General features: G+C 74.9%; 50 protein-coding genes (2 of these 50 running past the window's edge). 33 read left to right on the top strand and 17 right to left on the bottom strand.

Translation table 11 applies throughout. The features are described from left to right. The 3 genes from EDF32_RS08750 to EDF32_RS08740 all read left to right on the top strand — a co-directional run. On the top strand, positions 1 to 5 hold the 3' end of the coding sequence (locus tag EDF32_RS08750; protein WP_123308159.1) for a sugar ABC transporter permease. The gene continues 937 nt to the left of window position 1, outside the view; 5 of the gene's 942 nt are visible here — the last part of the coding sequence; its start codon lies beyond the left edge, outside the window; it ends in the stop codon at positions 3 to 5. A 45-nt stretch (positions 6 to 50) separates the two neighbouring features. After that, positions 51 to 3,746 carry a pullulanase-type alpha-1,6-glucosidase gene (pulA, locus tag EDF32_RS08745; protein ID WP_123308158.1) on the top strand — a complete coding sequence of 1,232 codons (3,696 nt, stop codon included), beginning with the start codon at positions 51 to 53 and terminating at the stop codon, positions 3,744 to 3,746. 189 nt (positions 3,747 to 3,935) lie between these two features. After that, entirely contained in the window at positions 3,936 to 5,909 is a 1,974-nt protein-coding gene (locus EDF32_RS08740) for an adenylyl cyclase (RefSeq protein WP_123308157.1), read from the top strand. 93 nt (positions 5,910 to 6,002) lie between these two features. Here EDF32_RS08740 and EDF32_RS08735 read toward each other — a convergent pair whose 3' ends face one another. Continuing rightward, positions 6,003 to 6,977: a LacI family DNA-binding transcriptional regulator gene (locus EDF32_RS08735; protein WP_123308156.1), complete on the bottom strand. Its 975-nt coding sequence runs from the start codon at positions 6,975 to 6,977 to the stop codon at positions 6,003 to 6,005. Between the two features lie 105 nt (positions 6,978 to 7,082). Between EDF32_RS08735 and EDF32_RS08730 the strand changes: the two genes are divergently transcribed. From EDF32_RS08730 to EDF32_RS08685, 10 genes are all read left to right on the top strand, one after another. Then, positions 7,083 to 7,823 (top strand): hypothetical protein, encoded by a 741-nt coding sequence (locus tag EDF32_RS08730; RefSeq protein ID WP_123308155.1) that lies wholly within the window; start codon positions 7,083 to 7,085, stop codon positions 7,821 to 7,823. Between the two features lie 77 nt (positions 7,824 to 7,900). Continuing rightward, a complete protein-coding gene (locus EDF32_RS08725) occupies positions 7,901 to 9,319 on the top strand; it encodes a sensor domain-containing protein (RefSeq protein ID WP_123308154.1) in 1,419 nt (472 codons plus the stop codon). Continuing rightward, positions 9,307 to 10,023 (top strand): response regulator transcription factor, encoded by a 717-nt coding sequence (locus tag EDF32_RS08720; protein ID WP_123308153.1) that lies wholly within the window; start codon positions 9,307 to 9,309, stop codon positions 10,021 to 10,023. Before EDF32_RS08725 ends, EDF32_RS08720 begins: the two co-directional genes overlap by 13 nt. Next, a complete protein-coding gene (locus EDF32_RS08715) occupies positions 10,020 to 10,889 on the top strand; it encodes a DUF4097 family beta strand repeat-containing protein (protein ID WP_123308152.1) in 870 nt (289 codons plus the stop codon). Before EDF32_RS08720 ends, EDF32_RS08715 begins: the two co-directional genes overlap by 4 nt. Positions 10,890 to 10,996: 107 nt before the next feature. Then, positions 10,997 to 12,157 carry an AI-2E family transporter gene (locus tag EDF32_RS08710; protein ID WP_123308151.1) on the top strand — a complete coding sequence of 387 codons (1,161 nt, stop codon included), beginning with the start codon at positions 10,997 to 10,999 and terminating at the stop codon, positions 12,155 to 12,157. Positions 12,158 to 12,338: 181 nt separating this feature from the next. Beyond that, positions 12,339 to 16,580, top strand: coding sequence for a glycoside hydrolase family 2 TIM barrel-domain containing protein (locus EDF32_RS08705; RefSeq protein ID WP_199734875.1), 4,242 nt, complete (start codon positions 12,339 to 12,341; stop codon positions 16,578 to 16,580). A 78-nt stretch (positions 16,581 to 16,658) separates the two neighbouring features. Further along, positions 16,659 to 17,813 carry a 23S rRNA (uracil(747)-C(5))-methyltransferase RlmC gene (gene rlmC / locus EDF32_RS08700; protein ID WP_123308150.1) on the top strand — a complete coding sequence of 385 codons (1,155 nt, stop codon included), beginning with the start codon at positions 16,659 to 16,661 and terminating at the stop codon, positions 17,811 to 17,813. Between the two features lie 90 nt (positions 17,814 to 17,903). Next, positions 17,904 to 18,275 (top strand): DUF805 domain-containing protein, encoded by a 372-nt coding sequence (locus EDF32_RS08695; RefSeq protein ID WP_123308149.1) that lies wholly within the window; start codon positions 17,904 to 17,906, stop codon positions 18,273 to 18,275. A gap of 104 nt (positions 18,276 to 18,379) precedes the next feature. Continuing rightward, entirely contained in the window at positions 18,380 to 19,363 is a 984-nt protein-coding gene (locus EDF32_RS08690; protein ID WP_233565821.1) for an LLM class flavin-dependent oxidoreductase, read from the top strand. Beyond that, positions 19,363 to 19,875: a GNAT family N-acetyltransferase gene (locus tag EDF32_RS08685; RefSeq protein WP_123308148.1), complete on the top strand. Its 513-nt coding sequence runs from the start codon at positions 19,363 to 19,365 to the stop codon at positions 19,873 to 19,875. The genes EDF32_RS08690 and EDF32_RS08685 overlap by 1 nt, the downstream gene beginning before the upstream one ends. 7 nt (positions 19,876 to 19,882) lie before the next feature. Here the strand turns inward: EDF32_RS08685 and EDF32_RS08680 are convergent, their stop codons facing one another. Beyond that, a complete protein-coding gene (locus tag EDF32_RS08680; protein ID WP_123308147.1) occupies positions 19,883 to 20,581 on the bottom strand; it encodes a phosphatase PAP2 family protein in 699 nt (232 codons plus the stop codon). Next, positions 20,578 to 21,261, bottom strand: a complete 684-nt coding sequence (locus tag EDF32_RS08675) for a phosphatase PAP2 family protein (RefSeq protein WP_123308395.1) — start codon at positions 21,259 to 21,261, stop codon at positions 20,578 to 20,580. The genes EDF32_RS08680 and EDF32_RS08675 overlap by 4 nt, the downstream gene beginning before the upstream one ends. Before the next feature lie 150 nt (positions 21,262 to 21,411). Here EDF32_RS08675 and pnuC point away from each other — a divergent pair, with 150 nt between their 5' ends. After that, positions 21,412 to 22,113 carry a nicotinamide riboside transporter PnuC gene (gene pnuC / locus EDF32_RS08670; RefSeq protein WP_123308146.1) on the top strand — a complete coding sequence of 234 codons (702 nt, stop codon included), beginning with the start codon at positions 21,412 to 21,414 and terminating at the stop codon, positions 22,111 to 22,113. A 35-nt stretch (positions 22,114 to 22,148) separates the two neighbouring features. Here pnuC and EDF32_RS08665 read toward each other — a convergent pair whose 3' ends face one another. Further along, the gene (locus EDF32_RS08665; RefSeq protein ID WP_123308145.1) at positions 22,149 to 23,597 is read right to left on the bottom strand and encodes an MFS transporter; all 1,449 of its coding nucleotides are present in this window, start codon (positions 23,595 to 23,597) and stop codon (positions 22,149 to 22,151) included. Between the two features lie 113 nt (positions 23,598 to 23,710). Here EDF32_RS08665 and EDF32_RS08660 point away from each other — a divergent pair, with 113 nt between their 5' ends. Then, positions 23,711 to 24,325, top strand: coding sequence for a TetR/AcrR family transcriptional regulator (locus EDF32_RS08660; protein WP_123308144.1), 615 nt, complete (start codon positions 23,711 to 23,713; stop codon positions 24,323 to 24,325). Positions 24,326 to 24,355: 30 nt separating this feature from the next. Continuing rightward, positions 24,356 to 24,865 (top strand): hypothetical protein, encoded by a 510-nt coding sequence (locus tag EDF32_RS08655; protein ID WP_148061582.1) that lies wholly within the window; start codon positions 24,356 to 24,358, stop codon positions 24,863 to 24,865. Positions 24,866 to 24,957: 92 nt separating this feature from the next. Here the strand turns inward: EDF32_RS08655 and EDF32_RS08650 are convergent, their stop codons facing one another. Beyond that, on the bottom strand, positions 24,958 to 25,599 hold the full coding sequence (locus EDF32_RS08650; protein WP_123308142.1) for a fasciclin domain-containing protein: 642 nt from the start codon (positions 25,597 to 25,599) through the stop codon (positions 24,958 to 24,960). Positions 25,600 to 25,804: 205 nt separating this feature from the next. Here EDF32_RS08650 and EDF32_RS08645 point away from each other — a divergent pair, with 205 nt between their 5' ends. Genes EDF32_RS08645 through EDF32_RS08635 form a run of 3 tightly spaced genes read left to right on the top strand, consistent with a single transcriptional unit; the run spans position 25,805 to position 29,185 of the window. Next, the gene (locus tag EDF32_RS08645) at positions 25,805 to 26,644 is read left to right on the top strand and encodes a hydrolase (RefSeq protein WP_123308141.1); all 840 of its coding nucleotides are present in this window, start codon (positions 25,805 to 25,807) and stop codon (positions 26,642 to 26,644) included. Next, a complete protein-coding gene (locus tag EDF32_RS08640) occupies positions 26,641 to 27,303 on the top strand; it encodes a uridine kinase (RefSeq protein ID WP_199734874.1) in 663 nt (220 codons plus the stop codon). The genes EDF32_RS08645 and EDF32_RS08640 overlap by 4 nt, the downstream gene beginning before the upstream one ends. A gap of 43 nt (positions 27,304 to 27,346) precedes the next feature. Further along, positions 27,347 to 29,185 (top strand): sodium:proton antiporter, encoded by a 1,839-nt coding sequence (locus tag EDF32_RS08635; protein WP_123308140.1) that lies wholly within the window; start codon positions 27,347 to 27,349, stop codon positions 29,183 to 29,185. Between the two features lies 1 nt (position 29,186). On the opposite strand, the gene EDF32_RS08630 is transcribed toward EDF32_RS08635, so the two are convergent. Both EDF32_RS08630 and EDF32_RS08625 read right to left on the bottom strand, forming a co-directional pair. After that, a complete protein-coding gene (locus tag EDF32_RS08630) occupies positions 29,187 to 29,888 on the bottom strand; it encodes an ABC transporter ATP-binding protein (RefSeq protein ID WP_123308139.1) in 702 nt (233 codons plus the stop codon). Positions 29,889 to 29,904: 16 nt separating this feature from the next. Next, on the bottom strand, positions 29,905 to 31,041 hold the full coding sequence (locus EDF32_RS08625) for an ABC transporter permease (protein WP_123308138.1): 1,137 nt from the start codon (positions 31,039 to 31,041) through the stop codon (positions 29,905 to 29,907). 175 nt (positions 31,042 to 31,216) lie between these two features. On the opposite strand from EDF32_RS08625, the gene EDF32_RS08620 reads away from it, so the two are divergent. Together EDF32_RS08620 and EDF32_RS08615 are read left to right on the top strand one after the other, a co-directional pair. Then, positions 31,217 to 32,371, top strand: coding sequence for a sensor histidine kinase (locus EDF32_RS08620; protein ID WP_233565819.1), 1,155 nt, complete (start codon positions 31,217 to 31,219; stop codon positions 32,369 to 32,371). Then, positions 32,368 to 32,991, top strand: a complete 624-nt coding sequence (locus EDF32_RS08615; RefSeq protein ID WP_123308137.1) for a response regulator transcription factor — start codon at positions 32,368 to 32,370, stop codon at positions 32,989 to 32,991. The genes EDF32_RS08620 and EDF32_RS08615 overlap by 4 nt, the downstream gene beginning before the upstream one ends. A gap of 35 nt (positions 32,992 to 33,026) precedes the next feature. On the opposite strand, the gene EDF32_RS08610 is transcribed toward EDF32_RS08615, so the two are convergent. Next, positions 33,027 to 34,226 carry an MFS transporter gene (locus EDF32_RS08610; RefSeq protein WP_123308136.1) on the bottom strand — a complete coding sequence of 400 codons (1,200 nt, stop codon included), beginning with the start codon at positions 34,224 to 34,226 and terminating at the stop codon, positions 33,027 to 33,029. Positions 34,227 to 34,366: 140 nt separating this feature from the next. Here EDF32_RS08610 and EDF32_RS08605 point away from each other — a divergent pair, with 140 nt between their 5' ends. The 3 genes from EDF32_RS08605 to EDF32_RS08595 all read left to right on the top strand — a co-directional run bounded on the left by EDF32_RS08605 (position 34,367) and on the right by EDF32_RS08595 (position 38,456). Then, positions 34,367 to 34,996, top strand: coding sequence for a GntR family transcriptional regulator (locus EDF32_RS08605; RefSeq protein WP_199734873.1), 630 nt, complete (start codon positions 34,367 to 34,369; stop codon positions 34,994 to 34,996). A gap of 32 nt (positions 34,997 to 35,028) precedes the next feature. Beyond that, positions 35,029 to 36,321 (top strand): MFS transporter, encoded by a 1,293-nt coding sequence (locus EDF32_RS08600; protein ID WP_199734872.1) that lies wholly within the window; start codon positions 35,029 to 35,031, stop codon positions 36,319 to 36,321. A 101-nt stretch (positions 36,322 to 36,422) separates the two neighbouring features. After that, positions 36,423 to 38,456: a glycoside hydrolase family 3 protein gene (locus EDF32_RS08595; protein ID WP_123308133.1), complete on the top strand. Its 2,034-nt coding sequence runs from the start codon at positions 36,423 to 36,425 to the stop codon at positions 38,454 to 38,456. A gap of 265 nt (positions 38,457 to 38,721) precedes the next feature. Here EDF32_RS08595 and EDF32_RS08590 read toward each other — a convergent pair whose 3' ends face one another. Both EDF32_RS08590 and EDF32_RS08585 read right to left on the bottom strand, forming a co-directional pair. Beyond that, a complete protein-coding gene (locus EDF32_RS08590; protein WP_158614076.1) occupies positions 38,722 to 40,122 on the bottom strand; it encodes an HNH endonuclease signature motif containing protein in 1,401 nt (466 codons plus the stop codon). Between the two features lie 292 nt (positions 40,123 to 40,414). Continuing rightward, positions 40,415 to 40,903, bottom strand: coding sequence for a MarR family winged helix-turn-helix transcriptional regulator (locus tag EDF32_RS08585; protein ID WP_123308131.1), 489 nt, complete (start codon positions 40,901 to 40,903; stop codon positions 40,415 to 40,417). A 64-nt stretch (positions 40,904 to 40,967) separates the two neighbouring features. Here EDF32_RS08585 and EDF32_RS08580 point away from each other — a divergent pair, with 64 nt between their 5' ends. Both EDF32_RS08580 and EDF32_RS08575 read left to right on the top strand, forming a co-directional pair. Further along, positions 40,968 to 42,131 carry an FUSC family protein gene (locus EDF32_RS08580; protein WP_123308130.1) on the top strand — a complete coding sequence of 388 codons (1,164 nt, stop codon included), beginning with the start codon at positions 40,968 to 40,970 and terminating at the stop codon, positions 42,129 to 42,131. A 10-nt stretch (positions 42,132 to 42,141) separates the two neighbouring features. Beyond that, positions 42,142 to 43,506, top strand: a complete 1,365-nt coding sequence (locus tag EDF32_RS08575) for a glycosyltransferase 87 family protein (RefSeq protein ID WP_158614075.1) — start codon at positions 42,142 to 42,144, stop codon at positions 43,504 to 43,506. A 9-nt stretch (positions 43,507 to 43,515) separates the two neighbouring features. Here EDF32_RS08575 and EDF32_RS08570 read toward each other — a convergent pair whose 3' ends face one another. Continuing rightward, positions 43,516 to 44,817, bottom strand: coding sequence for an alpha-hydroxy-acid oxidizing protein (locus EDF32_RS08570; protein ID WP_199734871.1), 1,302 nt, complete (start codon positions 44,815 to 44,817; stop codon positions 43,516 to 43,518). Positions 44,818 to 44,882: 65 nt separating this feature from the next. Between EDF32_RS08570 and EDF32_RS08565 the strand changes: the two genes are divergently transcribed. Next, positions 44,883 to 45,527 (top strand): DUF1992 domain-containing protein, encoded by a 645-nt coding sequence (locus EDF32_RS08565; RefSeq protein WP_123308127.1) that lies wholly within the window; start codon positions 44,883 to 44,885, stop codon positions 45,525 to 45,527. On the opposite strand, the gene EDF32_RS08560 is transcribed toward EDF32_RS08565, so the two are convergent. Both EDF32_RS08560 and EDF32_RS08555 read right to left on the bottom strand, forming a co-directional pair. Further along, a complete protein-coding gene (locus EDF32_RS08560) occupies positions 45,496 to 47,058 on the bottom strand; it encodes an MFS transporter (RefSeq protein ID WP_233565818.1) in 1,563 nt (520 codons plus the stop codon). The genes EDF32_RS08565 and EDF32_RS08560 overlap by 32 nt on opposite strands. Next, entirely contained in the window at positions 47,051 to 47,521 is a 471-nt protein-coding gene (locus EDF32_RS08555; RefSeq protein ID WP_158614074.1) for a MarR family winged helix-turn-helix transcriptional regulator, read from the bottom strand. The genes EDF32_RS08560 and EDF32_RS08555 overlap by 8 nt, the downstream gene beginning before the upstream one ends. A gap of 84 nt (positions 47,522 to 47,605) precedes the next feature. Here EDF32_RS08555 and EDF32_RS08550 point away from each other — a divergent pair, with 84 nt between their 5' ends. The 5 genes from EDF32_RS08550 (at position 47,606) to EDF32_RS08530 (ending at position 52,576) form a co-directional block, all read left to right on the top strand. Then, positions 47,606 to 48,658: an NAD(P)-dependent alcohol dehydrogenase gene (locus tag EDF32_RS08550; RefSeq protein WP_123308125.1), complete on the top strand. Its 1,053-nt coding sequence runs from the start codon at positions 47,606 to 47,608 to the stop codon at positions 48,656 to 48,658. Between the two features lie 104 nt (positions 48,659 to 48,762). Next, a complete protein-coding gene (locus EDF32_RS08545; protein WP_123308124.1) occupies positions 48,763 to 50,658 on the top strand; it encodes a M6 family metalloprotease domain-containing protein in 1,896 nt (631 codons plus the stop codon). A gap of 13 nt (positions 50,659 to 50,671) precedes the next feature. Next, a complete protein-coding gene (locus EDF32_RS08540) occupies positions 50,672 to 51,352 on the top strand; it encodes a hypothetical protein (protein ID WP_123308123.1) in 681 nt (226 codons plus the stop codon). After that, positions 51,349 to 52,239 carry a RimK family alpha-L-glutamate ligase gene (locus EDF32_RS08535; RefSeq protein ID WP_199734870.1) on the top strand — a complete coding sequence of 297 codons (891 nt, stop codon included), beginning with the start codon at positions 51,349 to 51,351 and terminating at the stop codon, positions 52,237 to 52,239. Before EDF32_RS08540 ends, EDF32_RS08535 begins: the two co-directional genes overlap by 4 nt. 19 nt (positions 52,240 to 52,258) lie before the next feature. After that, the gene (locus tag EDF32_RS08530; protein ID WP_123308122.1) at positions 52,259 to 52,576 is read left to right on the top strand and encodes a hypothetical protein; all 318 of its coding nucleotides are present in this window, start codon (positions 52,259 to 52,261) and stop codon (positions 52,574 to 52,576) included. On the opposite strand, the gene EDF32_RS08525 is transcribed toward EDF32_RS08530, so the two are convergent. The 4 genes from EDF32_RS08525 to EDF32_RS08510 are packed head-to-tail and all read right to left on the bottom strand — an operon-like array spanning position 52,566 to position 56,953. Further along, positions 52,566 to 54,179 (bottom strand): SpoIIE family protein phosphatase, encoded by a 1,614-nt coding sequence (locus EDF32_RS08525; protein ID WP_123308121.1) that lies wholly within the window; start codon positions 54,177 to 54,179, stop codon positions 52,566 to 52,568. The genes EDF32_RS08530 and EDF32_RS08525 overlap by 11 nt on opposite strands. A 16-nt stretch (positions 54,180 to 54,195) precedes the next feature. After that, entirely contained in the window at positions 54,196 to 55,305 is a 1,110-nt protein-coding gene (locus EDF32_RS08520; RefSeq protein ID WP_199734869.1) for an NAD(P)/FAD-dependent oxidoreductase, read from the bottom strand. Further along, positions 55,302 to 55,829 (bottom strand): isoprenylcysteine carboxyl methyltransferase family protein, encoded by a 528-nt coding sequence (locus EDF32_RS08515; protein WP_123308120.1) that lies wholly within the window; start codon positions 55,827 to 55,829, stop codon positions 55,302 to 55,304. The genes EDF32_RS08520 and EDF32_RS08515 overlap by 4 nt, the downstream gene beginning before the upstream one ends. Next, positions 55,829 to 56,953 carry a type III polyketide synthase gene (locus EDF32_RS08510; protein ID WP_123308389.1) on the bottom strand — a complete coding sequence of 375 codons (1,125 nt, stop codon included), beginning with the start codon at positions 56,951 to 56,953 and terminating at the stop codon, positions 55,829 to 55,831. The genes EDF32_RS08515 and EDF32_RS08510 overlap by 1 nt, the downstream gene beginning before the upstream one ends. 88 nt (positions 56,954 to 57,041) lie before the next feature. Between EDF32_RS08510 and EDF32_RS08505 the strand changes: the two genes are divergently transcribed. Continuing rightward, positions 57,042 to 57,181, top strand: partial view of a UbiA family prenyltransferase gene (locus EDF32_RS08505; protein ID WP_123308119.1) — the beginning only. 706 nt of this gene lie beyond the right edge of the window; 140 of the gene's 846 nt are visible here — the first part of the coding sequence; it begins with the start codon at positions 57,042 to 57,044; its stop codon lies off the right edge, out of view.

The following is a 57,181-nucleotide window of genomic DNA, read 5'->3' as shown; positions in this document are numbered from 1 at the left end:
AGTAGGCAGCGGCGCACCGTCCCCGGTTCGACCTGACGAAGGAGTCAGTCATGAGAAGCCGTCCCCGCGCCCTGCGCGCGGCATCCCTGCTGGGCCTCGGCGCCCTGCTGGCCGCGGGTCTCGCGGCCGGGCCTGCGACCGCCGTCGTGCCCGCCGCGGCGCCGACCCCCACCCAGGTCGTGGTCGCCGGCGACCACAACAGCGAGATGGGCTGCGCCGGGGACTGGCAGACGGACTGCGCCGCGGCGCAGCTGACGCTGCGGGACGACGGCGTCTTCGCCGGGACGTTCGACCTCCCGGCCGGCACGTACCACTTCAAGGTCGCGATCGACGGCACCTGGGACGAGAACTACGGCGCGGGCGGCGTGCCCGGCGGCCCCGACATCGCCTACACCACCGACGGCGGCGACGTCGCCTTCTTCTACGACCCCGTCACCCACCACGTGTCGAACACCGCGATCGCGCCGGTCGCGACCCTGGCCGGGAGCTTCCAGTCCGAGCTGGGCTGCCCCGGCGACTGGGCGCCCGACTGCCTGCGGACCTGGCTCGAGGACCCCGACGGCGACGGCGTCTTCACGTTCGCGACCTCGTCGCTGCCCACCGGCAGCTACGAGGTGAAGGTGGCGCACGGCACGAGCTGGGACGAGAGCTACGGCGAGGGCGGGGAGGCAGGAGGGGCGAACATCGCGTTCAGCGCCAGCGCGGGCAAGCAGGTGGTCTTCTCCTACGAGCTCGCGACGCACCGGCTCTCGATCGACGTCACCGACCCGCCCGCGGCCGGCACCGGCCAGGAGCGCGCGGTGTGGGTCGACGCGGGCACGGTCGCCTGGCCGGCGGACCTGCTCGGCGGCACCGACCCCTCCGACGCCTCCTGGGGGCTCTACTCCTCCGAGGAGGCCTCGCTCGCCACGTCGGACGGGGTGGTGACCGACGGCGGCGAGCCGGCCGACGGCGTCGGGCTCGCCTATGACGCGGCCGGTCTGACGAAGGACCAGCTGGAGCGCTTCCCCGCGCTCGCGGGCTACCTCGCCCTGCACCCGCGGGACCTGTCCGACGACGGCGCCCGCGCCGCGCTGACGGGTCAGCTCCGGGTGGTGCAGCGCTCGGGGAGCGCGGTCACGGCCTTCACCGGCGTGCAGGTGCCGGGCGTGCTGGACGACCTCTACGCGGGCGCCGCCCGCGACCGTGCCCTCGGCGCGACCTGGGGCGCCGGCGGCGCGGGCCGGGGGACGGCGTCGCTCGCGCTGTGGGCGCCGACGGCGCAGGACGTCACCCTGCTGCGCTGGGCGGCCGGTGCGGGCGCGGGCGCCGACGCCGAGCGCGTGCCCGCCGTCCGTCAGGAGGACGGGTCGTGGACCGTGCGCAAGGCGGGTCGCGCGGGGGACTCCTACCTGTGGGAGGTGCGGGTCTACGCCCCGACGGTGGACGCCGTCGTCACCAACCGCGTCACGGACCCCTACTCCGTCGCGCTCACCACGAACGCCACCCGGTCCGTGCTCGTGGACCTCTCCGCCCCGGCGACCCGGCCGGCGCAGTGGTCGAGCACGCCGTCGCCGGTGGTGGGCCGGGCGGTCGACCGCTCCATCTACGAGCTGTCCGTGCGCGACTTCTCGATCGGCGACACGAGCGTGCCGGAGGCCCTGCGCGGGACCTACGGGGCGTTCGCCGTCGACGGTTCGGGGACGGAGCACCTGCGGGCGCTCGCCGCGGCGGGCATGAACACGGTCCACCTCCAGCCGACGTTCGACTTCGCGAGCGTCGACGAGGACCGGGCGGCGCAGGAGACGCCGGGCTGCGACCTCGCGTCGTACGGCCCGGCGTCCGAGGAGCAGCAGGCCTGCGTCGGGGCGGTCGCCGGGGACGACGGCTTCAACTGGGGCTACGACCCGGTGCACTACTCGGTGCCGGACGGGTCGCTCGCGGCCCACCCGGAGGGCGCGGCGCGCGTCGCGGAGTTCCGCACCATGGTCGGCGCGCTGCACGCCGACGGCTACCAGGTCGTCCTCGACCAGGTCTTCAACCACACGTCCGCGAGCGGCCAGGCCGACGCGTCCGTCCTCGACCGGGTCGTGCCCGGCTACTACCAGCGGCTCGACGCCGCCGGCACCGTGCAGACGGCGACCTGCTGCCAGGACGTCGCGACGGAGCACGCCATGGCCGAGAAGCTCATGGTCGACTCGGTCGTCACCTGGGCGAAGGACTACAAGGTCGACGGCTTCCGGTTCGACCTCATGGGGTTCCACTCCGTGGCGAACATGGAGGCGGTGCGCGACGCGGTGCACGCGCTGACGGCCGCGAAGGACGGCGTCGACGGGTCGGGCATCGACGTCTACGGCGAGGGCTGGAACTTCGGTCCCGTGGCCGACGACGCCTACTTCCCCCAGGCCCGGCAGGGCAACCTGGGCGGTACGGGGATCGGGACGTTCAACGACCGCCTGCGCGACGGCGTCCGTGGGGGAAGCCCCGTCCAGGCCGACACCTTCCGGCAGCAGGGGTTCGGCAGCGGTTTGTCGACCGACCCCAACGGCGACGCGTCGAACGGGTCCGCCGCCGAGGCGGCGGCGCTGCTCGGCCACGACGAGGACCTCGTCAAGGTCGGGCTCGCGGGCAACCTGGCGGGCTTCGCGTTCACGGGCTCGGGCGGCGAGCGTGTGCGCGGCGACGAGGTCGACTACGGCGGCCAGCCGGCCGGGTACGGCGAGCAGCCGGACGAGAGCGTCGCCTACGTCGACGCGCACGACAACCAGACGCTGTTCGACGCCCTCGCGGTGAAGCTGCCGCAGGCCACGTCGATGGCCGACCGGGTACGCATGCAGACCCTGTCCCTCGCGACGGCGACGCTCTCGCAGTCCCCGTCGATGTGGCTCGCCGGCTCGGACCTGCTGCGCAGCAAGTCCCTCGACCAGAACAGCTACGACTCCGGCGACTGGTTCAACCGGGTCGACTGGACGGGACGGACGAGCACGTTCGGCTCGGGCCTGCCGCCGGCGGCGGACAACCAGGTGCACTGGGCGGTGGACGCGCCGCTGCTCGCGGACCCCGCGCTGCGCCCCGGCGCCGCCGCGACGGCCGCAGCGACGGCGCAGGCGCAGGACCTGCTCCGGCTCAAGGCCTCCACCCCGCTGTTCCGGCTCGGCACGGCCGCGCGCATCGAGCAGAAGCTCACGTTCCCGGTCGCCGCGCACCCCGGCGTGATCGTCATGAGCATCGACGACCTCGTGGGCGAGGACGTCGACCCCGCGCTCGACGGGGTCCTCGTGGTCCTCAACGCCTCGCCCGACGCCGTGACGGAGACGGTGCCGGCGCTCGCCGGCCGCGGCTTCGCGCTCTCGGCCGTGCAGGCGGGCGGCGCGGACCCGGTGGTCAGGAGCACGGGCTGGGAGACGTCGTCGGGCACGGTGAGCGTCCCGGCGCGGACGGTCGCCGTCCTGACCCAGGCGACCGCCGTCGTCCCCGACGGCCCGCCGGCCTGGACGAAGGGCGCGGTGTACACCGCGGGCGACGAGGTGACCTACCAGGGCGCCGTGTACCGCGCGGGGTGGTGGACGCAGGAGACGCCCGGTGCGTCGCCGTGGGGCTCGTGGCAGGAGATCGCGGAGACGGGCGGCGTCGCGCGCTGGACGGCGTCGCGGGTCTTCGAGGCGGGCGACGTCGTGACCTACGACGGGCACCGGTACGAGGCCCGCTGGTGGACGCGCAACCAGACGCCGGGCGCCTCGCCGTGGGGGCCGTGGACGCGGCTCTGACGGACCGGGTCCGGCGGTGCACCCCGCCGAGACGTCGAATTCGGCCCCTGATTCTTCGAATCGAGGGGCGGAATTCGACGTCTCGGCGGACGCGCGGCGGGTTGTGCGCCGGGCCCGGTTGCTCCTAGAGTCGCGTCGGGCGTAGTGACACGAGTCAGCGCCTGCCCTCGACGGAGAGGAACGAGCCCCATGTCATCGACCGACACCCCGCGGCACCGACGCCGCAGGAGCGCACCGGCGATCGCCGCGGCGACCGCGGTGCTGATCGCCGCGACCACCCTGACGGCCGGCGCCGCGCAGGCCGCGCCGCGCCAGACGATCGACCCCAAGAACCCCGACTTCGGCCCCAACGTCACGATCTTCACGCCGAAGACCCCGCAGGCCGAGATCCAGGCGAAGATGGACGCCCTGCACGACAAGCAGGTCGACGCGGAGACGAGCAGCGACCGCTACGGCGTCTACTTCGCGCCGGGCGAGTACGGCTCGGACGCCGACCCGCTGCAGTTCGGCGTCGGCTACTTCACGGAGGTCGCGGGCCTCGGCGAGTCGCCCGACGACGTCACGGTCGACGGCGCGATCGAGGTGCGCAACCGCTGCCTCGAGAACGGCGGCACGTCGAACTGCCTCGCGCTCGTCAACTTCTGGCGCACGCTGGCGAACCTCAAGCTGGACGTGAACACCGCCGGCCAGGGCGGCTGCGAGGCCACGGCCAACTTCTGGGCGGTCTCCCAGGCGGTCTCGATGCGGCGCCTCGACGTCCAGGGCCCCGTCTCGCTCATGGACTACTGCACCGCGGGCCCGCAGTACGCGAGCGGCGGCTACATCGCCGACTCCCGCTTCGACACCCAGGTCGTCAGCGGCTCCCAGCAGCAGTGGCTGACGCGCAACAGCGTGCTCGGCGGCGGCTGGTCCAACGGCGTGTGGAACCAGGTCTTCTCCGGGGTGGTGGGGGCGCCGTCCGAGGCGAGCTTCCCGACCGAGCCCTACACGACGCTCGACAAGACCCCGGTCAGCCGCGAGAAGCCGTACCTCTTCGTGGCCGACGACGGCACGTACAACGTGCGCGTCCCCGCGGCCCAGAAGAGCTCGAGCGGGGTCTCGTGGGCGGACGGCACGACGCCGGGCCGCACGGTGCCGATCAAGGACTTCTACATCGCGAAGCCGGGCGACTCCGTCGCGCGGATCAACCTCGAGCTCGCGAGCGGCAAGAACCTCCTCCTCACCCCGGGCATGTACGACGTGGCGAGCAGCATCAACGTCGTCCGCCCGGACACCGTGGTGCTCGGCATGGGCCACGCGACGCTGACCGCCGTCAACGGTGCGACGCCGCTGACGATCGCCGACAGCATCTCGGGCGTCGTCGTCGCGGGCGTCTCGATCGACGCGGGGCCCACGAAGTCCAAGACCCTGCTGCGCGTCGGCCCGACGTCCAAGCCCGCGCTGATCACGAAGATCGACGCCCTGCGCGACCGGCTCTGCGTCAACCAGCGCTACGCGAAGATCGACCCGCGCTGCACCACGGGCTCCAACCCGGTGACGCTGTCCGACGTGTACTTCCGCGTCGGCGGCGCGCACGTCGGCAAGGTCGACACCGCGCTGGAGATCAACTCCGACGACGTGCTCATCGACCACACCTGGGTCTGGCGCGCCGACCACGGCGTCGAGGGCTTCACCAACGGCGTGAACGGCGACACGGACCGCTGGCGCACCAACACCGGCACCAACGGCGTCATCGTCAACGGTGACCGGGTGACGGCGACGGGCCTGTTCGTCGAGCACTTCCAGCAGCACAACACGATCTGGAACGGCGAGGACGGCACGGTCGTGCTCTACCAGAACGAGCTGCCGTACGACCCGCCGACGCAGGCGGACTGGACGCAGAAGGACGGCACCCTCGGGTACGAGGGCTACACGGTGTCCGACGGCGTGCAGCGTCACCACCTGTACGGGGCCGGGGTGTACGTGTTCAACCAGAACAACCCCTCGATCGTCACGGAGAACGGGTTCTCCGTGCCGGACGCCCCGGGCGTGCAGCTGCACCACATCATGACGGTCAACCTCTCCGCGGGGACGATCAACCACGTGGTGAACGGGGTGGGCGACGCGGTGCCGCCGTCGACCTCGGGCGTGCCGGAGTACGTGACGGACTACCCGGCGAAGTAGCGCCCGGTCCCGGCCCGGCTCGGGCCCGCCGAGACGTCGAACTCGGCCCCGGATACTTCGGAATCAGGGGCCGAGTTCGACTTCTCGGCGGGGTCAGACCGTGCCGCGCGCCACGATGCGCACCGGGTCGTCCGGCCACCCGGGCGCCTCGACGCCGTCGAGCTCGGCGAGGACCACCCGCGCGAGGTGCTCGGACTGCGCCGCGGCGGGCTGGGCGACCGTGGTCAGCGGCGGCGTCGAGAGCCGGGACGCGGGCACGTCGTCGACCCCGAGCACGGCGAGCTCCTGCGGCACGACGACGCCGCGGGCGTGCGCCCCGGCGAGGACGGCGAGGGCGACGTCGTCGTTGTACGCGGCGACCCCGGTCACCCCCGCGCGGCGCCAGCCGCCGACCGCCTCGGCGGCGGGCACGTCCGCGGCCACGGGACCCGCGACCGGCGCGGGCAGCCCGTGCTCGGCGCACCACGCGCGCACGCCCGCCAGCCGCTGGGCGACGAACCCGGCCAGCCGTGCGTCGTCGGACGTGGCATAGGCCAGCCGCCGGTGCCCCGCGTCCGCGAGGTGCGCCGCCTGCAGCCGCCCGAGGTGCTGCTGCCCGGCGTCGAACGCCTGGCGCGACTCCTCGCCGGCGCCGACGACCTGGATCCCGGCCTGCTGCATCGCCCGGACGTCCTGCTCGGCGAACGGCGCCAGGCCCACCGCGGCGCGTGGCGTCACGGCGCGCCACAGCTCCGCGAGGGGGCGCGAGTCGCGGTGGTGGTGGACCAGGACGAACAGGCCCCGGGCGGCGAGCGCGTCGGTCAGGTGGTCGAGCATGGTCTCGACGGTCGGCCCCACGGGCCAGTCCGGGAGCACGCACACGACGAGGTCGCTGCGCCCCCGGCGCAGGGTGCGGGCGGCGGCCGACGGCGCGTACCCCAGCTCCGCCGCGACCGCCTGGACCCGCGCGCGGGTCTCGCGGGAGACGGAGACGCCGTCGGACGGCCCGAGCCCGTTGAGGACGTAGCTGACCGTCGTCCGCGAGACGCCGCTCGCACGGGCGACGTCGGCGCTGGTGACTCGCGGCACGGGGTGCTCCTCCTCGAGCAGGGGCGGTGATGACCTGCACCCTATCGGGGCGCGGCCGGCATGTACGGTGGCTCGCGCCGGCACCCGAGCGACCGAGGAGAACCGATGAGCCGCAGTCCCGCCGTCCGACGGGCGTCGCTCGCGCTCGCCCTCGGCCTCGCCCTCGGCGGGACGCTCGCCGGGTGCGGGTCGGACGACGCCGCGGCCCCCGACCCGAGCGCCGCGGCCTCGACGGACGCGGCGCTCGTGCAGCAGTACCAGGACCTGCTCGACCACGTCGGCGACTCCTACACCCGGCTGCAGGCCGTCCAGCAGGAGGGCGCCGTGAGCGAGGACCTCTCGGCCCGGATCGACGCGACGCTCGCCTCGACGAAGCAGCTCACGCAGGCGCCGGAAGCCCTGACCGCGGCCGACGGCACCGACGCCCTCCAGGCCGCGAACGACTCCCTGACCTCGTCGATCAGCACCGCCCAGGCGATCTCCGACGAGATGGACGCCGAGCTCGCGGAGGCCGAGCACGGCCGGGGCGACGCCGCGGCGGCCGGGTACGACGACGCGCTCGCGGACGCGAAGCACGAGAAGAAGAAGGCCCACGCGCTCCTCGACGACCACTCGTACACCGTCGAGCACTACGCCACCGACCCCGAGATCGCCCTGCAGGACGCCGAGAACGGCATCGACCAGGACGACATCGACCTGCGCCACGTCACCGACGCGGACGCCGACCTCGACCGCACCGACGCGGGCGCCGTCGAGGACGCGACGACGGAGCTGCAGCGGATCGCGAAGAGCTACGCGGCGCACCGCGCGGCGTTCACGGACGCGTACCACGACTACCAGGGCTGACCTCCGGCCTGCCCTACCCCCGACCGGTGGGTCTCCTCGGTGTCCGCGCGGCCCCCGGCCCGCCTAGCCTCGTCCTCATGAGCGCCCCCACCGACGCGTCCCGCGGCCTGCCCGACGCGTCCCCCGGCTCCTACGCCGCCGACCGCGACCTCGTCGCGCCGGCGTTCGCGTCGGCTGCCGGGTTCTGGCTCGCCCCCGTCACCGCCGCGAGCTGGCGGGCGCTCGCACAGGTCGTCGTCGCCTTCGTGTGGCTGCTCCCGGCGGGGATCGTGGTCGTCGTCCTCGTGAGCGTCTCCGTCGGGCTGGTCCCGGCGCTCGGGGTCGGCGTCCCTCTCCTGGGCCTCTCGCTCATGGGGACGCGCGGCATCGCCGCGGCCGAGCGCGCCCGGCTGGCCGCCCAGTGCGGCACGCGCATCGCCCGCCCCTTCTACCGCCCGTCGCGCCGCCCCGGCTGGTGGCGCCCGACGACGTGGTGGGCCGTCGCGACGGACGGGCGCACCTGGGCGCACGTCCTGTACGCGTTCGTCGGGATGCTCGTCGCGTGCCTCGCCTTCGCGCTGACCATCGGCCTCGGCTCCGGGGCCGTCGCGGCGCTCGCGTTCCCCCTCTACGGGCGGGGGACCAACGTCGCTGGCTGGTTCGACGCGCCCTACCCGGTCGTGGCGACGGCGGCGGCGCTCGTCGGCGTCGTCCTCGCCTGGATGTCGTGCCTCGCGGCGCAGGGCGCCGCGCTGCGCCATGTCCGGATGGCGCGGGCCATGCTCGGCCCCTCGGAGCGGGACGCGGCGCTCGCGGCCGCGCGGGCGGCGCGGCGGGCGGCCGCCGCCGCGGAGGGCCGTGCCGTGACGCTCACCGAGACCCGCACCCGCGCCGTCGACGCGGCCAACGCGGAGCGCCGCCGCATCGAGCGCGACCTGCACGACGGCGCCCAGCAGCGTCTCGTCGCCCTGGGGGTCGAGCTCGGCACCGCCCGCCGGGCCGCCGCGCGCGACCCGCAGTCGGCGGTCGCGGCGCTCGACCACGCCCACCGCGAGGTCAAGGAGACGCTCGCCGAGCTGCGCGACCTCGTGCGCGGCATCCACCCCGCCGTGCTCACGGACCGCGGCCTCGACGCGGCCCTCTCGGCGCTCGCCGCGCGCAGCCCGGTCCCCGTCACCGTCGTCGTGCCCGACGCCGCGTCGCTCGGCCGGGCGGCGCCCGGCGCCCAGGCGGCCGCGTACTTCGTGGTGGCCGAGGCGCTGACCAACGTCGCCAAGCACGCCGAGGCGCGCGCGGCGCGGGTCGAGGCGAGCGTCGTCCTCCCCGACGGGGACGGCGCCGTCGCCCGCCTGCGGGTCGTCGTGACCGACGACGGCCGGGGGGGCGCCCGCTCGGCGCCCGGCTCGGGTCTCGACGGGCTGCGCAGCCGCGTCGCGGCGCTCGACGGCGCCGTCGACCTGACCAGCCCCGAGGGCCGGGGCACCCGACTGACCGTGGAGCTCCCGTGCGCATCGTGATCGCCGAGGACTCGGTCCTCCTGCTCGACGGCCTGACCCGGCTCCTGCGCGCCGAGGGTCACGAGGTGACCGGCTACACGACGGCCGACGACCTCGTCGCCGCCCTCGGCCCGGGCAGCTGGTGCGCCGCGGACGCGGACCCCGACCCGGACCCGGAGGACCTCGCCCTGCCGGCCGACGTCGTCGTCACCGACGTCCGGATGCCGCCGACCCACACCGACGAGGGCCTGCGCGCCGCCGTCCACCTGCGCAGCCTGTACCCGCGCCTGCCCGTGCTCGTGCTGTCCCAGTACGTCGAGCAGCGCTACGCGACCGAGCTCTTCGCGGGCGACGTGCGCGGGCTCGGGTACGTGCTCAAGGACCGCGTGGCGGACGTCGACGAGTTCCTCGACGCGCTGCACCGCGTGGCCGGCGGCGGCACGGTGATCGACCCGGACGTCGTCGCGCAGATCCTGGCCCGCACCCGGCGCTCGGGGCTCGAGGTGCTGACGCCGCGCGAGCGGGACGTGCTGGGCCTCATGGCCGAGGGCCGCTCGAACGGTGCGATCGCGGAGCGCCTCGTCGTGGGCCTCGCCGCCGTCGAGAAGCACGTCACCTCCATCCTGACCAAGCTCGGGCTGCCGCCGGACTCGGACGACCACCGCCGGGTGCTCGCCGTCCTGCGCTGGCTGGAGGACCGACCCACGAACGGGGCGAAGCCATGACCGCGACCCAGGACCAGACGCCGGCCGCCGCCGCGCCGCCACGGGAGCCCGCCGGCCCGCCGCGGCGCGGCCCGGGGGCCCGCGCGCTCGCGTGGCTGGGCGGCACCGTCGGCGTCCTGCTCCTCGCGTGGGGCGGGTTCCAGCTCGCGGACTGGGCGTCGGCGACGTCGACGTCCGCGACCCGTTCCTATGCCGCGGCGCCCGTCGTCGAGCTCGTCGCCGACGGCCACGTCACGGTGCGCGGCGGCGCCGACGAGACCGGGGTGTCGGTCGAGAGCACCGCGCGCTCGGGGTTCAGCGGCCCGACGTACTCGGCCGAGGCCGCGGGCGACCGGCTCGTGGTCTCGCACGAGTGCGGCTGGTGGCCGTCGAGCGGCGTGTGCCGGGGCTCGCTGGACGTCGTCGTCCCCGAGCGCACCGAGGTGGTGGTGCACAGCTCGAGCGGCGCGGTGCGCGCCTCGGGGCTCGTCGGGCGGACCCGCCTGAGCACGAGCGACGGCCGCGTCGAGGTCTCCGACGTCGTGGGCGACACGACCGTCGAGACGAGCAACGGCCGGGTCCAGGCCGGCGACGTCGACGGGAACCTCGACGCGCGCTCGAGCAACGGCGCGATCGACGTCTCCGGCGTCACGGGGGACGCGGTGCTCGAGACGAGCAACGGCCGCGTGGACGTCGACGACGTGGCGGGCGACGTCGACGCGGAGTCCAGCAACGGCGACATCACCGTGCGGGGAGCGGGCCACCCGGTCGTGCTGACCATCGAGACCTCGAACGGCGAGCGGACCGTCGAGGGCGCCACCGACCCCTCGGCGCCGGTTCGGGTGCGGATCAGCACCTCGAACGGGGACGTGACCTACCTGGACTGAGGCGCGCGCCGCGCCGTCGGGCGCGCCGGGGCAACGGGTGGTGGATCATGACCCCCGAACGCCGCAGACCGCACGCCGAGAGCACGCCACCGACGAGGAGCACGCCGATGAGCTCGCCCCAGGGCCTGACGCCCGCCACCCGCACGCTGCTGAGCCTGGCGGCGGCCGTCGTCGTCCTCGCTGGCGTCCACGTCGCCAGCGGGATCCTCGGCCCGCTGCTGCTCGCGGCGGTCATCGTCATCATCGTCATGCCGCTGCAGGTGCCGCTCGAGGCGCGCGGCTGGCCGCGGTGGCTCGCGACGACCGTGGTGATCGTGGCCGCCTACCTGATCCTCGCGGTCCTGCTCGCGATGCTCGTGTACGCGGGCGTGAAGTTCGGCGGCCTGGTGGGCGACTACCTGCCCCAGCTGACCCAGACCGTGAACGACCTCGACGACACCCTGCAGTCGTTCGGCGTGCAGGGCGACATCGCCGGGTACGTGACCGACTTCTTCGACCCGACGCGGCTGCTGGCCATCGCGACGTCGGTCAGCGGGATGGTCTTCTCGATCGGCGGAGCGTTCTTCTTCATCCTCGGCTACGCGATCTTCATGGCGGCCGACGCCGCCCGGTACGGCACCGCGGGACAGACCTTCGGGCTGACCCGCGGTCCGGTCATCGCGCGGGCCGCGGCCTACAACGTCGGCGTCCGGCGCTACTTCGTGGTCAACGCGACCTTCGGTGCGATCGTCGCGGTGATCGACGGGCTCGCCCTGTGGGCGCTCGGCGTCCCGGCGCCGGCCGTCTGGGCGATCCTCGCGTTCGTCACGAACTTCGTGCCGAACATCGGCTTCATCCTCGGCCTCGTGCCGCCCGCCGTCATGGCGCTGGTCGTCGGCGGCTGGCCGCTGGCCGTCGCGGTGATCGCGCTCTACTGCGTCGTCAACGTGGTGCTCCAGGTGCTGGTGCAGCCCAAGTTCGTGGCCGACACGGTGAGCCTGAGCCTGACGCTGAGCTTCATGTCCGTGGTGTTCTGGACGTTCATCATCGGCCCGCTCGGCGCGATCCTCGCGATCCCGCTCACCCTGCTCGTGCGCTCGTTCATCCTCGAGCCCGACCCGAGCAGCGGATGGCTCCGCTGGCTCTCGGGGGACCCGGACGCGCGCGACCCGGAGCCGGGGAGCACGGACGACGGCGAGAGCGTCCGCGCTGCGGAGGGGCCGACGGGGCCGACGGGGCCGGCGGCGGCGGAGCCCGAGGAGCCCGGGACCGCGGGCGCGACCACCTGACGGCAGCGCCGCAGCGGCCCCGGGCGTGCTCCGGTTGCGCGGTTGACCGGGGCTCGTAGGGTCGGTCGGGTACTCGTGGTCCGTGCCCATGCCGCCGGACCGCGGACGACCAGGCGGCACCGCAGCCGCCGACCGGCACAGAACAGGAACGATGATGATCCTGAGACGATCCCTGGCCACGGTGACAGCGCTGTCTGTCGGCCTGCTCGGCTACGCGACGACGGCCACCGCGGCGAGTCCACCACTCCAGAGCTCCGCAGCGGCCGGGGCCGGCGCGGCAACCGTCACCGCCGCGTCGTCGGCCGTACCCGCAGCAGCCCCGGCCGCCGCGAGCCCGTCCGGCGCGCCCGGCGACTGGACGGACCCCGCCAACGGCGACCCCGAGTGGAACAACAACATCGAGACGTTCGCGGTGAACGCCGAGCCCGCGCACGCGACCCTGATGCCGTACGCGGACCTCGACCAGGCGCTCGCGGGCGACCGCACGGACTCGCCGTACCGGCAGTCCCTCGACGGCACCTGGAAGTTCCAGCACGTCGACGCGCCGGCGGACCGCCAGCTCGACTTCTACGACACCGACGTCGACGACAGCGGCTGGGACGACATCGACGTCCCGTCGAGCTGGCAGCTCGAGGGGTACGACGCCCCGATCTACACGAACATCACCTACCCGTTCACCGGCAAGAACGGGAACTTCGAGAACCCGACGCCGCCGCACGCCCCGACCGAGGTCAACCCGGTCGGCCAGTACAAGCGCACCTTCGACCTCCCCGAGGCGTGGGACGGGCGCGAGACGTTCCTGCACTTCGACGGGGTCTCCTCCGCGTTCTACGTCTGGGTCAACGGCAAGAAGGTCGGCTACCGCGAGGACTCGCACGACGCGAGCGAGTTCGACATCACCGACTACCTGCACGCGGGGAAGAACGACGTCTCCGTCGAGGTGTACCGGTGGTCGGACGGCTCCTGGATGGAGGACCAGGACATGGTCCGCCTGGCGGGCATCTTCCGGTCGGTCTACCTGATGTCGACGCCGCAGGTGCACCTGCGCGACTACTGGATCACCACGCCGCTGAACGCCGACTACACCGGCGGGAGCCTCGACGTCACGGCCAGCGTGCGCAGCTACGGCGATGCCGCGGCCGCCGGTGACTACTCGGTCGAGACCCAGCTCTACGACGCCGACGGCTCGCCCGTGTGGGAGGAGCCGCTCGTCCAGCAGGCCGACGTCGCGGGCGCCGACCCGGGCACGGACGCGACGTCGCAGAAGTCCAAGCCCGTGGACGCCCCGGAGCTGTGGTCGGCCGAGCACCCGAACCTCTACACGGCGGTGCTGTCCCTCAAGGACCCGGACGGGAAGGTCACGGAGCAGATCTCCTCGCGCGTCGGCTTCCGCGAGTTCGCGATGAAGGACGGCCTGATGAAGATCAACGGCCAGCCGATCTCGTTCCGCGGGACCAACCGCCACGAGGTCGACCCGGACCACGGGTACGCGCTGACCGAGGCGGACATGGTCCGCGACATGAAGCTGATGAAGAAGATGAACATGAACTCGGTGCGCACCTCGCACTACCCGAACGACCCGCGCTGGTACGAGCTCGCCGACGAGTACGGCCTGTACGTCATGGACGAGACGAACCTCGAGACGCACGGGGTGAGCGACACCTATCCGGGGAGCAACCCCGCCTGGCTGCCCGCGATCCTGGACCGCACCCAGAACATGGTGCACCGGGACAAGAACCACGCGTCGGTCGTCATCTGGTCCCTCGGGAACGAGGCGGGCAGCGGGAACGACTTCAAGGCGCAGCGCGACTGGATCAAGTCCTACGACCAGACCCGCCTCGTGCAGTACCAGGGCGACAACCGGCCCGAGGTCAGCGACGTCCGCTCGCAGATGTACGAGCAGCTCGACCAGGTCGAGCGGCGCGCGAAGGACACCACCGACACGCGGCCGTACATCATGCAGGAGTACGCCCACTCGATGGGCAACTCGAGCGGCAACCTCGGCGCCTACTGGGACATCGTGCGCAAGTACCCGATCCTCCAGGGCGGCTGGATCTGGGACTTCGCGGACGAGGCGGTGCGCTGGCCCGAGGAGGCGACCGAGACCGTCACCGAGTCCGGACCCAGCGCGCTGAAGGCGACGCTCACGTCGGCGTCGTCGTTCGACCCGGCGACCGGCCTGGCCGGCGGCGCCGCGTTCCTGGGCGACGACGACATGCACCTCGGGGGCTCGTTCTCCCTCGAGGCGTGGGTGACCCCGGCCTCGACCACGGGGGACCAGCCGATCGTCATCAAGGGCGACACGGAGTGGGCCCTGAAGCAGACGAACGACACGATGGAGTTCTTCATCCACAGCGCGAAGGACAGCTGGGTCGCGGCGACCGCGAACCTGCCCACCGGGTGGGTGGGCGCCGAGCACCACGTGACGGGCGTGTTCGACCGCGCCGCCGGCAGCCTGACGCTCTACATCGACGGCAAGCAGGCGGCCACGAAGGCGACCGCGGCGGTCCCGGACGACAACGGGAACCCGTTCGCGATCGGGTTCGACGCCACCCGCACCGACCGGGTGTTCTCCGGCACCGTGCGCGACGCCCGGGTCTACGACCGGGCGCTGACGGCAGCCGAGGCCACCGACGCCGACCGCGACGCGGCGGACCCGCACCTGCGGTTCTGGTTCGACGCGGCGACCGCCGACCACGAGGTGACCGAGCCCGAGCCCGGGGCCACCTACCTCGCCTACGGCGGGGACTGGGGGGACAGCCCGAACGACAACAACTTCATGGCCAACGGCATCGTCTCCGCCGACCGGGTCTGGAACGGCAAGGCCGACGAGGTCAAGAAGGTCTACCAGGCGGTCAACGTGTCCGCGGGCGACGACGTCACGAAGGGCCAGGTGAAGGTCACCAACGAGAACCTCTTCACCAACGTGGACGAGCTGGACGGCCGCTGGCGGCTCGTCGCGGACGGGAAGACCGTGCAGCACGGCGACCTCCCCGCGGACCAGCTCGACATCGCCCCGCTGTCGTCGGGCACGGTGACCGTCCCGTTCGACGTCCCCGAGGACGTCGCGCCCGGCACCGAGTACTTCCTCGAGCTGGAGTTCGACACCACGGCGGACTCGCCGTGGGCGGACGCCGGCTACGCGGTCGCGACCGACCAGATCCCCGTGGACCTCGGCTCGCCCGACGTCACGCCGACCCCGCTGGCCGACGCCGGTGACGTCGCGGTCGACGAGTCGGACGACGCGGTCGACGTCTCCGGCGACGGGTTCGACCTCACCGTGGACAAGGAGACCGGCACGATCTCGAGCTACACCGCCGGCGGCAAGGACCTCGTGGGCTCCGGCCCGGAGCCGAGCTTCTGGCGGGCGCCGACGGACAACGACCTCGACAACTTCGGGGGCCGCAGCGCCACCTGGCGTCACGCGGGGGACAACCGCACCGTGACGTCCGTCGACGTCACGCCCGTCGCCGACCAGGCCGTGCGGATCGCGGTGAAGGGCACGCTGCCGACCACGACGGAGTCGACCTACTCGACCACCTACACGGTGTTCGGCAACGGCGAGGTGAAGGTGGACAACGCCCTGCACCCGGGCTCGTCGAGCCTGCCGCAGATCCCGGAGGTGGGCACGATGCTCACGCTCCCCTCCGACCTCACCCACGTCGCCTACTACGGGCGCGGGCCCGACGAGAACTACGTCGACCGCGACCGCGGCTCCGACGTCGGTCTCTACGAGAGCACGGTCGGGGAGATGGGGACGGACTACATCCGCCCGCAGGAGGACGGCGAGCGGACCGCCACGCGGTGGGTCTCCCTCACGGACGACGACGGCGCGGGGCTCCTCGCGTCGGCGGAGCCGACGATGGAGTTCAACGCCTCGCACAACACCCCGGAGGACCTGTCCCAGGGCGCCCGGCACCCGTACCAGGTGCCGGCACGCGACGACGTCGTCCTGCGCCTGAGCGACGCGCAGATGGGTGTCGGCGGGACGTTCTCGGAGACGCAGGACAAGTACCGGCTCTTCGCGGACCACGACTACGCCTTCACCTACCGGCTGCGCCCGATCACGGCCGGCGACGACGCGACGACCCTGTCGCGCCGGCCCACGTCGACTGAGCCTGCTCCCGCGGTCGACCTCGACGTGACCGCGGTGGCGCGCTGCGTGGGGGCCAACGCCTACGTCGCGGTGCGGGCCACGAACGCGGGCGACGCTCCGGTCGACGTCGTGCTGACGACGCCGTTCGGCAAGCGGGCCCTGGCCGGGGTGGCGCCGGGCAAGAGCGCGGCGCAGTCGTTCAACAGCCGGTCCGGGTCGCTCGACGCGGGCGAGGTCACGGTGACGGGGACGCCGGCGGGCGGTGGCGCGGGCGGCACGGCGGCCACCGAGCAGACCGCGGCGTACGAGGCGGTGAGCTGCGGCTGACGCCGGGTCGCGGCTGACGGTGAGCCGCGACCGACCAGGAAGGACCTCGCACTGCACGGCCCGGCATAGGCTCGGGTCGTGCAGTGCGACTACTTCGACGCGTGGCGGTGCCGCTCGTGCACCCTCATGGGCCGGCCGTACGCGGCGCAGCTCGCCGACAAGGACCGTGCCGCCCGGGACGCGCTCGGCGAGCGCCCCGGCCTCGCCTGGCTCGCGCCCCACGCGAGCCGGGAGTCGGGGTTCCGCACCAAGGCCAAGATGGTCGTCGCAGGCACGGCCGACGCCCCGACGCTCGGCATCCTCGACGCGGACGGCCACGGCGTCGACCTGCAGGACTGCGGCCTGTACACCCGAGGGATCCACGCGGCGCTGCCCGTGCTGGCGGCGTTCGTCGCCCGCGCCCGCCTCACGCCGTACGACGTCCCGGCGCGCCGCGGCGAGCTCAAGCACCTGCTCGTGACCGAGTCCCCGGACGGGGAGCTGATGGTCCGGTTCGTGCTGCGCTCGCAGGAGCCGGTCGCCCGCCTGCGCAAGCACCTGGGGTGGCTGACGGGCCGGCTCGCCGGCGTCGCGCCGCTCGCGGTCGCGTCGGTCAACCTTCTGCCCGAGCACCGCGCGGTCCTCGAGGGCGAGCGGGAGATCGCGCTCACCGAGGCGCAGTCGCTGCGCATGCGGGTGAACGGGCTCGACCTGCACCTGCGGCCGCAGTCGTTCTTCCAGACCAACACCGAGGTCGCCGCGGCGCTCTACCGCCAGGCGCGGTCCTGGGTGGACGCCGCCGCCCCCGCCCGGGTCTGGGACCTGTACTGCGGGGTCGGCGGGTTCGCGCTGCACGTCGCGGGGCCGGGACGGGAGGTGACGGGCATCGAGGTCAGCGCCGAGGCGGTCGCGAGCGCGCGGCTCAGCGCGCACGACGCGGGGCTCGCGGGGGTGACGTTCTCCGCGGGCGACGCCACGTCGTCGGGCACCTGGACGGACCTGCGGGCGGACGACGGCGTGGCCGCCCCCGACCTGGTGATCGTCAACCCGCCGCGGCGCGGGCTCGGGCCCGAGCTGGCGGAGCGCCTGGAGCGCTCCGGCGTGCGGCGCGTCGTCTACTCGAGCTGCAACCCCCAGAGCCTCGCCCGCGACCTCGACGCGATGGCGACCCTGCGCCCGGTGCGCGGGCAGGTGTTCGACATGTTCCCGCAGACGGGGCACGCCGAGGTGCTCACGCTGCTCGAGCGGGCCTGACCGGCCGTTTCACCCGCGGGGGCCTGTGCGCGGCGGCCGGCAGGCCCTACGATCGCGGGCGTCAGTTCCTTCGAGCCCCAGGTGGCCATCATGTCGTTCGGCGACGCCGTGCGTTCCGTCCTCTCCCAGTACGCCGGTTTCAGCGGGCGCGCCCGCCGTTCCGAGTACTGGTTCTTCTACCTCGCCGTGATCATCGTCGAGATCGTCGTCGGCATCGTGGACAACGTCCTCGGGACGGGCGGCCTCCTCACCGGGCTGGTCCTCCTGGCCTTGATCCTGCCGAGCCTCGCGGTCGCCGTCCGGCGCCTGCACGACACCGACCGCACGGGCTGGTGGATCCTCATCGGCCTGATCCCGATCGTCGGCACCATCGTGCTGCTCGTCTTCTACGTCAGCGACAGCACGCCGGGCCCCAACCGGTTCGGCCCGTCGCCCAAGCAGGTGGGCGCGCCCGTCTGGTGACGCACCCCACCCCGCCGAGACGTCGAGCTCGGCCCCCGATTCTTCGAATCCAGGGGGCAGAGCTCGACGTCTCGGCGGAAGCCGGAACCGATCGAAGGAGACCTGTGCCCAGCCCTGAGACCCCCGAGGCCACCCAGACCCCCCGGACGCCCGTCGGCGTCATGCTCCCGCGCGACCTCCCGGTCGCCGAGATCCTCCCGTTCGCCCGCCGGGCCGAGGAGCTCGGCTTCGACGAGCTGTGGGTCGTCGAGGACCTCGGCTTCCGGGGCGGCCTGGCCCAGGCCGGCGTGGTGCTCGGCGCGACCGACCGGATCACCGTGGGCATCGGCATCCTGCCCGTGGGCGCCCGCAACGTGGCGTTCGCCGCGACCGAGCTGAACACGCTCGCCGAGCTGTTCCCGGGCCGCGTCCTCGCGGGCATCGGGCACGGGCTGCCGCTGTGGATGCGCGAGGTCGGCGCGTGGCCCCGGAGCCCGCTGACCCTGCTCGAGGAGTACTCGCAGGCGCTGCGCACCCTGCTGCGCGGCGAGCGCCTGACCGTCGAGGGCCGGTACGTGCAGGTCGACGGCACCCGGCTCAAGACCCCCGCCCCCCAGGCACCCCCCGTCCTGCTCGGCGTGCGGGGCCCGAGGTCGCTGGCGGTCGCCGGTCGCGCCGCCGACGGCGTGGTGCTCGCCGAGCCGGCCGCGCCCGCCTACGTGCGGGCCGCCGTCGGGCACGTCGGCGCCGACGGGCCGCACGCGCTGGTGGCCTACAACTTCGCGGTGGTCGACGACGACGCGGCGGTCGCGCGGGATGCCGTCCGCCCCCTGCTGGAGTGGGTGGGCGACGCCGACTGCGCCCCGCACGTCGCGCCGCTGCCGTTCGCGGACGAGCTCGCCGCGCTGCGGGCCTCGAGCGCGACCCGCGCCGACTTCGTCGCCGCGATGCCGGACGCGTGGGTGGACGAGCTCGCGCTCGTCGGGTCGCCCGAGCGGGTGCGCGCCCGTCTCGCGGAGATCGCGCAGGCGGGCGCCACGAGCACGGTGCTCATCCCCGTCGGCGCGGACCGGGTCGCGGCCCTCGACGCGCTCGCCCGCGCGCTGTGATGGCCGACATCACGCTGCGCCCCGTGACCGCAGCCGACCTCGACCACTTCGAGGCCGAGCGCTCCCGCGAGGGCGACGGACCGTTCCAGTGGTTCGGCCACCGCGCGCCGCGCGCCCTGCGCGAGCGGTGGGAACGGGACGGGCTCCTGTCGCACGACGGCGGGGTCCTCGCCGTCGAGCACGACGGCGGGTGCGTGGGCCGCGTGGAGTGGTTCCCGAACTTCTGGGGCCCGCGGGAGACGTCGCGCTGCTGGACGATCGCGATCGGGATCCTGCCGGGATGGCGTGGCCGCGGGATCGGCACGGCGGCCCAGCGCGCGCTCGTCGGATACCTCTTCGACCACACCCCCGTCGAGCGCGTCCAGGCGTTCACGGACGTCGCCAACCTCGCGGAGCAGCGGGCCCTCGAGAAGGTCGGGTTCCAGCGCGAGGGCGTGGTCCGGCGCGCGCAGTGGCGCGAGGGGGCCTGGCACGACCAGGTGCTGTACTCGGTGCTCCGGGACGAGCGCTGACGTCCCGTCAGAGCCGCACGGCCGGCACGTCGCGGCGCAGGTAGGCCCACGCGACCACCATGCACAGCGCTCCGTTGAGGAGCGCCATCGTGACGTCCGTCGGGGCGTGCATGCCGCGGTACAGGCGCGCGGTCGCGACCAGGAACGGCATCAGCACGCACACCACGGTCGCGACCCACCGCAGCGCCGGGTGCGTGATCCGCTGGGCGAGCATCGCGAGCGTGAACCACAGGGCGGCCGACGCTCCGGTGTGGCCGCTCGGATAGCTCGTCGTGGGCGGGGAGTCGTCCAGGTGGGAGACCTCGGGGCGGCCCCGGCCGACGACCGCGGCCGCGAAGAAGAACACGACCGCCTGCAACGACACGGCGAGCGCCGGCACCAGCGCGAACCACCACTGCCGGGAGCGCCACCACAGCAGGAGCGCGGCGATCACGGTGATCGCGATGACGGTCTGCGTCATGCCGGCGCCCGAGAGCACGGTCGAGACGGGCGTCAGCGCCGAGGTGCGGTGCGCCGCGAACCACCGGTCCACGGAGTCCTCGCCGCGCAGGTCCCCGAGCGGGCCGACGATCAGCAGCCCGACCCCGGTGACCAGCGCCCAGAGCGCCGCCGCCGGCAGGACGCCCCGCACGACGACGTCCCGCGCCACCTCGCGCCCCGTGGGTCTGGAGGGGTCGAGCTCGTAGCGGTGGACGAACGTCGTCATCGGTTCTCCTCGTGGTCGGTGCCGGGCGCGGGGTTCCACCCGCGGTACCCGACGTAGGACGCCGTCGAGACGGCGGCACCCAGAAGGGCGCCGGCGACGACGTCGGACGGGAAGTGCACCCCGACGAGCACCCGGTCGAGGCAGGTCGCGACAGTGAGGCAGCCGGCGAGCACGGGGACGACGACGCGTCCGCGCGGTCCCAGCAGCGGCCACACCAGCAGGGTGAGGGTCACGGCGGCGGTGGCGGAGGCGGCCGCGTGGCCGGAGGGGAAGCTCGACCCGGGGGCGTGCGCGACGGCGTCGTCCACGACCGGGCGGGCGCGGCCGGCGAGCTCCTTGGCCAGCGCCGCGATGCCCCAGGAGGCGAGCTGCGTCCCGAAGGCCCACAGGGCGCGGGTCGCGAGGCCGTGGCGGCGCCACACCCACAGGCACACCACGCCGCCGGCGACGACGACGGCCCAGGGCGCCAGGACCTCCTGGTAGACGAGCAGCGAGCGCTCGAGCGCGGGGTGCTCGCGGGTGAACGCGGTCGCGGACTGCACGGCGGACTCGTCGAGCCTCAGGAGGGTGTCGTTCTGGGCGCGCACGAGCCACCCGATGACGAGCACGGGGACGCACGCCGCCACCCCGAGGGCGGCGGCGCGCAGGAGCGCGCGGGTGCGCACGGGGCGGGCAGGCATCACGGGAGGGTAGCCCGGCGGGGGCCGGTTCGCCCGCACCGGGCCGTCGCGCCCCGGCGGCGGGAATGGTGGAAGGATCTCGGCTCGAGGACGGTTCGAGTTCTCGGGCCCCGCAGGTCAGGTGCCGCGGAACGAGGACGGGAGGTCGGCGTGGACGCGATCCACTGGCTGTTCGACGCGCAGATCCACATCGGCGACCAGGTGGTGCTCTGGCGCGAGGTGATCGGCAACCTCTTCGGCCTCGCCTCCGCACTCGGCGGCATGCGCCGCAAGGCGTGGGCGTGGCCGGTCGGCATCGCGGGCAACGTGCTCCTGTTCACCGTGTTCATGGGCGCGCTCTTCGACACCCCGAACCCCGTGAACCTGCTGGGCCAGGCCGGGCGCCAGGTGATGTTCGTCATCGTCTCGGTGTACGGCTGGCACCGGTGGCGCGGCACTCGGGGCGCCGACGGCGCCGGTGGTGCGGAGGCGAGCCCCGCCGTCGTGCCCCGCTGGGCGGGCTGGCGCCAGCGCGTGCTCCTCGTCGTCGCGCTGGTCGGCGGGACGCTCGTGCTCACGCCGATCTTCCGGGCCCTCGGTTCGTACGAGCCGGTGTGGTCGGACGCCTGGATCTTCGTCGGCTCGCTCCTCGCCACGTACGGCATGGCGCGCGGGTGGACGGAGTTCTGGCTGGTGTGGGTCGCGGTCGACGTCGTCGGCGTGCCCCTGCTGTTCAGCGCCGGCTACTACGCCTCGGCGTTCATGTACATCTTCTACGGGGCGTTCACGCTCACGGGGTTCTTCGTGTGGTGGCGGGTGCAGCGGCGTGCGGTGTCGTTGGGGGACCCCGAGGTGGAGGCGCTCGGCGCCTGAGGGCGCTGAGGCGCTCGGCGCCTGAGCGGCGTCGGCTACTCCGCCGGCATGCCGTGGTCGTCGGCGTGCGCGACCTTCGGCAGGAGGAACACCACGGGCACGCAGGCCGCGACGATCGCCATGACGACGCCCAGGGTGAGCGTCATCGCGTGCGCGAACCCGCCGTCGACCGCCTGGAAGAACACGGTCGTGACGATCGCGGAGCCGATGCCGGTGGCGATCTGCTGGATCGCGGTCATCGTGCCGGACGCGCTGCCGGCCTCCTCGGGAGAGAGGTCGCCGAGCGCGAAGTCGAAGATCGTCCCGTAGCCGGCGCCCATCCCGAGCCCGACGACGAACACCGCCGGAACGAGCTGCCAGACGGTGAGGTCGACGCCGTCGGCCCGCACGAGCAGGAACATCCAGGCGGCGCCGACGAAGGTGAGCGCGACGCCGATGAGCACGAGGTTGCGCCCGAGCCGGTCCCCGAGCCCCATCCCGGCGCCCGCCGCGACCATGATGCCGAGGGTCAGGGGCAGGATCGCGAGGGCGGTGGCGCGCGGCGCGAGCCCGAGGCCCTGCTGGAGGAAGAGCGAGATGACGAAGGTCAGCCCGCTCGTGACGGCGAAGAACGCGAGCCCGGTCAGGATGCCGGCGACGAACCCCTTGTTGCGGAACAGGCTGGGGCGCAGGAGCGGGTTCGCGACGGTCGCCTGGCGCCGGGCGAAGAGCCCGAGCGCGACGAGCCCGACGACGATCGCGACGACGGCGAGGACGGACCAGCCGGCGTCGGCGCCCTCGACGAGGCCGAAGAGGATGCCGAACATCGCGAGGCCGAGCAGGCCGGAGCCGACGCCGTCGATGACGATCGATCGGTCGCCGGAGTCCTTCGGCAGCAGGCGGGCCGCGAGCACGATGCCCACGGTGCCGAGCACGAGGTTGATGAGGAACACGGGCCGCCAGGACAGGTCCCACAGGTCGGCGCTGATGATGAACCCGGCGAGCACCGGGCCGCCGACCGCGGCGATGCCCAGCAGCGGCCCGAAGAGGTTGAACGCCTTCTTCATCATGTCGCGCGGGAAGGTGCGGGCGATGATCGCCATCCCCTGGGGCAGCAGGAGCGCGCCGAACGCGCCCTGGACGGCGCGGCTGACGAGCAGCATCGCCGGGTCGAGCGCGAACCCGCAGGCCGCCGAGGCGAGCGTGAAGCCCGCCATCCCGATCAGGAACAGCCGCCGCTGGCCGTACTTGTCGCCGAGCCGGCCCCCGAGGACGAGCAGCGTGCCCATGGCGAGCGCGTAGGAGGCGCCGAGCCAGGAGACGAACGAGGCGCCGCCGCCCAGGTCGGTGGCGATGGTGGGTGCGGCGATGGTCGTCACGGTCGAGTCGACGAGGTCGAGGGCGTCGGCGAGCAGGACGACGCCGAGGATCGCCCAGAGGGCGGCGCGGGTGAGGCGGGCGGCGGTCGAGGCGCCGGCCTGCGCGGGGGTGGGTGCGGTGGTCATGGATCCAGTAAAGCGCAGTCGATACGAAAGTGCAATGACTACGTGTTTGACTCGGATGCGTTTCCGGGTTCGGTCCGCGTTCGCAGCGGGTGCGCCGTCGCTACGATCGGGGCATGGACGACATCGCCACGCTCGGGCGCCGGGAGCGCAAGAAGCTCGAGACCCGCCGTGCGCTGGCCGCCGCCGCCGAGCGGCTGTTCCTCGAGCGCGGGTACGACGCCGTGACCGTCGCGGACGTCGCCGCCGAGGCGGACACCGCCGTCACGACGCTCTTCAAGCACTTCCCGGCGGGCAAGTCCGGGCTGCTGTTCTGGGACGACGGCGAGCGGGCCGACGCCCTGGTCGCGGCCGTGCGCGAGCGTCCCGCGGGCACGAGCCCCCTCGGGGCGCTGCGGCAGTTCATGACGAGCCGCGGGGTGTTCGACGTCGCACCGTCGGAGGACGAGCGGCGCGTCATCGAGCTCGTCCTCTCGACCCCCGAGCTCTGGGGCCGGGCGCGGGAGATGTGGGTGGCGTGCGAGGGGCCGGTCGCCCAGGTGCTCGCGGAGGTCGCCGGGGGACCGGGGCGCGACGGTGGGCCGGGTGGCACGCCGGACGCCGCGACGCGTGCCCTGGCCCGGATCGTTCTCGAGGTGCCCGACGTCGCGAGCCGCGACCCCGAGCCGCTCGCCGCGCTGCACGCGATCTTCGACCGGCTCGAGGAGGGCTGGCCCGCGTACGCGGTGTGACCGGGTGTGACCGGGCGCTACCGTCGTGCCGTGACCGAGGAGAGCGCCGACCCGCACGCCACCGACCCGCACGCCGACGACACGAGGGCCGACGACACGCACGCCGTCCGCCCCCGGCGCCTCCTGCTGCACGGTCTCGGGCTCTCCGTGCGCGGCAACGCGCAGGCGTTCGGGTACTCCGTGACGGTGACCGCGACGTTCGGGGCGGTCGCCGTGCGGCTGGGCGACCCGACGAGCCTGCAGATCATGGGCTTCGCGCTGTGCGCGGTGCTCGCGTTCTCGCTGCTGAACGTCCTCGTCGCGCTCCAGATCCGCCGGGACCCGAGCGAGGCCGTCCCCGAGCCCGCCCGGGTGCTGCTCATCGCGACGGCGTCGGACCTGCTCGCGGTCGCGGCCGCCGTCGGGAGCGCGATCGGGGTCACGGCGTGGCTGGCGGGCGGGGTCGCCTGGTTCGTCGCCCCGCTGTGCTCCGGCCTGGTCTACGTGGTGGTCCAGTCGGCGGAGCTCGCCGTGGGCCTGGCCCGGGCCCAGGCGCAGTAGCGCTCGCCTGCCCGCCGAGAAGTCGAATTCCGCCCCGAGATCTTCGATCTCTGGGGCGGAATTCGACTTCTCGGCGGACGGGGCGCCACGGGTCAGAGGTTCGCGGGGCGCAGGACCAGCGAGATGCCGTGGGCGATCTGCACGTTGCCCTTGTTGAGGTCGAGCTGCGAGCGCACGAGCCACGGGTCGAGGTCGTTGCGGTCCTTGTCCTGCAGGAACGCGATCCCGTACTTCGTGCTCAGCACGCGGACCGTGACGTCGCCACCCTGCGCGGTCGTCAGCCGTGCCCCGTTCGAGGCGAGGGCCGTCGCCGAGTCGACGGTCGCGCCCGGCACCACGTGGTAGAGCAGGACCTGCTCGACGGCGTCGATCCCCGCGGCCCTCGCGATCGCCGTGAGCACCGAGGCCTCGCTCGTGTACCAGCGGTGGGTGAGGTCGAGCGCGAACAGCTGGAACGCGCGGTCGTTCGGGAGGAACGCCGTCAGCGGGACGGTGCCGTCGGCGAGGACCGCGACCGGGCTGTCCGGCTTCGCCTTCAGGACGGCCGCGACGGCCTGGTCGAGGACGTCGTAGTCGTACCAGTTCCGGTCGAAGGTGTCGCCGTCCGAGGCCAGGACCTCGGCGAGGCTCGTGGTCCCGGACGGCGCGGCGGCGCTCGCGGCGGGCGCGAGGCTGATGCCCGCACCCACGACGAGCGCGGCGGTGGCGGCGGTGATGGTGCGACGGAGATTCATCGTTGACTCCCGGCGTGGATCGACGGCAGCGGCCCGTGGGCCGTGCCGGGCACCGGTGCGGTGCCTCGCCGGGATACTTCGCGCGCGCGGGACCGAACGGATGCACCCCGCCCGGCGAGAAGTCACATTCCGCCCCGGAACGTGCCGAATCCGGGGCGTAATGTGACGCCTCGGCGGACGACGTACGGGGCGAGGGCGGGGCAGCATGAACGGCGGGGCAGGCATAAACGAGGACTGGTGGATCTGCCGCACGTGCGCGGTCGAGCACGCGACCCGGCCGGAGGTCTGCGCGATCTGCGCGGACGAGCGGCAGTGGGTCCCGGCGTCGGGGCAGGCGTGGGCCACGCTCGCGGAGCTGCAGGCCGAGGGTCGCCGTGCGGACGTCGCCGAGCTCGAGCCCGACCTCTTCTCGATCACGTCCGCGCCGCCGGTCGGCATCGGGCAGAGCGCCAAGCTCGTGCGCACGCCCGCCGGCATGCTGCTCTGGGACCCGCTGGGATTCGTGGACGACGACGTCGTGCAGCGGGTGCGCGGGCTCGGCGAGGTCGTGGCGATCGTCGCGAGCCACCCCCACATGTTCGGGGTGCAGGTCGAGTGGAGCCGCCGGCTCGGCGGCGTCCCGGTCCTCGTCGCCGAGGCCGACGCCGGCTGGGTCGCCCGCCCCGACCCGGCGGTCGAGACGTGGTCGGGCGACCTCGAGGTGCTGCCCGGCGTCACGCTGACCCAGCCCGGCGGGCACTTCCCGGGCAGCGCCGTGGTGCACTGGGCCGCCGGCGCGGAGGGCCGGGGCGTGCTGCTCGGCGGGGACACGATCATGGCGAACCCGGACCGCACCTCGGTGAGCTTCATGCGCAGCTACCCGAACCGCATCCCGCTCTCGGCCGCGGTCGTGCGGCGCGTCACCGACACCGTCGTACGGTTTGACTTCGACCGGCTGTACAACAACTTCGAGGGCGTCGTCCCGTCGGGCGCTCGGGACGCCGTCCGGCGCTCCGCGGACCGGCACGTCGCCTGGGTCCGCGGCGACTTCGACCACCTCACGTGAGCGCGCCGCGGGCCGTGGTCCCGCGACCGGTGACCCCGCAGGGGCTGGTGGCGCACGTGGCCGAGCGCATCCTGGCCGCCCCGGTCCCGCAGGCTCCGCGGAGCCCCGGCGTCCTGCGCGTCCTGCTCGACGGTCACCCCACGACGCGCCCGGGCGACCTGGCCGACGGCCTCGTCGAGCCGCTGCGCGCCGCCGGCCGGCCCGTCGCGCGGGTCCGGGTGGACGACTTCCTCCGGCCGGCGTCGCTGCGCCTCGAGCGGGGTCGCGAGGACCCGGACGCCTTCCTCGAGGAGCGCGTCGACGTCGCGGCCCTGGACCGCGAGGTGCTCGGACCGCTCGGGCCCGGCGGGGAGGGCCGGTACCTGCCGAGCCTGCGGGACGCGGCGACCGACCGGCCGACGCGCGCCGGGTACCTGACGGCGGCGCCCGGCACGGTCCTGCTCCTCGACGGCGCCCTGTGCCTCGGGCTCGGGCTGCGCGTCGACCTGACGGTCCACCTCGCCGTCCGGGAGGCGACGCTCGCGCGGCGCGTCCCGGCGTCGGAGGCCTGGACGCTGGCCGCCTGCGCGCGCTACCGCCGGGAGGTCGAGCCGGAGCGGGCGGCCGACGTCGTCGCGCGGGTCGACCATCCGGACCGCCCCGCGCTCGTGCTCGGGTGAGCCTCGTGCGGCATGCTGGGGGCGAGCCACCGAGGGAGGGCCCATGGACTATGCGCTGATGGCGATCGCCGGCGTCCTGTGCATCGTCGCGGTCACGGTGCTCGCACCGCGCGCGGGGGTGGCCGGGCCGCTCGTGCTCGTCGTCGTCGGCGTGCTGGCGAGCTTCGTGCCCGGGATCCCCGCGATCGAGATCGAGCCGGAGGTCATCCTCGCGGGCGTGCTGCCGCCCCTGCTCTACGCGACGGCGGTCTCGATGCCGACGATGGAGTTCCGGCGCGACTTCGCGTCGATCGGCGGGCTGTCCGTGGTGCTCGTGGTGGTGAGCTCGGTCGCGCTGGGGTTGCTGTTCTGGTGGCTGATCCCCGGCATCCCGCTCGCCCTCGGGATCGCGCTCGGGGCCGTCGTCAGCCCCACGGACGCGGTGGCGACCCAGATCGTCAAGGGGCTCGGCGTCTCGCCGCGGATCGTCGCGGTGCTCGAGGGGGAGAGCCTGCTCAACGACGCGTCGGCGCTCGTGCTGCTGCGCTCGGCGGTGGCCGCGCTCGCGGTGAGCGTCTCGCTGCTGGGCGTCGCGTGGGACTTCGTCGTGTCGGTCGTGATCGCGGTGGCGATCGGTCTGGTGGTGGGCCTGGTGAACCTGCGGGTGCGCCACGCGGTGCGCCAGGAGGCGGCGAGCACCGCGGTCTCGTTCGTCGCCCCCTTCATCGCCTACATCCCCGCCGAGTACTTCGACGCGTCGGGCCTCGTCGCCGCCGTGACGGCGGGGATCGTCACGGGCATCGGGGCGATCAAGTACCTCCGGCCCCAGGACCGGATGGCGGAGCGCGCCAACTGGCGCACCGTGCAGCTCCTGCTCGAGGGCGGGGTCTTTCTCGTCGTCGGCTTCGAGCTCATCGGGACGGTCGACGACGTGCGGGCGTCGGACGACAGCGCCTGGACGGCGCTGTGGATCGGCGCGCTCGCGGCGCTCGCCATCGTCCTGCTGCGCGCGGTCTACGTGACGTTCCTCGTGGCGAACGTCCGCCGCCGCGCCCGCCGGGCCGAGGACCTGCGCGAGCGGCTGCCGGCGCTCGCCGAGCGCATCCGCACGAGCGACGCGCCCGACGAGCGGATCCAGCAGGCCAAGCGGCGGGTGCGGCGCAAGGTCGCCGACATCGACTACGTCGCCGCGGTCCCGCTCGGGTGGCGCGAGGGCACGGTCCTCGTCTGGGCCGGGATGCGCGGCGCCGTGACGGTCGCGGCGGCGCAGACCCTCCCGCTCGACGTCGACCAGCGGCCGTTGCTCCTGCTGATCGCGTTCGTGGTCGCGATCGGGACGCTGTTCGTCCAGGGCGGCTCGTTGGGCCTGGTCGTCCGGTGGCTCGGCATCGGCGGGGCGGAGACGTCGGACGACGACGAGCGGGTTCGTCTCATGCAGCTCCTGCGGGACGCGGCGCAGACCGTCATCGACGCCTCGCCCGTCCGGCGCGCGGACGGGCGGCGCTACGACCCGCGCGCCGTCGAGCGGGTCCGGGAGATGGTCAGCCGCAAGCAGGACCCGGTGACCGGAGAGGTGACGTCGGGGCCGTCCGACGAGGGCCCTGCCCGGGTGTCGGACGGGCCGTCGGCGACCGGTTCCCGGGAGCTGCTGGTCGCGCCGGCGGCCGGCACCGGCCCGGACGCCCGGAGCGTCACGGGGCCGCAGGCCGACGACGTGCGCAAGCAGTACCGCGAGCTGCGCCTGCGCACCATCGAGGCGCAGCGGGCCGCGCTGCTGGAGGCGCGCTCGCTCGGGACGTTCAGCTCGGCGGCGCTGCAGGGTGCGCTCGACATGCTCGACGCCGACCAGATCAGCGCCGAGCTCCGCGGCGGTCCGCTGTCCGACGGCGAGCAGTCGCGATAGCTCAGCGGCTCACCGCGGGGACGTCGGGCGTCAGGCGCCCGTCGAGCAGGTGCGCCCGCGCCGCGACGTCGCCGAGCGTCGACTCGTCGTGCGTGACGAGGAGCGTGGCGGCGCCGATGTCGCGGGCGAGCCCCGTGATCAGCGCCACCACCGCCGCCCCGCGCTCGTGGTCGAGGGCCGACGTCGGCTCGTCGACGAGCAGCACGTCGGGGGCGCCGACGAGGGCCCGGGCGATCGCGACGCGCTGACGCTGGCCGCCGGAGAGCTGGCCCGGGCGCTTGTGCATCGAGGACGCGAGCCCGACCTCGTCGAGCAGGGCCACGCAGCGCTCCCGGCCGGCGGAGGGCCGCCGCCCGCCCAGGTGCCCGAGCAGCTCCAGCTGCTCGAGCGCGGTCAGGGACGGGATCAGCTGCGGCTGCTGGAAGACGAAACCGATCCTCTCCAGCCGGGTACGGGTGGCGTCGTCGGCCGCGGTGCCGGTCCCGAAGACGGGCGCGGGCTCGTCCCCGAACCGGACGGTGCCCGCCGTCGGGCGCGTCAGTCCGCCCGCCACGGCGAGGAGGCTCGACTTGCCCGACCCGGACGGGCCGAGCAGGGCCGTCACCGTGCCGGACGGCACGGTGAGGGAGACGTCGTCGACCGCCGTGAGGGTCGCGTCGCCGTCGGGGTAGACGAGGGTGATGTGGTCGAGGTGCAGGTCCATGGGGTCTCCGGTGGGGTCAGCGGGCAGAGAGCGCCGCGTGCGGGTCGACCCGCGTGATCTGGACGATGGCGAGGGCGGCGCCGACGACGCCGAGCACGATCAGGGCGGCGGCGGGGACGAGGAGCGTGGCGGCGCTGACGGCGACGGGCACGACCGGGGACAGGAGGACGGCGGTGGCCGCTCCGAGGAAGGTCCCGACGCCGACCCCGATGAGCAGGATCACCAGCGCCTGACCGATGGCGTCGCCCAGCAGGTACCGGGTCGAGGCGCCGAGCGCCTTGAGCACGGCGACGTCGCCGCGCCGGCTCACCGTCCACACCGAGAAGAAGGCGCCGACGACGAGCGCGGAGATGCCGAGCAGGAACGCGACCATCAGGAGCAGCGACCCGTGCTCGGAGGAGTAGGAGCTGATCGCGCTGCGGGAGTCCGCGAGCGACTCGGTGGTGGTGCCGATCGCCCGGTCGGCGTCGGCGAGCGCGGAGTCGCTCGTGCCGTCGGTGCGCAGGGCGACGACGGTCGCGACGGTCCCGGCGTCCGCGCCCGGCGCGGTGTGGGCGCCGAGGGCCTGCCAGTCGTCGAGCGACGTCCACACGACGGGGGTGTGCGCGTAGGCGGCGTCCGAGTCGAGCACGGCGGAGACGGCCAGGTCCAGCGTCCCGGCGGCCAGGGCGTCGCCGACCCCCGCGCCGAGCGCGTCGGCGGCGCCCGCGGACAGGACGACGGCGCCGGGCTCGACGGCGCTGCCGGGGTCGTCGTGGTCGGCGTCAGCGGGCACCAGGGCCGAGCCCGGCCGCACCCCGAAGGCGGTGACGCCCGCGGTCGTCGCGTCGGACGTGGCCCGGGTCGTCGCGACGCCCAGGGGCTCGGCGGCGGTGACGCCGTCGACGTCGGACCAGGCCGTCCACTGGTCGCTCGTGACCTGCGAGCCGGTGAACGTCGGGCCGCCGCCCGGGCCGGCGGGTGCGGCGTCGGCCTGCTCGGTGAAGGCGAGGTGGTCCGCGGGCAGGCCGGTGACGGCCGAGGTCGAGTCGTCCGCGAGGCCCTGGGTGAGGGAGGACAGGAACACGACGAGGTAGGTGATCAGGACGATGACGGCGGACATGAGCAGGAACCGCCCGCGGGCGAACCTCAGGTCGCGGAGCGCGACGAACATCGGGCCTCCAGGGCGGTCGGTGCCCGGGCTCCTGCCCGGGCGTCGGGTCCTACGCTCCCGCGGTTGCCGAGGTTCGGCATCAGGTGCGCGGACGAGGTGCCCGGGCCGGGCGGACGACGCCGGACTCCACCTTTCGGCCGATGCGTCGCCCCGGGCGGTGGCTAGGTTGGTCGGCATGACCTCCGTCCCCGGCGCCAGGCACGGGATGCTGTCGTCCGTGCGCGGGATCTGGCTCGGGCTGGACGTGCTGACGGTGGTGCTCGTGGTAGTCGCGGTGGCGCAGGTCGGCGCCGACGGCGGGGCCGCCGACGAGGCGTGGCTGCCGTGGACCGCGAGCGTGCTGGGCGTCGCGTTCCTGGCGGTCTACGCCTGGGGCCGGTGGGCGGTGCGGCTGCCCGGCGGCGCGTGGATCCTCGCGCTGACCGTGCTCTGGGCGCTGATGCTCGTGAACCCGTGGGCGCTGTGGGTCGCGTTCCCGTTGATGCTCCTGCAGATGCACGTGCTCGGCCCGCACCGGGGGGTCCTCGCGGTGGCGGCGACCGTCGTGCTGGCGGTGGGCGCGCGGTACGTCGTGCTCGGGCACGTCCACGTGGGGGACGTCGTCGGCCCGGTGATCGGGGGTGCCGTGGCCGTCGGGGTCGTGCTCGGCCTCGAGGCGCTCGTGCGGGAGTCGCAGGAGCGGCAGCGGTTGCTCGACGAGCTCGCCGACGCCGAGCGGGAGAGGGCGGTCGCGGAGGAGCGCGAGCGGCTCGCCCGCGACATCCACGACACCCTCGCCCAGGGCTTCTCCGCGATCGAGCTGCAGCTGCGGTCCGCCGCCGGGCCGGGCGTCGAGCAGGCCCGGGCGACGGCTCGTGAGAACCTCGCCGAGGCTCGGCGGTTCGTCCGGGAGCTCTCGCCGCCCGACCTGGAGGGGGCGACGCTCGTCCTCGCCCTGCAGCGGGTCGCCGCGCGGGTCCCCGGCCGGGGCGGCCCGGAGGTCGACGTGGTGGTCACCGGGGAGCCGCAGACGCTGCCGGTCCCGGTCGAGACGGCGCTGCTGCGCGTCGCGCAGTCGGCGCTCGCGAACGTCGTCCAGCACGCCGGCGCCTCGCGGGCGGCCGTGACGCTCAGCTATCTCGGGGACGCGGTCGCGCTCGACGTGGTGGACGACGGCGTGGGCGGGGCGCTCGACGAGGGCTTCGGGATCGCCGCGATGCGCTCGCGGGTCAGGCAGCTCGGCGGGAGGCTGGCGCTGGAGTCGGAGCCCGGCTCCGGTACGGCGCTCGCGGTGACGCTGCCCGTCGCCGGCGACGGTGTCGCCTGCGAGGAGCGGGGAGGGTCGTCGTGATCGACGTCGTCCTCGCCGACGACCACCCCGTGGTGCGGGCCGGACTGCGTGCGGTGCTCGAGACCGAACCGGACGTGCGGGTCGTGGCGGAGCTGGGGACCGCGGAGGAGCTCGTGGCCCGGGTGCTGCGGCGCGACCCGGCCGACGTGCTGCTCGTGGACCTGCGGTTCGGCGAGGGGCGCCTCGGCGGGGCCGAGGCGACGCGGCAGATCGTCGCGGCGGGCGGGCCGCCCGTGCTGATCCTCACGACCTACGACTCGGACGCCGACATCCTCTCCGCCATCGAGGCCGGCGCGGCGGGGTACCTGCTCAAGGACGCGCCGACGGCCGAGCTCGTGGGCGCGGTGCGGGCGTCGGCCGCGGGGGGCGTCGCGCTGGGACCCGCGGTGCAGCGCCGGCTGCTCGGACGGGTCCGGGCACCGGGCGTCTCGCTGACGGCGCGGGAGCTCGAGGTGCTCGGGCTGGTGGCCGAGGGCCGCTCGAACGAGGCGATCGCCCGGGAGCTCTTCCTGTCGGTCGCCACGGTGAAGTCCCACCTTGCCCACGTGTACGACAAGCTGGGCGCCGGCTCGCGCACCGCCGCGGTGGCGACGGCGCGCAGGCGCGGCATGCTGCGCTGAACCCGGGCGGCACGGCGACCCGGAGGTGTGGTGGCTCAGGCGCGCGCGGGGAACGCCCGCGGCGCGAGGAGCACGACGACGATCGCGGCCGCGAGGATCACCGCGCCCACCCACGGCAGCCCGTCGAGCCCGACGCGGTCGAGGGCGAGCCCGCCGAGCGCGGCGCCGAGGCCGATGCCGAGGTTGGCGGAGGAGTTGACGAGCGCCCCCGAGACGTCGGGGGAGGCGCCGCGCGTGCGGATCGCGGCGGCCTGGAGGACGGCGGGCATCGACCCGAAGGAGCCGAGCCACACGACGCCGACGACGAGGACCCCGGCGAGCCCCGGGTAGACGAGACCCAGCGCGGCGAGCCCGCCGCCGACGCCGACGAGCGCGCCGAGCAGGCCGGCGCGCGGGCGGGAGTCGACGGTGAGGCCGGCGTACCAGACCCCGAGCAGCCCGACGGCGCCGAAGCCCAGGAGCACGGGGCCGACGGCCCCCTCGGAGAGCCCCGCGCCGAGCAGGATCAGGGAGACGAACGTGTAGACCGCGTACTGCCCGAGGAACGTGAGGCTGTTCACCGCGGAGACGGCGGCGAGGCGCCCGCGGCCGGTGCGCGGCGCGGCGGCGGCGTCGCGCTCCGGGTCCCCGGAGCGCACCGGCGGCAGCATGACCAGGACGAGCGCCGCCGCGACGGCGCAGGCGAGCGCGAGGACGGCGAACGCCGTCCGCCACCCCAGCGCGGTGCCGAGCGAGGTGGACAGCGGGACGCCGACGACGAAGCCGGCCGAGCCGCCGACGGTCGCGATCGTCAGGGCCCGCCCCGTGAACTCGGGCCGGACGAGCCGCGAGGCGTAGCCGATGCTGATGGAGAAGAAGACGGCGTGCGACACCCCGCCGATGGCGCGCCCGGCGGCCACGACGCCGAACCCCGGGGCGGCGGCGACGACGACGTTCGCGACGGCGTAGGCGAGCAGGGTCCCGAGCAGCAGGGGCTTGCGGGGCAGGCGGCGCGTGAGGATCGTCAGCGGGACGGCGAGGGTCGCGACGAGCAGCGCGTAGACGCTCACGAGGAGACCGGCGGTCGCCTCGGCGACGTCGACGCCGTCGGCGATCTGCGGCAGGAGCCCGACGGGGAGGACCTCGGTGGTGATGGCGACGAACGTCGCCACGCTCAGTGCGACGAGCCCGCGGTACGCCGCCTGGACCGAGCCCGGCTCGTGAAAGGCGCGTGGAACGATTCGAGAGGTGGGCACCGGCCCAGTATCGGGCCTCCGGCGTCGGGGTGCCCACACCCTCGATCATGCATGCATGAACGTATGCAAGCCGTAGGATGACTCCCGTGCCGCACGACAACGCCACCGATCAGGGGCCCGCTGTGCCCCCTGTGCCCCCTGTGCCCGCTGTGCCAGCCGCCGAGCGGGCCTACGCCCACCTCAAGTCGCGCATCCTCTCGGGAGACCTCCCGGGCGGGACGCTCGTCAGCGAGGTCCAGGTCGGCGAGGCGCTCGGCCTGAGCCGCACCCCGGTGCACGAGGCGTTCCTGCGGCTCGGGGCGGAGCGGCTCCTGACCCTCTCGCCGCGGCGCGGGGCCGTCGTCGTCCCCGTCCCCGCCGGGGAGTCGCGGGACGTGCTCGAGGCGCGCGAGGCGCTCGAGGCGGGCGCGGCGCGTCGGCTCGTCGAGGACGGGACCACGGGCGCCGTCCTCCCGCGGCTCACGGAGGCCGTCGCCCTGATGCGCGCCCAGCTCGCGTCGGGGGACGTCGACGGGTTCGCGGCGGCGGACGACGCCTTCCACGCCGCCGTCGTCGACGGGTCCGGCAACGCGCTGGTGGCCGACTTCTACGCCCGCCTGCGCGACCACCAGCACCGGCTGCGCCAGGCGCTGCTGCGCGAGTGGACGCGCGACCTGCAGGGATCGCTGGACGACCACGTGGAGCTGCGCGCCGCGATCGAGGCCGGGGACGGCGAGAGGTACCAGCGGGTGCTGCGCCGGCACGTCGCGCGATACCGGGGCGCGCTGTGAGCGGGCAAGACACTGTGAGCGGGCGGGGCGCTGTGAGCGCGGCGCGGCCGTGGCGGGTCGTCTTCTGGCTCATCTTCGTGTGCTCGTACGCCGGGAACCAGTTCACGCCGCTGCTGCTCATGTACAAGCAGGTCGACCACTACTCGACGACCGTCGTCAACGAGTTCCTCGGGGTGTACGTCTTCGGCCTCGCGCCCGCGCTGCTGCTCTCGGGGGCGCTCTCGGACCGGCACGGGCGCAAGCCCCTGATGTACGCCGGGACCTGCGCGGCGCTCCTGGCCAGCACGTTCCTGGCGTTCTCCGAGTACGGGACCGCGGGGATCTTCGTGGGCCGGTGGTTCGCTGGGGTCACGGTCGGTGTCGCGATGGCGGTGGGCAACAGCTGGCTCAAGGAGCTGTCCCAGGCGCCGTACGACCCGACGGCGGACGTCCAGTCGGGCGCGCGGCGCGCCTCGCTGGCGTTCACCCTGGGTTCGGCGGTCGGCGCGCTCGTCGCCGGGCTGATCGCCCAGCTCTCCGACCTCGGGGCGTGGCTGCCGTTCGTCATCCACATCGCGGTCGCGGCGCCGTTCCTGTGGCTGATCCGGCGGGTTCCGGAGACGAGCCGGACCGGAGGCGCGCGCGGGTCGTTCTGGAACCAGTTCCGGATCCCGGCGGCCGGGCACCGCAGGTTCCGGCGCGTCGTGCTCGTCGCGGCCCCCTGGATCTTCGGCGGTGCGGCGATCGCCTACGGGTACGTGCCCGTGCTGCTCGCGGACGCGTCGGGGGAGTGGGGGCTCGGCTACGCGACCCTGCTCACCTGCGTGACCCTCGTGGTGGCCGCGCTCGTGCAGCCGGCCGCGAAGCGGCTCGACACGCCGTCGAGCGCGCGCGGGCTGGTGGCCTGCCTGGCGGCGACCGTCGTCGGGCTCGCGGTCGTGGTCGCCGCGGTCGCGCTCGACTCCCTGGTGCTCGGCGTGGTCGCGAGCGTCGCGATCGGCGTCGCGATCGGGATCGGGCTCGTCTCGAGCCTGCTGGAGGTCCAGCGGATCGCGGACCCCGAGGATCTCGCCGGCCTCACCGGCGTCTTCTACGCGGTGTCGTACTGCGGGTTCCTCGCGCCGGCGGTGCTGTCCGCGCTGTCGGGGTGGGTGGCGGTGCCGGTGCTGCTCGGCGTGCTCGTGGTGCTCGCCGTGCTGACGACGGTCGCGCTGCTGCGGGCGTACCGGAGCCATCTGCCGACGGGGCACGGGCGGTGGCCGCTGGGCAGCGACGGCAACGACGGCAGCGACAGCAGCGACGGCAACGACGGCGGGAGCGTGGCTGGCGGGGATCCCGTACCGTAGCGCTCACGCAGAAACCTTCCATGCGGAAGGTTTCTCGGGGGTCGCACCGGCGCGGCCCTTCCCCGGTACGCCGGGGGGCGAGCACCACGAAGGAGTTCCCCATGACGACGACGTCACCACGCCTGCGGCGCCTCGGCGGCCTCGGCAGGCTCGGCAGGCTCGGCAGGCTCGGCACGGCAGGCCTCGCCTGCGCGGCGGTCGCGGCCGGGCTGCTCACAGCGGCCCCAGCGGCCCCGGCGGCCGCGACGGTCCGCCAGCCGCAGCTGGAGAGCAGGTCCGCCGACATCCTGCGGGTCGACGGCAAGAAGTTCCGCGACCTCGACGGCAACGGGCGCCTGACCCCGTACGAGGACTGGCGGCTGAGCCCCGAGCGACGGGCGAAGGACCTCGTCGGGCGCCTCGACCTCGAGGAGAAGGCGGGCCAGCTGATCCACGGCAGCCTCGCCGGGACCGGGACGTACGACCGCGCCGCGTTCGAGGCGCTCCTGGACCAGCACGTGACCACCTACATCTCCCGGCTCGGCGTGGACGCGCGCACCCTCGCCACCGAGCACGACGATCTCCAGGCCGCAGCCGAGGCGCAGCCCTTCGGCATCCCGCTGATGATCAGCACCGACCCGCGGAGCGGCTTTACGGTCACCGCGGGGCAGACCGTCGCGAGCGGCGACTTCTCCGCGTTCCCGGACGCGATCGGCGTCGGCGCGGTCGACTCCCCGCTCCTGACGCGCGCGATGGGCGACGTCATCCGGCGCGAGTACCGCGCCGTCGGCATCACGGAGGCGCTCTCCCCGCAGGCCGACATCGCGACCGAGCCCCGGTGGAGCCGCATCAACGGGACCTTCGGCTCCACGGGCGAGCTCGCCAGGCGGCACGTCGGCGCCTACGTCGCCGGCCTGCAGGGCGGGGACGACGGCGTCGGGCGGGACGGCGTCGTGACCGTCGTCAAGCACTGGGCGGGCTACGGTGCGCAGGTCGACGGGTACGACAGCCACTACTACTACGGCCGGTTCGCGGCGTTCCCCGGCAACAACTTCGCCGAGCACCTTGTCCCGTACGAGGCGGCTTTCGCCAAGGACGCGGGCGGCATCATGCCCACCTACTCGATCCTCAAGGACCTGAAGATCGACGGGAAGACGGTGGAGCAGGTCGGGGCCGGGCACAGCGAGGACATGCTGGGCCTGCTGCGCGACGGCTACGGGTTCGACGGCGTCATCACGAGCGACTGGGGCATCACGGGCGACTGCCCGCAGGCCTGCGAGGACAACCGCCCGCCGAGCTTCTTCGTCGGGCCGTGGGGCGCCGGCATGTCGTGGGGCGTGGAGGACCTGACGCGGGCCGAGCGGTTCGCCAGCACCATCAACGCCGGCGTCGACATCGTGGGCGGCGACGACCACCCCGAGTACATCGTCCAGGCCGTCCGGCAGGGGATCCTCGCCGAGAGCCGGGTCGACGAGGCCGCGACGCGGGTGCTCGCCCAGAAGTTCAGCCTCGGCCTGTTCGAGGACCCGTACGTCGACCCGTCGGCTGCCGACCGCGTCGTCGGCAACCGGCTGCACCAGGCGCTCGGCGAGACGATGCAGGCCCGGTCGCTGACCCTTCTGAAGAACGACGACCGGACGCTCCCGCTCGAGGTGGCGAACCAGCGGGGACGCAGCGGTCACGGCGTGCGCACCGTGTACCTCTACGGCGTGCAGCCTGCGGCCGCGCAGAAGCTGGGCCTGCGGGTGGTCGCCGACCCCGCGGACGCGGACGTCGCCGTCGTGCGCCTGTCGGACCCGAAGGCCGGGGCCGACCTCACGGGGCTCGACTTCACCGGTACCGAGGGGGACTACCAGGCCCTCGTGGCCGCCGACGAGGCGGGCGCGACGACGATCGCCTCGCCGCAGCTCTCGCGGCCGCTCATCCTCGGGAAGGTGCTGAAGCACTCCGACGCGGTCCTCGCGAACTACGGGGTGTCCGACGACGTCCTGCTCCGTACCGTCGTGGGCCGTGCCCAGCCGAGCGGCAGCCTGCCGTTCGAGCTGCCGTCCAGCATGGCGGAGGTGGCGGCCCAGCTCGGTGACGTCCCGGACGACACCGCCCACCCGCTCTTCGAGCGGGGCTTCGGCCTCTCGTACCGCGGCGGGCACCGCTGAGCGACGGCGCCGCAGCACGGCAGGTCCGGCGAAGTGGTCGACAGCTGATTCGCTGATGCGGTGATCCGCGCACGAGCTGTGGCGGTGGGACCGAGCCCCGGACCCACCGCCACAGCTCGTGGTGCGCCACCGGGCTCCGCGCGGGCACGGCGGTGCTCGGTGCTCGCCGCGCGGTGCTCGCCGCTCGCCGCTCGCCGCTCGCCGGCGATCCACGGTGGCCCTTTCCTCGATGCCGGACCCGGTCGGCGCCTTCGCCCCCCTGGGCTCAGAAGGGTGGTGGTGGTCCGGGGTCGGGCGGTCCGGGGTCGGGTGGTCCAGCGGCTCGCTCGGGCGGGCGTTCGACGGCGGTATCCGGTGCTCGTTCGGGGGGTTGCCCGGGCTCGGTCGGTGACCCTCGGTCGGGGTGTGGCCGGTGGTCGTAGCGTTCGGGTGGTCGGTGGTAGGTGTGGCCGGTGGGCGCGGTCCAGGTCGTGGTCCCGTCGGGGCGGGTGCTCACGGTCCACTCGCCGTGGGTCTTGAGGCGGTGGTGGTGGCGGCACAGGGCCTGGAGGTTGGACGCCCGGGTCTGGGGCTCGGTGCCCGGGCCGGTGCCGGGTTCGTAGGGGTCGATGTGGTCGAGGTCGCACCGGTCGGCCGGGACCCGGCACCCGGGGAAGCAGCACGTGACGTCGCGGGCCTCGACCGCGGCCCGCAGGGACCGGGCGGGCCGGTAGGTCGTGGACCCGGCGTCCAGGAGGCGCCCGTCGGCGGGGTCGGTCAGCAGCCGTTGCCAGGTCGCGTCCGCCGCGATCTGCCGTGCCACGTCCGCGGGCACGGGCCCGTACCCCGCGATGTGACCAGGAGCGTCGTCCAGCCCCGCGAGGGTGGTGAACGGCACCGTCACCAGCACCCGCGCCCGCCCACGGACCCCCGCACCCCGACGGGCGCCGCTGTCGGGGCGGTGATCGGTACCGGCGTCCGGGGTGCCGCAGACCTGGTCGAGCAGGGCGTCCGCGCGGCGCTGGTCGGCGCTGCGGGCATCGGCGGGCAGGGTGCGGGCGAGGTCGTCGACCGCGGCGTAGAGGGCTTGGGCGTCCTCGGCGGGCAGGTAGGCGCTGATCCGGGCCATCGCGTCGGGCAACGGTTCGTAGAACACCCCGCGGCGCCGCTTCTCGCCCTCGCGGCGCGCCTGCGCCGCGCCCGGGTCGTGCTCGATCTCCGCCCGCCGGGCACGCTCGCGCAGCCGGGGTGCGGTCAGGGACTCGGCCTCACCCACCAGGGCGGCCACGAGCCGCACCCGCTCGTCCACGGGCACGGTCGGGGCCGCCTCGATCAGGACCCGGGCGCGCCGTTCGCAGATCCGCCCCGCGGACAGCGCCGCGCCCACGCTGGGGTGGACCCGCAACCCCACGGCCAGGTCCACGCTCCGGGCCGCCACGGCCCGCGTCGTGGTCAGGGCCGCAGCGACCTCGTCGACCGCGAACTCCGCCCCCCGCGAACCGCGCCTGCGTCCCAGCAGCTCGTCGACGTCCGCCGCCTGCGCGGCCGTGGCCCAGGACAGCAGACGCTGCCACGCCACGATCCGGTCCACGACCTCCTCGTCCGAGCATCCCGACACCTCACCGGCCGCGAGGCGCCGGGCGAGCTCTGGCCCCGGCGCCACCTCGTGCACCGGCAGCAGAGGCACCGGAACGGGTGTGGGTGCGAGGACAGGCACGGGCGCGGGCGCTGGTGCGGCTGCTGGCGCTGGTGCGGGTACGGGCGCGGGTACGGGCGCTTCCAGCGGGAAGGTCGCAGCCGACTTCCCGTCACCCGACGGCCGCCACCCAGCCACGATCCGCGCGAAGGCGACCTCGACCACCGACTGCTCCACGCCGTCGGCCACCGCCCCGCCCTGTTCGAACATATGTACAGACTAGAACCAGCCACCGACACTCATCGCGCCCCCTCCACAACCCCCAGGCCCAGGCCGCGACCGCTCACCGACCGGTCGGGTCCACCCGGCGCAGCACGACGGCGAGGAGCCGGGCGAGCTCGCGACGGTCGTCGTCGTCCAGGTCGGAGATCGCCTCCTCCTCCCGGCCGACCTGCTCCGGGAAGAGCCGGTCCACCAGCGCCTCTCCGGCGGCGGTGAGCGAGACGAGGACCCCACGACGATCGTGCGATGCCGCCGCGCGCTCGACGAGCCCGGCGCGCTCGAGGTGCGCGAGCCGCTTCGTGACGGACGCGCCCGGGGCGCGCTGGATCGTCCGGATCTCGCCTGGCCGCAGGGGGCGCCCGGCGCGCGCCACGGTCGTGAGCACGTCGAGCTCCTGCCGGGAGAGGTCGTGCTCGGCGAGCGCGGCGTCGGTCTGCGCGGTGAGGAGCGCGGCGATCCGCGTGATCCGCGCGGTGACCTCCGCCGCCGAGGCGTCGAGGTCCGGCAGCCGCCGCGCCCACTGCTCCCGCACCCGGTCGACGTAGTCCATGGCCTCACCCTCGGATCGAATCTTGTTTCCAGAGTAGTTTACCCGTGAACTAAACTCGGGGACGATGCCGACCCAGACCCCGCCCAGGACCCAGACCCGGCCCAGGACCGCCCGCGCCCGTACCCGCACCGCCGTCCGGGAGGTCCTCGACCCCGCCCACGTCCGCACCGCCCTGCGCCCGCCGACCCCCGGCCCGGCCCCGTGGCGCTCCGGCCTCCCCGCCGCACTGCGCTGCGGGACCGCCGTCGCCGTCGCCCTCGCGGGCACCGCCGCCCTCGGCCACCGCGAGCTCGCGGGGTTCGCCGCCCTCGGCTCGCTCGCCGTCCTCTACGGCCGCAACGACGGCCACGGCCGCCGGGCGCGGCTCGTCGCCCTGGTCGGGGCGGTCCTCGTCGCCGCGATCAGCGCGGTCGGCCTCGTGGTCGCGCTCGGGGCGCCCGACGCCGTCGCCCTCGCCCTGGTCGCGGTGCTCGCCGGCGGGACGACGGCGCTGCTCGCCCGGGTCGCCGCCGGCCCGCCCGGCGCGACGATCGTCGTCTTCGCGGCCGGCGCCGGTCTGGCCGGACCGCCCGACCTGCACGACGTCGTCGTCCGCGGCACCGCCGCGCTCGCCGGGGCGGTCCTCGCCTGGCTCGTGGCGATGTCCACGACCGTGCCCCCGGCGGTGCGCCCGCTCCTGCGCCGCGCTCACCGCGACGCCCCGCCACCGGTCCCGGGACGGACCCCCGCCCGGCTCGTGCCCCGGGACCGGCCCCCGCTCCTCGCGCCGGCCCTGAGGGTCGCGGCAGCGAGCGCCCTCGCGGCCTGGGCGGCCGAGGCCGTCGGGTTCGGCCACCCCGCCTGGGCGGCGGTGGGCGCCACCGCCGCGCTCCAGGGCACGACGACGGGGCACGTCGTCGTGCGCGCCCTCCAGCGCGCGGGCGGCACCGTGGTCGGCGCGCTGGTCGCCTGGCCGCTGCTGGCAGCCGGCCTCGGGTTCTGGTGGTCAGTCGCCGTCGTGGTGGTCCTTCAGGTGGTGACGGAGCTCGTCGTCGGGCGCCACTACGGGCTCGCGATGCTCTCCATCACCCCGATGGCGCTGCTCATGACCTCGCTCGGCGCGTCCGCGGTCACGGGCGCCCTGGCCGCCGACCGCGCGCTCGACACCGCGATCGGCGCGCTCGTCGGCGTGGTCGTCGTCCTGCTCGCCCAGGCGGGCCACCGGGGGATGCCCGCGCCCGCGCACTAGGGTGAGCGCCGTGACCGACACGACGCCCCGCGCCCGTTCCTGGCGCGCCGTCGCCACCGGACCGGTCGGCGTGTGGGCCGCGTTCGTCGTCGTCCACACGTATCTGCTCTGGGACGTCACGAGGTTCCGCGCCCAGCTCGAGGGCGACGTCGACCTCTACCGCTCCTGGGCGGTCTCTGGCCTGCTCGAGGGCGTCTGGCCCGTGCTCTCGACCGACTGGGTCTACCCGGTCGGCGCACTGCTCCCCATCACGCTGCCGGGCCTGCTCTCCCTCGACCTCGAGGCCTACCGGGTCCTGTTCGAGCTGCTCGTGGTCCTCCTCGACGGGTTCGCGGTCGGCGCGCTGCTGCGCGCCGGGAGGGCCTCGCGCGGCGGGACCGCGGGAGCCTGGTGGTGGCTGGTCTTCCTCGCGGCGCTCGGGCCCATCTCCGTGATGCGCCTCGACGGCGTCGCCGCCCCGCTGACGGTCCTCGCCCTCGTCCAGCTCCTGCCCGGCCCGGCGCGCCCCGGCGGCCGCGTGGGCCTGACCGCCGTGCTCGCGACCGTCGCGGCCTGGGTCAAGGTCGCGCCCGGCGCCGTGCTGATCCCCCTCGCCCTGACCGTGCGGCGCCCCTGGCGGCGCGTCGTCCTGCCCGCCGCCGTCGTCTCCGTGGTGGTGGTCGGCCTCGCCCTGCTCGGGGGAGCCGGCGCGCGGGTGCTCGGGTTCTTCGGGCAGCAGGACTCGCGCGGGCTGCAGGTCGAGGCCGGCGCCGCGACCCCCTTCTCGCTCGCCCGGCTCTGGGACGACTCCTACCGTGTCGTCTACGACGCCCCGCTCAAGGTCCTGGAGATCTCCGGGCCCTCGACGCAGTGGTGGGCCGACGCCCTGAACCTCGTCCTGCTCGTCGCCGTCGCCGCGGTCTCGTTCGGCACGTGGCGCGCGGCCGTGCGGCTGCGGCGCGCCGTCCCCGACGGCAGCCTCCTGCCCGACGGCGTCGCCCGCCGCCCGCTCGACCTCGAGCTGGTCCTGCTGTCCACCCTCGCGCTGACCCTGTGCCTGTTCGCGTTCAACAAGGTCGGCTCGCCGCAGTACGTCGCGTGGTTCGGGCCCCCGGTCTCCGTCGCGCTCAGCGCCGTCGGCCTCGCCGGGTCACGGATCGCCTGGCGCCGCACCTGGGACGTGCTCGCGGTGGCGTTCGTCGTCGTCGGGCTGCTCACCCACCGCCTGTTCCCGGACCACTACGACGACTTCCTCGCCGCGCAGCCCCTCGACACCGTGCTCGCGGCGCTGCGCAACCTGCTCGTCCTGGCGCTCGCCGTGGGAGTCGGGTCCGTCGTGGCGTTCCGGGTCCGGGCGCCCGGCGCACGGGTCAGGAGCGGCCCGCGATCTGGATGACCGCACGGGTCACCGCCGCCGTTCGCGCACCAGCTCCCGCCCGACCTCCGCCACGGACCTCGCCCCGACCAGCCCGAGGGTCAGGTCGAGCTCGGCGACCACGTCCCGCACCACCTCGGCGACCCCCGCCCGGCCGGCGAGCGCCAGCCCGTACACGTGCGGGCGGCCCAGCGTCACGGCGTCGGCCCCGAGCGCCAGCGCCACGAGCACGTCCGCGCCCGTGCGGATCCCGCTGTCGAGCAGCACCGTCGCGTCCGGCCCGACGGCGTCGCGCACGTCGACGAGCGCGTCCAGCGAGGCGACGGACCGGTCCACCTGCCGGCCCCCGTGGTTGGAGACCATGATCGCGTCGGCGCCCAGGTCGAGGGCCCGTCGGGCGTCGTCGGGGTGCAGGATCCCCTTGAGCACGATCGGCAGCCGGGTGCGCCCGCGCAGCGTCGCGAGGTGGTCCCACGAGAGCGCCGGGTTGGAGTACACGTCGAGGAAGGTCTCGACCGCGGCGCGCGGGACGGGGGAGCGCAGGTTCGCCCGGACCGGGCCCGGGTGCTCGCGCGCGATCGAGAGCAGCGAGCGGACGGCGGCCAGGGTCGGGCGAGGGTTCCGGCCCGACGACGCCGTGCCCGACGACGCCGTGCCCCGCGCCCCGAGCCGCTCCCGGACGAGCTCCGCGAACCGCGGGTCGGAGGTGTACTGGGCGATCCCGATGCCGCGCGCGAACGGCAGGCTGCCCAGGTCGAGGTCGCGCGGGCGCCAGCCCAGCACCGTCGTGTCGAGGGTGACGACGAGCGCGCCCGCGCCGATCGCCTCGGCGCGGCCCACGAGGCTGTCGACCAGCGCCTCGTCGCGGCTCCAGTAGAGCTGGAACCAGCGCGGCGCCGAGCCCATCACCTCGGCGGTGCGCTCCATCGGGCTGCTGCCCTGGTTGGACAGGACGTACGGGACCCCGGCGTCCGCCGCGCCGCCGCCGATCAGCAGGTCGGCGTCGCGGCGCACGAGGCCGGCCGCGCCCACGGGTGCGAGGAGCACCGGCGCGGGCAGGCGCGTGCCGAGCAGCTCCACCGACAGGTCCCGTCCCGCGGCGCCGCCGAGCATCCGCGGCACCAGCTCCCAGCGGTCGAACGCCGCGCGGTTCGCCGCGACCGTGCGCTCCGCTCCGGCGCCGCCCGCGACGTACGCCCACGCGGTGCGCGACATCCGTCGGCGGGCCGCCGCGGCGAGCGCGTCGGGGTCCGTCGGGACCGCGGGCCGGCGTCCCAGCACCCCCGCGCGGTAGACCTCGTCCTGCCGGGTGCGCCCGGGGCCGTCGCTCATGCGTGCCATCCTCACGGCCCGTCCGCGCGCTGTCGAGGGCCCGCGGGCGGTCGTAGGCTCGGACGGTGAGCGAGCAGGACCCGCTGCGCCACGCGGCGCAGTACCGGACGGAGCGGGACGACGGCGCCGTGCCGCGGTCCGACCCGGACGACCCGGCGGCGGCCCGCGCAGCCGAGGCCCGCCGTGCCCGCGACCGCGCGGCGACCCGGCACCTGTGGGTCGAGCGGCAGATCCGCGAGGCCATGGAGCGCGGCGAGTTCGACGACCTCCCGCTCGCCGGCAGGCCCATCCCCGGCCTCGACTCGCGCGACCCCGACTGGTGGCTCAAGAACCTCGTGCGCCGCGAGAACATCACCGGCGTGGCGCCCGAGGCGATCCAGCTCCGCAAGGACGACGCGGTGCTCGACGCCCGGCTCGACGGGCTCCTCACGGAGGCCGAGGTCCGCGCCGCCGTCGAGGAGTTCGACGCCCGGGTCGTCGCGGCGCGCCGCCAGCTCCTCGGCGGCCCGCCCGTGGTCACGCCGCCGCGGGACGTCGAGGGAGAGGTCGCACGCTGGCACGAGCGCCGTCGCGCCCGGGACGCCGCCCGCCGCGCCGCGGCCGAGGCCGCGCGGGCCGCCGAGGCCCGGCGGCTCGAGGCCGAGCAGGAGGCCCGGCGTGCCGCGCGGGCCCGCCGCCTCAGCGGCCGCTGGTGGCGCCGGACGCGCTGAGCTCGCGCTGCCCGGCGTCCCGCGGCTCCTCGGCGTCCCGCGGCTCCTCCGCCCGGATCTCCCGGACCACCTCGCCGGCGGCGGCGTGCCGGCCCGGGTGCCGCGACTCGGCGACCCGGCGCGCGCGGCGGGCGGAGAGCACGGCGTGGCTCGCGAGCCCGAGGAAGACGAGCGCGCACGCGACGCCGCTGACGAGGAAGTTCACGTCGATGCCGTGCGGCGTGGGCCGGCCGTCGGCCGCGAGGTGGGTGGCGATGATCGCCCCCGCCACGGCCGAGCCGACGGCGCCGCCGACCGTCCGCAGCACCTGGTTGAAGCTCACCGCGCTGCCGAGCTCCTGGACCGCGACCCCGCGGGCGATGAGCCCGGGCATCGCGGCGTACGTCGTTCCGATGCCGAACCCGAAGACGAGCATGCCCCCGAGCAGCGCCGCGACCGTGTCGTGCGTGGCGAGCAGCACGAGGTTCGCGACCGTCACGAAGGCGGCCCCGATCGGCAGGAGCATCGTGAAGCTGATGCGATGGGCGAAGCGCCGCGCGAGGCGGCTCGCGAGCTGGCTGCCGACCGAGACGGGGAACATGACGAACCCGGCCCAGAACAGCGGCATCGCGACCCCGTAGCCGGTCTCGGCGGGCGCCTGGGCGATGAGGCTGATCACCGACATGCCGATGTACATGGACCCGCCGATGCTCAGCGCCGTCGCGTTGGCGAGCAGCACGTCCGAGCGTCGCAGCAGGTCGAGCCGGATCAGGGGGTGTGCGGTGCTCACCTCGCGCCAGACCCACAGGCCCAGGACGACGGCGGCCCCCGCGAGCATGGCGAGCGTCGTCACGGACGCCCAGCCCCAGTTGGGCCCCTCGCTGATGCCGAGCAGGAGCAGCGCCAGCCCCGCGCCGAGCAGCAGCGCCCCGGGGGTGTCGAACGGCGAGCGCAGCCCCTGGGTGTCGGGCCCGCGGGGCACGGCGACGGCGACGACGACGATCGCGCTGACGACGAACGCGGCGGCGAACCAGAAGGCGTACTGCCACGCGAGAGAGTCGGCGATGATCCCGGTCAGCGGGTACCCGAGGCCGATGCCGGTGGCGACGGTCACGGACAGCGACGCGATCGCGGGCTGCACCTTCTCCGGTGGGGAGTAGCGGCGGGCCAGGGCGATGGTCATCGGCGTGATGGCGTAGGACAGCCCCTGCAGCGCGCGCCCGACGAGCAGGACCGAGAACGTCTGCGCCGTCGCCGCGAGCACCGAGCCGACGAGGATGATCGCGAGGGTGGTGAGCAGGATGCGCTTCTTGTGCGGCCCGTCGCTCAGCCGTCCGAGCACGGGCGTGGCGACCGCGCCGACGAGCAGGTTGACGGTCAGCGTCCACTGCGCGGTGCTGACGGAGACGCCGAAGGACTGCGCCAGGGTCGGGACGAGCAGGAGCCCGAGCGAGCTGATGATCGCGGCGGACAGGGCGGCGTAGACGAGCGCGGGGACGAACCTCCGGCCGGCGGTGGGGGCCGCCGCGTGGCGGGCGAGCAGGTCAGGCACGGTCCGTGTCCTCCTCGGTGAGCCGGCGCAGGACGGGCAGGGCGGCGGCGAGCGCGGCCCGGTCGCCGTCGTCGAGCCGCGCGGCGACCGTGGCGGCGAGCCAGCCCTGGGTGGCGTGCCGGTCGCGCTCGATCTCCTCGAGGCCCGACGACGTGATCGTGACCGTCAGGCGGCGGCGGTCGGCCGTGTCCCGGGTGCGGGCGACGAGGCCCCGCTCGGTGAGGTCCGCCACGATCGCGGCCATGGACTGCGGCGTGATGCCCTCGGCCGCGGCGAGCTCGGACGACGTCGCGCCGCCGCGCGCCGAGAGCGCGAGGAGCACCCGCGACTGCCCGAGCGGGAGGGTCTTCTCGGCCAGCAGGCGGCGGTAGATCGGCCCGAGCGCGGCGCGCAGCTCGAACGCGAGCTCGGAGGCGGTGGAGGGCGCGGGGGACGGCGCGAGGGCGGGTTCGGGGGACGGCACCCGCCGATCGTACAGGCGAACTGATCAGCCTCCCTGAACAGTGTGACCGGGGTCGCAGCGGCTCCGGGTGGTTACGCTCGAACCATGACCCTCACCGTCCCCGCCCTCGCCGCCCCGACCCCCGGCGCGAAGTTCGAGCGCACCACCGTCGAGCGGCGCGACCTCGGCCCGCACGACGTCCTCATCGACATCGCCTTCGCCGGCATCTGCCACTCCGACATCCACCAGGCCCGCGAGGAGTGGGGCAAGGGCATCTTCCCGATGGTCCCCGGCCACGAGATCGCCGGGACGGTCGCCGCCGTCGGCGACGACGTGACCCGCCACTCCGTCGACGACCGCGTCGGCGTCGGCTGCTTCGTCGACTCCTGCCGCGAGTGCGAGGCCTGCCTCGCCGGCGAGGAGCAGTTCTGCGCCAAGGGCGCGGTCATGACGTACAACGGGCGCCAGTACTCCGGCGAGGAGACCTACGGCGGCTACTCGACGCAGGTCGTCGTCGACGAGCGCTACGTCCTGCGCATCCCCGAGGGCATCACCCTCGACGTCGCCGCGCCGCTGCTGTGCGCGGGCATCACCACCTACTCCCCGCTGCGCCACTGGGGCGCCGGGCCGGGGAAGAAGGTCGCCGTCGTCGGGATGGGCGGGCTCGGCCACATGGCCGTGAAGATCGCCCACGCGATGGGCGCCGAGGTCACGGTGCTCAGCCACAGCCTCTCGAAGAAGGCCGACGGCGAGCGCTTCGGCGCCGACCACTACGTCGCGACCTCCGAGGAGGGTGCGCTGAAGGGCCTGCGCACGTCCTTCGACCTGATCATCAGCACCGTCGGCGCGGACCTCCCGATCGACCAGTACCTCGCGACGCTGCGCCTCGACGGGGCCATGGTGTTCGTCGGTCTGCCGCCCACGCCGCAGTCCTTCCGCGTCGGCTCCCTCGTGGGCGGGCGGCGCAGCCTCGCCGGCTCGAACATCGGCGGCATCCGCGAGACCCAGGAGATGCTCGACTTCTGCGCGGAGCACCACCTGGGCGCGGAGATCGAGCTGGTCCGGGCCGACGACGTCGACCGCGCCTACGAGCGCGTCGTCGCCTCGGACGTCCGCTACCGGTTCGTCATCGACACGGCGACGATCCCGGCGGACTGACCCGCGTTTCACCCGAGCGGGCCGGTATCAGGCGCCCGCGCCGCTCGCTCTCTCCGAGGACAGCGACGCACCCCGCGTCGCTGTCCTCGAGGAGGAGAGCAACCATGCCGTCACCGCGCGCAACAGGTCTGGTGCATGATCCCGTCTCGCTCTGCGCCGTCGCGCCCAGCCCCGAGCTCCGCGAGAGGCTCGACGCCGAGGTGGCCAAGGTCCGGGGCCGGAAGTCCGTGCCGGTCTCGGGCCTCCTCGGGATCGCCCGCTCGCCACGTCCCCTCGGTTTCGACGACGGGACGTACATCCCCCCGAGCGAGTTCCCGCTCGGTACGGCCGCCTCGACGATCCGCTCCGCGCTGCTCGACCGGGCGCCGCTGCGGGGGTCGCTCCGGGTGATCGTGGTGCTCGTCGACTTCAGCGACAAGCACATGGCCGCGACGGCCGACCACTTCCGGGAGCTGTTCTTCTCGACGGGAACGCTCGCGACCGGGAGCGTGCGCGACTACTACGCGGAGGCCTCGCACGGACTCGTGGACCTCGCCGGGGAGGTCGTGGGGCCCTATCGGATGCCGCACACCCTCTCCTGGTACGCCAACGGCAGCTTCGGCATCGCCCGTCCCTCGGGTACCACCCGCGCGCGCGACCTGGCGCGCGACGCGCTCGCTGCCGCCGACGCGCACGTCGGGTTCGGTCCCTACGACAACGACCACAACGGTTACGTCGACGCGTTCGTCGTGGTGCACGCGGGCCAGGGCGGGGAGCAGACGGGCAACAGCGGGGACATCTGGTCCCACAAGTGGGTGCTCCCGTCCGAGGTCTCGACCGACGGCACCAAGGTCTACGCCTATCTGACGATCCCCGAGGACGCGAAGATCGGCGTCAGCGCGCACGAGCTGGGACACCTGGTCTTCGGGTGGCCCGACCTGTACGACACGGACGACACCTCCGAGGGCGTCGGCAACTGGTGCCTCATGGGTGGCGGGTCCTGGAACGGCGGGGGCGACACCCCGGCGCACCCGAGCGCGTGGTGCAAGGTCAACCAGGGCTGGGCGTCCGTCTCGACCGTGACCTCCTCCGGGGCGGTCTCGGTGCCGGACGTGAAGACCGGCCACCGGGTGCACCGGCTGTGGAAGGACGGCACGTCCGGGCCCGAGTACTTCCTCGTCGAGAACCGGCAGCAGTCGGGGTTCGACGCGCAGCTGCCCGGGGGCGGGCTCCTCGTCTGGCACATCGACGAGAACCAGAGCGGCAACACGGACGAGAACCACTACAAGGTGGGGCTCGCCCAGGCCGACGGGGCCCGCGACCTCGAGCTGGCGCACAACCGTGGCGACTCCGGCGACCCGTTCCCCGGGTCGGGGAACCGCACGTCGTTCACGGCCTCGACGACGCCGTCGTCCCGGTCGTACGCCGGCGCGGCGACCTGCGTCTCCATCACCGGGATCTCGGCGCCGGCCACCACGATGACCGCGACGTTCGCGGTCTCCTGCGGCAAGGTCCTGCACAAGGAGCTCGTCAAGGAGACGAAGGAGCTGCGCAAGGACGTCGTCAAGGAGACGAAGGAGCTGCGCAAGGACCTCGCGAAGGAGCTCTCCAAGGACCTGCGCGACACCAAGCAGGTCGCGAAGGAGACCAAGGACCTCAAGGACCGTGCGGAGGTCAAGACCTTCGACCGGCCGCGGCTGCCCCTGCGCGGTCCGGCGGGGACAGACGCCGGCGGGGCGGTCGGCCCCCTGGGCGCCGTCGGTGCCGGCGACGCGGGGCTCGGGCTCGACGCGCTGCTCGAGGCGCTGGCCGCCGTCGAGGAGCGGCTGGCGGTGCTGGAGGCCGGTCCGGGGGCCGGGGGAGGCGGTGGCGAGGTGCCGGTGCCCTTCATCGGCGCGGACCTGCGGCCCACGCTCGTCGGGCAGGGCGACGCGACGGCCGACCAGGCCCTGATCGAGGCGATGGAGCGGGGCGATGCGAGCGCCAAGCGGCAGTTCGACACGCTGCCGCCCCAGGTCTGACGGGGTCCCGGCCGTGCTGACGATCGTCGCCGACGCGTTCGACGGCGGCGCGCTCCTCGTGGCGCGCGCCGCCCGGCGCCGGGGCACGCCGGTGACCCTCTCCACCCCGGCGCAGCTGGTGCGCCGCGGATGGGCTCACCGGGTCGACGCGCACGGGCGCCCGCGGCCCGAGGGTCGTGGGCACGGCCTGCTCTGGGTGCGGGTCGCTGCGGTCTCCCCGGCGCCGTTCGCCGCCGCGGCGGCCGCGGACCGCGACTACGCGACGGCGGAGGCGACCGCCCTCGTCGTCTCCTGGCTGTACGGCCAGGGGAGCTCCGTCGTGAACCGGCCCACCGGCGCCGACCTCACCGGGCCGGGCTGGGACCGGCCCGCCTGGGTGCGCGCGGCGGCACGGGTGGGGCTCCCGGTCGTGCCTGCCCGGCTCGGGGCCCCGTCCCCGCTGCCGGCGGGTTCCGTGCTCGAGCTGGTCGTCGACGGGCGTGCGGCGCCCGGGGCGTGCGGCGCGCGCCAGGACCTGGCCCCCGGGGTCGCCCGGCTCGCCGAGGCGGCGGGGTGCCGCCTGCTGGGCGTCGTGTGGTCGGGCGGTGCCGTCGCCGACGCGACGCCCTGCCCGCCGGTCGACGCGGTCGGTGCCGAGGCGTTCGCGCGGTGGTGCGCCGCCGAGGCAGGGTCCGAGCGGCGGTGGTCGGCGTGATCGTCCTCCTCGGCCGCGCGGACGACGACCCGCTCGTGATGGTCGCGGCCCGCCTCGCCGAGCGCGGCGCAGCGGTCACCACGATCGACCAGGCGATCCTGGGCCGGTGCCGCGTGGACCTCGTGGCCGACGCCGACGGTGTGCACGGCACCGTGCGCCTGCCGGGGGCGTGGTTCGACGTCGCGGAGGTCACCGCGGTCTACGCCCGGCCCCTCGGCCTGCCCCGGCTGCCGAGCGAGCAGCAGCGGCGGGCAGAGCTCTGCGACGCGGCGCTCCTGTCCTGGCTGGACGTCACGGACGCGCTCGTCGTCAACCGCCTGGAGCCCGCGCAGACCAACGCGTCGAAGCCGCTGCAGCAGCAGCTCGTCGCGGAGTGCGGCCTCGAGGTGCCGTCGACGCTGGTCACCGACGACCCGGCCGCGGTCGAGGCGTTCGCCGCCGAGGTGGGGCCGCTCGTCTACAAGTCGGTGAGCGGCGTGCGCTCGATCGTCCGGCGCCTGAACCCGGGCGACGACCTCGCCCGGGTCCGGCACCTGCCCACGCAGTTCCAGGCGGTCGTCCCCGGGACGGACGTGCGGGTGCACGTGGTCGGGCAGGCCGCGATCGCCGTGGAGATCGAGAGCGACGCCGACGACTACCGCTACGCGCGCTCGGGCGGGAGGTCCGCCGAGCTGCGCCGGACCACGCTGCCCGACGACGTCCGGCGCTCGTGCGTCGAGGTGGTCTCCCGGCTCGGTCTGCCGCTCGGGGGCGTGGACCTGCGGCGCCGCCCGGACGGCGGCTGGGTGTGCTTCGAGGTGAACCCCATGCCCGCCTTCAGCTGGTACGAGGCGGAGACGGGCGCGCCGATCAGCGACGCCGTCGCCGACCTCCTCCAGGCGGCCTGAGCGGCGTACGGTCGCTCGCGTGCCCATCATCGAGAACCTCACCCGCGTGACGGGGCGGGCGCGCGCCGCGAGGCCGGACGCGGCACGACCGGGCTACACGCTCCTGACCCTCGCGGTCGACTCGTCGGATCCGGTACCGGACGTGGCGGACCTCGTCGGCCCCGGCGTCGTCGGGACCGATCTCGACGTCTCGGTGCGGGACCCCCTCCTCGCCGCCCTGGTCGAGGGCTCCGCGGTGGAGCTCGTGGTCGCGAGGACGGGAGACCCGGCGGTGCTCGCGCGTCCCCATCCGCTGCCGGGGCAGATGGTGGTGGACGGTCGCGAGGTCACCGGCTGAGCCGCCCGTGCTCGTGGACCACGAGCGCGACGTCGTCCCGGGCGCCGGCGGGCAGCAGCGCGTCGACGAGGGCGCCGGCCAGCCCGGCCGGGCCGTGCCGGGCGAGCAGCCGCGGCACGGTCGCCACCAGCCGGCCGAGCCCGGCGTCCAGGGTCTCCTCGCGCCGCTCGACCAGGCCGTCGGTGTAGAGCACCAGCGTGTCGCCCTGGGCGAGCATGGTGCGGGCGTCGGGACGCGCCCCGAGGTCCACGGTCAGGGGCGTGCCCCGGCCGCCGTCGAGCAGGCGCGCCCCGCCCGTCCCGGACACGACCGCCGGCAGGTGCCCCGCGCTGGAGTAGACGAGCTCGCCGGTCGCGGCGTCGACCACGCCGCACAGCACCGTCGCGAACGCCGCGCCGGGCACCGTGCGCGCGACCCGGTCGAGGCCCTCGAGGACGGCGCCGGGCCGGGCGCCGGCGAGCATCAGGGCGCGGGCCGCGCTGCGCAGCTGACCCATGACGGCCGCGGCCCCGAGCCCGTGCCCCACGCAGTCGCCCACGACCACCCCCGTGCGCCCCTGCCCGAGGTCGACGACGTCGTACCAGTCGCCGCCGACGAGCAGGCGCCCGTCGGCGGGGCGGTACAGGGTGTGCCAGCCGGGCCCGAGCTCGAGCGCCGGGAACAGGGAGGCCTGCAGCGCGTCGCTCCGGTCGCGCAGCTCGCCGACCTCGCGCAGGTGGCCGAGCGTCGCCGACAGGGCCGTGCCCACGGTCGTGGCGACGAGCTGCAGGAACTCCTCGTAGCGCTCGTCGAAGGGCCGGCGCGGGCTCGGAGCCAGCACCACCGCGCCGACCCGGCGTGACGGGTGGGCGGCGAGCAGGGGCGCGACGAACGTGCCGTCGACGACCGCGCTGATCCCCGTGGCGACGATCTCGGCGACCATGACGTCGTCGACCAGGTCCGTGGGGTGCGTCGACGCGACGAGCGTCGGGATCGGACCGGTGGTGACGTACAGGTCGGTGTGGGCGACGTCGTCCGAGGCGTCCAGCACCTCGGTGACGGTCCGCGTGAGCCGGCCCACGTCGTCGGGCAGGGCCTGCAGGCGCGCGGAGAGCTCACCGAGCGTGCGCATGCGGCGGCGTTCGACGACCTGCTGCGTGGTCTCCGTGGCGATGTCGATGGCCCCGCGCACGGTGCCGTCGGCGTCGCGCAGCGCGCTGTAGCCGAACGTGAACCAGGTGTCCTCGACGTACCCCGAGCGCTGCATGACGAGCGGCTCGTCCACGCACCAGACCGGCTCGCCCGTGGTGAGCACCTGGTCGAACAGCGGGCCGATGCCGTCCCAGATCTCCGCCCAGACCTCCGCGACCGGGACGCCCATCGCCAGGTCGCGCTTGTGGGTGCCGAGCATCTCGCGGTAGCCGTCGTTGTAGACCATCGTGAGCTCCGGGCCCCAGACGAGCATCACCGGGAACCGGGTCGCGAAGCACAGCTCCACGGCGGAGCGCAGGCCCGCGGGCCAGCCCGACGGGTCGCCCAGCGGCGTCGCCGCCCAGTCCACGGCGCGCGCGAGGCCACCGGTCTCGGAGCCGCGGGTCGCCGCGGCGAACCACGCGTCGTCCACCCGCGAGAGCCTAGCCTCAGCGCGCGAGGCGCTCGACGACGGCCCCGTACAGCGGCGGCACCGCGCGGGCCAGGGGGACGATCGCGCCGCGGGCCGGGGACGTCGCCGCGCGCACGAGCGCGCTGGTGAGCACCCGGTAGTCGCGGGTCGCGCGCGACCAGGCCCGCTCGTACCCGGCCGGGTCCTCCAGGTGCCCGACGACGGCCCGCGCCTGGGCGAGCCCCACCCGCAGGCCCTCGCCCGTGAGGGCGTCGACGTACCCGGACGCGTCCCCGACGAGGCGCACCGGGCCGAGGGCGCGCCGCCGGGTGTCCTGGCGCAGCGGCCCCGCGCCCCGGACGGGGCCCAGCGGCTCGGCGCCGCGCAGGTGCGCCGCCAGCCCGGGCAGCGCCGCGAGCTCGTCGTCGAACGCGGTGCCGCGCGGGCCCAGGAGGGCGACGCCGACGACGTCGGGCGCGACCGGCGTCACGTACGCCTCGACGCGCGCGCCCCAGTGCACCTCGACGAGGTCGGTCCAGGGGGCGACCCGGAAGTGGCGGCGCAGGCCGAACCGGCGCCCGCGGGCGCGCGGGGGGACCTCGAGGTCGAGCAGGCGCCGGACCGTCGAGTGCAGGCCGTCGCACGCGAGGACGTGGCGGGCATGGATCTGGTGGGCATGGATCTGGTGGGCATATATCTGGTGGGCATGGACCTGGTGGGCGCCGGAGCGCTCGCCGTCGGCGCGCAGCGTGACCCCCGCGCCGTCGGCGCGCAGCGTGAGGGCCTCGACGCGGCCGGCGACGGTCGCGGCGCCGAGCTCCGCCGCCCGCCCGGCCAGCGCGGCGTGCAGGGTGGTGCGCCGCACGCCGCGCCCCGGGCCGCCCGCGAACCGGTGGTCCGCGACGAGCGCGCCGGCGCGGTAGCTGATCCCCGCGAGGTCGTGCCCCGGGGGGTCGACGCCGAGGCGCTGCACCGCGCGCAGCGCCCCCGGCATGAGCCCCTCGCCGCAGGCCTTGTCGACCGGCGCCTCCCGCGGCTCGACGACGACGACGCTCAACCCGGCGAGCCGCGCCTCGATCGCGCACGCGAGGCCCACGGGCCCGCCGCCGACGACGAGCACGTCGGGGCCGTCCGGGGCGCCGTTCACAGCACGGGCCGCCGCGCGCGCTCCAGGGCGCGCTCCTCGACGGGGATCCGGAAGCCGAGCAGCAGCCAGGCGTTCAGGACGGTGAACGCCAGCGCCGTGAGCCACGCCGTGTGCACCAGCGGCAGCGCGAACCCCTCGACGACGACGGCCACGTAGTTAGGGTGCGGGATCCACCGGTAGGGGCCCTTCGCCACGAGCGCGAGGCCGGGCACCACGATGACCCGCGTGTTCCAGCGCGGCCCGAGCGTGGCGATGCACCACCAGCGCAGGCCTTGGCTCGCGAGCACGAGCGCGAGCATCGGCCAGCCGAGCCACGGCAGGAACGGGCGGTCGGCGACCACGACCTCCGCGACGCAGGCCACGAGCAGGGCCGTGTGCAGGGCGACCATGGGGCCGAAGTGCCGGCGGCCGGACTCGACGCCGCCCCGGGCGAACGACCACCGCGCGTTGCGTGTCGAGACCACCAGCTCGGCGAGGCGCTCGACGGCCGTCAGGGCCACGAGCACGAGGTAGGCGACGGGCATCAGCGGGTGCCCGTCGCCGGCGCCGCTGCAGTATCCCGGCGCAGCAGCACCAGCTCGGCGCTCACCCCGGGACCGAACGCCATGAGCACCGCGTACCGGCCGGGCGCGGGCGCGTCGTCGGCGGTGGTCGCGGCGAGCACGTGCAGCACGGACGACGACGACAGGTTGCCCTGGGCGCGCAGGATCTCGCGGGTGCGGGCCACGTCGGACTCGGCGAGGCCCAGGGCGTCGCGGACCGCGTCGACGACCTTGGGGCCGCCGGCGTGCACGACCCACGCGCCGACGTCGGGCACGTCGAGCTCGTGCGCGGCGAGCAGGGACTTGACGTCGGCGGCGAGGTGGGAGCGGATCACGTCCGGCAGGGCGGCGGAGAGCACGATGCCGAAGCCCGTGTCGCGCACGTCCCAGCCGAGCTCGTCCGTGGTGTCCGGGTACAGGCGGCTGCGCGAGTCGAGGACCCGCAGGGCTGGCGGCTCGGCCCCAGGCTGCGCGATGCGCTCGGGCGCCGTGCCCTCGTACGCCTCGCCCGCGAGCACCACGGCCGCCGCCCCGTCCCCGAACAGCCCGCTCGCGACGAGGTTCGCGGTGGAGTCGTCGCCGTGCTGGAAGGTCAGGGAGCACAGCTCGACCGAGACGAGCAGGACGACGTCGTGCGGGTGCCCGACGAGGTGGTCGTGGGCGCGGGCCAGACCGACGGCGCCGGCGACGCACCCGAGCCCGAACGACGGGAAGCGCCGCACGTCCTCGCGCAGGCCGAGCCGCTGCACGAGCAGCGCGTCCAGGGAGGGTGCGGAGACCCCGGTGACGGACGTGAACAGGAGGAGGTCGACCTCCTCGGGCCGCACGCCGGCGGCGGTCAGCGCGTCGCGGCACGCCCGCTCGGCCAGCGCGGTCCCCTCCCGGACGAACAGCGCGTTCGCCGCCCCGAAGGAGGTCACGCCCGCGTACGCCTCGAGCGGCAGGACCAGGTGCCGGGTCTCGACGCCGGCGGAGGCGTGCAGGCGCTCCATCAGCGCGCGGCGGCGCCCCGGAGGGGTGACCAGCGGACCCAGGGCGGCGGTGACGGCGCCCTGCGCGCTGCGGTGCTCGGGCAGTACCGGCCCGACGGCGAGGACGCGCGACATGCCCGAATCGTCGCACCGGGCCGGGCGGCTCGCGCGCGGGGTCGGGCGCCGCTCGCCCGTCCCCGGCCGAGCGGCTAGCGTCCCGAGCATGACGGCGGTCGGGGTGCGCGCGCGGGGTCTGCTCGTGGCGACCCACGCCGGGCCGGCGGCGGTCGTCACCCTCCTGGCCCTGTCGCTCTCCGTCGGCATCGGCTCGGGCGTGGGCACCGCGACCCTCGTGACGCTGGC

This window comes from Cellulomonas sp. PhB143 (assembly GCF_003752595.1).
Taxonomy (GTDB): Bacteria; Actinomycetota; Actinomycetes; order Actinomycetales; family Cellulomonadaceae; genus Paraoerskovia.
The sequence above is the reverse complement of the archived record's forward strand: the minus strand, read 5'-3'. Positions and strand labels throughout refer to the sequence as shown.

Bases quoted from the DNA above. Each gene is read 5' to 3' on its own strand.
- EDF32_RS08660 (WP_123308144.1), top strand. From the start codon at position 23,711: ATGGACGACATCGCCACGCTCGGGCGCCGGGAGCGCAAGAAGCTCGAG.
- EDF32_RS08570 (WP_199734871.1), bottom strand. From the start codon at position 44,817: ATGAGCGACGGCCCCGGGCGCACCCGGCAGGACGAGGTCTACCGCGCG.
- EDF32_RS08685 (WP_123308148.1), top strand. From the start codon at position 19,363: ATGGCCGACATCACGCTGCGCCCCGTGACCGCAGCCGACCTCGACCAC.
- EDF32_RS08645 (WP_123308141.1), top strand. From the start codon at position 25,805: ATGAACGGCGGGGCAGGCATAAACGAGGACTGGTGGATCTGCCGCACG.
- EDF32_RS08580 (WP_123308130.1), top strand. From the start codon at position 40,968: ATGCCGACCCAGACCCCGCCCAGGACCCAGACCCGGCCCAGGACCGCC.
- EDF32_RS08675 (WP_123308395.1), bottom strand. From the start codon at position 21,261: ATGCCTGCCCGCCCCGTGCGCACCCGCGCGCTCCTGCGCGCCGCCGCC.
- EDF32_RS08515 (WP_123308120.1), bottom strand. From the start codon at position 55,829: ATGCCCGTCGCCTACCTCGTGCTCGTGGCCCTGACGGCCGTCGAGCGC.
- EDF32_RS08715 (WP_123308152.1), top strand. From the start codon at position 10,020: ATGACCGCGACCCAGGACCAGACGCCGGCCGCCGCCGCGCCGCCACGG.
- EDF32_RS08710 (WP_123308151.1), top strand. From the start codon at position 10,997: ATGAGCTCGCCCCAGGGCCTGACGCCCGCCACCCGCACGCTGCTGAGC.
- EDF32_RS08585 (WP_123308131.1), bottom strand. From the start codon at position 40,903: ATGGACTACGTCGACCGGGTGCGGGAGCAGTGGGCGCGGCGGCTGCCG.
- EDF32_RS08730 (WP_123308155.1), top strand. From the start codon at position 7,083: ATGAGCCGCAGTCCCGCCGTCCGACGGGCGTCGCTCGCGCTCGCCCTC.
- EDF32_RS08620 (WP_233565819.1), top strand. From the start codon at position 31,217: ATGACCTCCGTCCCCGGCGCCAGGCACGGGATGCTGTCGTCCGTGCGC.
- EDF32_RS08680 (WP_123308147.1), bottom strand. From the start codon at position 20,581: ATGACGACGTTCGTCCACCGCTACGAGCTCGACCCCTCCAGACCCACG.
- pulA (WP_123308158.1), top strand. From the start codon at position 51: ATGAGAAGCCGTCCCCGCGCCCTGCGCGCGGCATCCCTGCTGGGCCTC.
- EDF32_RS08545 (WP_123308124.1), top strand. From the start codon at position 48,763: ATGCCGTCACCGCGCGCAACAGGTCTGGTGCATGATCCCGTCTCGCTC.
- EDF32_RS08635 (WP_123308140.1), top strand. From the start codon at position 27,347: ATGGACTATGCGCTGATGGCGATCGCCGGCGTCCTGTGCATCGTCGCG.
- EDF32_RS08665 (WP_123308145.1), bottom strand. From the start codon at position 23,597: ATGACCACCGCACCCACCCCCGCGCAGGCCGGCGCCTCGACCGCCGCC.
- EDF32_RS08740 (WP_123308157.1), top strand. From the start codon at position 3,936: ATGTCATCGACCGACACCCCGCGGCACCGACGCCGCAGGAGCGCACCG.
- EDF32_RS08630 (WP_123308139.1), bottom strand. From the start codon at position 29,888: ATGGACCTGCACCTCGACCACATCACCCTCGTCTACCCCGACGGCGAC.
- EDF32_RS08595 (WP_123308133.1), top strand. From the start codon at position 36,423: ATGACGACGACGTCACCACGCCTGCGGCGCCTCGGCGGCCTCGGCAGG.
- EDF32_RS08550 (WP_123308125.1), top strand. From the start codon at position 47,606: ATGACCCTCACCGTCCCCGCCCTCGCCGCCCCGACCCCCGGCGCGAAG.
- EDF32_RS08625 (WP_123308138.1), bottom strand. From the start codon at position 31,041: ATGTTCGTCGCGCTCCGCGACCTGAGGTTCGCCCGCGGGCGGTTCCTG.
- EDF32_RS08725 (WP_123308154.1), top strand. From the start codon at position 7,901: ATGAGCGCCCCCACCGACGCGTCCCGCGGCCTGCCCGACGCGTCCCCC.
- EDF32_RS08510 (WP_123308389.1), bottom strand. From the start codon at position 56,953: ATGTCGCGCGTCCTCGCCGTCGGGCCGGTACTGCCCGAGCACCGCAGC.
- EDF32_RS08650 (WP_123308142.1), bottom strand. From the start codon at position 25,599: ATGAATCTCCGTCGCACCATCACCGCCGCCACCGCCGCGCTCGTCGTG.
- EDF32_RS08695 (WP_123308149.1), top strand. From the start codon at position 17,904: ATGTCGTTCGGCGACGCCGTGCGTTCCGTCCTCTCCCAGTACGCCGGT.